We start from the raw sequence: 44,449 nt of genomic DNA on the forward strand, positions 1-44,449 counted from the left end.
TGTCTACACAGTCTCTTATGCTTATTTTGTTAACTTTGTCAAGTTCATATTATACCAAATTAGATGAGCTTACCCTGATTTTAGAGATAGGTGTTTGGGAAAAAGAAGAACGCCAACATTGCCCGACATTTAGGAAAATTTACCAGCAACTTACAGGGGAAAAACTGCAAGTTAAACCCAACTCTGTGAATGGCTGTCAATCCACAGGTGACGCTTGGCAAGATACCTATAAACACGTGATTAGTCGCCTGAGTACCGAGTGGGGAGCTACTTCTGTTTATTTATGGTTGATGGTACACTCAACTGGAGCGTTGCAACAGGCAATTTCCCAGCCTTTACAGGATGAAATCAATCATTTGGCTAAGTTTTGGGGTTTCAGCCGCTGGGCATTCTCCCAGAGTTATTTCAATCAACTGAAAGGCTCTACCAAAAACCTGATTGCTTTGCTGAAACATCATCAGATTGAACGCACGCATGGTAATGATGTGTTTAATACTTCACTCAGTCTCAAGCAGCTTTCTTTGGTGGTGGAATTGACTTTTACATTCACGCGAGTGATGGTGCGTTTGCGGCGCTGGAACCGCGAACTCAGTCGCAGTTATCTCAGACATTTGTTTGGCACTGCGCCGATGGTGGATGCACCTCGCCGTGTCGCTTAAATCTGAGATATTGCACAAGTTTCAGGAACAGGCAAGATGCCTGTTCCACTCATAGTTCAATTTTATTGTGGGGGTAAGGTGCGCCATAAGCACCCAGCTATGTTAAAGTGCTGACATATCTACTCGTTGGCCCGCCATATAGTAGAATGGATGGAGATGGGACGGGGAGCGGTTTTTGAGAGGAGTTTTTAACCGCAGATGTAGGTTGATGAACACTGATGGACGCAGATGATTGATGGGAGGGAGAAATGAGAATTAAAAAAGTAGCTTTTTGGGATAATTTACGAGAGTGGCGTTTTGAACCCATCTATTTTTCCAACTTGGCTTTATTAGTTGGCGTATCTGGTGTCGGCAAAACACAAATTTTGAAAGGAATTTTGAATTTACAACGAATAGCTAATGGTGCTTCATTAAACGGTTTGGCATGGGACGTTACATTCTCGACAGTAAACAATGTAGAGTACCGCTGGCAAGGCGAATTTGAAACAAAAAAAAATCTGCCTATCATTTTTGAGGAACAAGACGAAACTAATGAATTTAGAATTGTTCGAGAACATTTATTAAGAGAAAAAAATGTAATTATAGAAAGAACACCTAATAAAATTATATTTCAGGGAAATAAAACTCCGAAACTATCGCCATTTCAAAGCGTAGTAGAAATTTTAAACCAAGAGGAAGATATTTCACCGGTTCAACAGGGTTTTAATAAAATAGTTAGCTATGATTTAAGTTCATTTGATTTCTTTTACAATATGAGTGTAATGATGTCAACCACCTCCGTAAGCGATGTTTTATTATTAGATTATATTAAGGCAAGTGACTTGCAAATCCAGATGAAACTGGTTCTTGTTTACCGCCATCATCCAGAAATTTTCAATAATATTAAGCGCATATTTATACAGGCATTCCCTCAAGTGGAAGATATTAAAATAGAAGCGGTACAATATGATGATTCATCCCCCAATTTTCCCATTCAGATAAAAGAGAAAGGTGTCAAAGAGTGGATTTTTCAAGAGAATATCTCGTCAGGGATGCTGAAAACCTTAATTCACATTAGCCAACTGTATTTGTCGCCCGAAGGCACTGTAATCCTGATTGATGAATTTGAAAACAGCTTGGGGATTAATTGCATTGATGTTGTGACAGATTTGATTGTGGAAAATAGAAATATCCAATTCATTCTCACCAGCCACCATCCCTACATAATCAATAATATTGGGATGGAGCACTGGAAAATAGTCACTCGCAAAGGTGGGGTGGTAACTGTGAAAGATGCTAAAGATTTGAATTTAGGAAAATCGAGGCATCAAGCTTTTACGCAACTGATTAATCTTGAAGAATACAGCGAAGGAATCAAAGTTTAATGAATCTGTATTTTTTAGTTGAAGGGAAGCAATCGGAGAGAAAAGTTTATCCAGCTTGGCTGGCTCATCTTTTACCGGAATTGCAGCGAGTTGACAATTGCGATGATGTGAATGAAAAAAATTATTACTTGATTAGCGGTGAAGGATATCCTTCATTAATATACGATTTTATCCCGCGTTCGATCGCCGAAATTAACTCAAACGGAAAATACAGCTATTTTGTAGTATGTCTCGATGCCGAGGAAAATACTGTTGCCGAACTCACAACAGAAATTTATGATTTTTTAAGTCAGCACAAATTGAAATTAAACAATGCAGAACTTGTGCTGATATTTCAGAATCGCTGCTTGGAAAGTTGGCTGTTAGGCAATCGCAAGATTTATTCCAGAAATCCTCAAAACAAACCTTTGTTAGATTATACTAAATATTACGATGTTTCAGTTAACTGTCCCGAAAATATGGGCAGATATCAAGATTTTAATACTCACGCTCAGTTTCACGGAGCTTATTTGAGAGCGTTATTTGAAGCTAAAAATATTACCTATTCTAAAAAACGACCGGGAGATGTACTCAAGCCCTTTTATTTGCAACAGCTATTGGCAAGGATTCAAGTTCAGCCGGAACAACTGACTACTTTCCGTCAATTCATCGATTTTTGTAATAAAATTAAAACCGAATTGCAAAATTAAACGATCGCACTTAAAAGACCATCAAAATTAAAAAGTACCTTAAATCATGCAAATTACGATCGACCTTCCCGACAATCTCCCCCTGACTGAAGCCGATGTGCGACGGGAACTCGCGATCGTACTTTATCAGCAGCACAGCCTCAGTCTCGATCGATCCGCTCAACTTGCTGTAATGTCTGTGGACGAGTTCTACCAACTATTAATCAGTCGCCATATTGTCACCCCGCCCGCCGATCCCGATGACGATCCTGCCGAACTCGTCTTAGCCAGCCTCCGCACCTCCCTCCAGCAAATTAAAGAAGGCAAATTACATCCTATTTCCGAACTGTGGGAAAGTTTTAGCATTTAATTCTAGAGTTACCACTTACAGATAGACTCTGGCTTGAGAGGACAAGTTTTGGGATAAATTGGATTTTCGTTGAGATATAAAGCACGCAATTCTGTCAAAAATTGCAAAGGTTTAATGTCACTGATTTGATTATTCCTGAGGTGTAGTTTAGTCAATTTAGTCAATAATTCTAAGGGTTTGATGTCGCTGATTTTATTGTTGTCGAGATCGAGATAATCCAGTTTAGTCAAGGATTGTAAGGGTTTGATCTCGCTGATTTTATTGGTGTTGAGACCGAGAACAGTCAGGTTAGTCAAGGATTCTAGCGGTTTGATGTCGCTGATTTCATTGTCGCTGAGGAACAGCCTAGTCAGTTTAGTCAAGGATTCTAGCGGTTTGATATCTTTGATTTGATTGTTTTTGAGAGGGAGCACAGTCAGGTTAGTCAAGGATTCTAGCGGTTTGATGTCTATAATTTGATTGTCGCTGAGGAACAGCCAAGTTAGATTAGTCAAAGATTCTAGCGGTTTGATGTCGCTGATTTTATTGTCGCTGAGGAGGATCTCAGTCAGGTTAGTCAAGGATGCTAGCGGTTTGATGTCTATAATTTGATTGTCGTTCAAGCTCAGCCCTTTCAGGTTAGTCAAGGATGCTAGCGGTTTAATGTCTATAATTTGATTGTTGTCGAGGGATAGTACACTCAGGTTAGTCAAGGATGCTAGGGGTTTGATGTCGCTGATTTTATTGTTTTCGAGGCTGAGGTTTGCGAGACTCGAAAGTTTCTGATTAGCTTCATCGCACTCAGTGGCTCCTGCTTTCTCCAACAGCACTTCAACTGTATGTTTAACTTCAGGACTCAAGGAAGCTTTTTCGCGACACCAATCAGCAAACGTTCTGTTTCCCGATCGCACTTCTGCGGCCTTCACTCCGAGGCTAGTTCCAGATAATGCTACGATCGCACTCAATGCAACTACTATCAACCTTGGTAAATTCATCTGTTTCTGTGCAACTATAAGTTTGATCATTTTGTATCCCTAATTTTCTAAATAGACAATGGCAGGTTGGCAAACTGTCACGATACTGCCATAAAGTTTTAAAATAACTGTGATATTAAACTTATAGCCAAGAATTTTATCTCCATAAACTCAGGAAGATACCCTATGAACAGCCCAGCATCTTACACATCATCTGAAATGACCGATCGCGAACGCGCGAACCTCAGCAAGCTAATTGATTACAGTTCCATTCGATCGATACCCGAAATTTGGGCGATCGTCAAACAGCGATTTCCTCAAACCGTCGCCCTCCACGACCCCCACAGCCAGCCAGAAATCAAATTCACCTACACCGACCTCTACCAGCAAATCCAGCAATTCGCCGCCGGCTTACAAGCCCTAGGCATCGAACCAAATCCCGAAGAAGCAGTCCCTCCCCGCGTCGCCCTCTTCGCAGACAACAGCCCCCGCTGGCTGATAGCCGACCAAGGTATCATGATGGCCGGGGCCGCGAACGTGGTTCGAGGCGCCACCGCCGACCCTCAAGAACTCCTGTACATCATCCAAGACAGCGGCAGCACCGCCTTGGTAGTCGAAAACCTGGCATTACTGAAAAAACTGCAACACCGCCTCCCTGATTTGCCCATTCAACTCATCGTCCTCCTCTCCGACGAAGAACCGGAAACCAGCCAAACCCTAAGCACAGTCAAATTTTCCCAAGTGATGACCACAGGGGCCAACCGTTCCCTCAAACCCTCCAACCACAAGCCTCAAACCCTCGCCACTCTCCTCTACACCAGCGGCACCACCGGCAAACCCAAAGGCGTCATGCTGACTCACGGCAACCTGCTGCACCAACTCAACACCTTGGGCACAATTCTCCAGCCCGAAGCCGGCGATGGCGTACTCAGCATTCTGCCCAGTTGGCACGCCTACGAACGCAGCGTCGAATACTTCCTGCTTTCCCAAGGATGCACGCAAATTTACACCAATATTCGCTATTTCAAACAAGACTTTAAAACTTACAAACCCCAGTACATGGTCAGCGTTCCGCGCATCTGGGAATCGATTTATGAGGCCGTACAAAAGCAATTTCGGGAACAGCCACCTAACAAACAAAAATTGGTGGATTTCCTGTTATCTGCCAGCCAGCAATACATCGAGAACCGCCGCATTTTCCAAGGATTAACTCTCAGTTTGAAACCGGCTTCTGCTTCCGAAAAACTAATCGCCCGCACCAAAAGCATTCTGTTGTCGCCCGTGCACGCCCTCGCCGAAAAACTGGTTTACCAAAAAGTCAGGGAAGCTACAGGGGGACGCTTAAAATGGGCGATTAGCGGTGGCGGTTCTTTGGCCGCGCATATAGACAATTTCTTTGAAATAGCGAATATCGGTTTGTTAGTGGGATATGGTTTAACCGAAACGTCCCCGGTTTTAACCGTCCGCCGCCCTTGGCACAATCTTAAAGGTTCCGCAGGACAGCCTCTAGCCCATACGGAAATTAAAATAGTAGACCCAGAAACCAGACAGCAACTGCCAACAGGCCAGCGCGGTTTAGTATTGGCGCGGGGGCCGCAAATTATGCAGGGTTATTATCTTAATCCCCAAGCGACTGCCAAGGCCATAGACTCCGAAGGCTGGTTCGATACCGGCGACTTGGGCTGGCTGACACCGGGAAACGACTTAATCTTGACCGGGCGGGCCAAAGATACGATCGTCCTCACCAACGGCGAAAACATCGAACCCCAGCCCATAGAAGACGCCTGCCTCCGCAGCCCCTACATCGACCAAATTATGCTAGTAGGTCAAGACCAGAAATCCGTCGGCGCCTTAATTGTCCCCAATGCAGAAGCTGTGCAGAAATGGGCAGAAACTCAGAATCCCCCATTACACGAAATTGACTGGAATAGCAAGACTATTCAAGATTTATTCCGAAAAGAATTGAACCGAGAGGTGCAAAATCGCCCTGGATACCGCGCGGACGATCGCATCGGCCCGTTCCGGTTGATTCAGGAGCCATTTTCGATCGAAAATGGAATGTTGACCCAGACCCTGAAAATTAAGCGCCCGGTTGTGACGCAACACTACCGCGATATGATTGACGGGATGTTTTGAAATATTCGCAGGACTTGGGGAATGGAAAAGAAAAAATTATCCCAACACCCGAGTCCCGAGTCCGAGTCCTCAGTCCTGGGCCATTAGTTCATGTTTACAAACTAATGACTAATGCCTAATTCCTAATTGACAAGCAACAACTTTATGGAACCACAATTACTCTTGAAGCGATCGATTAACGTTAAAGTCGTCGTTACTCCCCGCTGGAAAGAAGAAGCTCAACAGCAACTCCAAGCCCAAATCAACCAAATAGACTCTCAGCTACAACAGTTAGAAATGCAAGGGCAGCGGATGATTTCAGAAATCAAACAGCAAAATCTGCAGCCCCCAGGCCCGCAAGTACAGCAGCAAATAGAAAACATTCAAGTGCAGGTGAATCAAAGAAAAAGCGAACTGTTAGAACAGAAAAACCAAAACCTGCAACAGCTTCAGCAAGTGCAGGTGCTAGACCTGGAACAAGAAGTGAGTCAAGGTCAAATTGACGGCACATTCACTGTCGGGCTCGGAGAAAACTTGATTCAAAAAATGCAAGTAGAAATTCTCCTCCGCGACGGCATAGTCGAAGAAATTCGAGGTGATATTTAGAAAATGGTAAGTGGTAATTGGCGATCGGTAATTGGCAAGTGATTTTGAGTCAACAGTCACACATCAAGAATGCGAGAGACTGGCATAATAATAAGTATTGCCGGTGGCCGAGCGCCAATTATCAATTGCCAAATACCGATTACCTCTTACCCACACAAAAGGACTTTTTACAGATGATTCGCGAAGTTTTCATGCCAGCCCTGAGTTCTACCATGACAGAGGGCAAAATTGTTTCCTGGGTCAAATCCGCCGGAGACAAAGTAGAAAAAGGCGAAACGGTGGTAGTGGTTGAATCCGACAAAGCCGACATGGATGTCGAGTCTTTCTACGAAGGCTATTTAGCAATAATTATCGTACCTGCGGGCGAAGTTGCTCCGGTGGGAGCGGCAATCGCCCTCGTAGCAGAAACAGAAGCCGAAATCGCCGTCGCTCAGCAGCAAGGAGCCGCCGCTCCAACCGCAGCAGCAGCCCCGGCTCCCAGCCCCGCTCCTGTGAGCGCAGCTACATCGTCAGCAGGTTTGCAGCAAAATGTCAGCCGCCAAAACGGCCGCAGCGTCGTTTCTCCCCGCGCTCGCAAATTAGCCAAAGAGTTTAAAGTAGATTTGAATTCTATCAAAGGCAGCGGGCCCAACGGTCGCATTGTCGCAGAGGATGTGGAAGCAGCAGCCGGAAAAGCCCAACCCGCTCCGGTTCAACAACCGGTAACAGTCCCCGCAGCACCCGCCCCCGCCCCCGCAGCACCCGCCCCCGCAGCAGCCAAACCCGCACCCGCACCAGTCCCGGCGGTGGCACTTTCGGGCCAAAGAGTACCGATGAATGCGCTGCAAAATGCGGTGGTGCGGAATATGGAAGCAAGTTTGAGCGTGCCTTCTTTCCGCGTCGGTTACACAATTACTACTGATAATCTGGACAAACTCTACAAACAAATTAAGTCGAAGGGCGTCACGATGACGGCTATGCTGGCGAAGGCTGTAGCAGTAACTTTACAAAAACATCCTCTGCTTAATGCTTGTTATGTGGAGTCGGGAATTCAACACCGCGCTGATATTAATGTGGCGGTAGCGGTGGCGATGGATGGCGGCGGTTTGATTACGCCGGTGTTGCAAAATGCCGATCGCCTCGACATTTATTCGCTCTCCCGCACTTGGAAGGATTTAGTCGATCGCGCCCGCACCAAGCAGTTGAAGCCTGATGAATACAGCACGGGAACTTTTACTCTTTCCAATTTGGGAATGTTTGGAGTAGACAAGTTTGACGCGATTTTGCCGCCGAATCAAGGCTCGATTTTGGCGATCGGCTCTTCGCGGCCGCAAGTAGTGGCAAACGAGGATGGTTTGATGGGAGTGAAGCGGCAAATGCAGGTGAATATTACTTGCGATCACCGGATTATTTACGGTGCTGATGCGGCGTCTTTCTTGCAAGATTTAGCGAAATTGATTGAGACAAATCCTCAGTCTTTGACGCTTTAGCGATCGTCCTAAATCTCCCTTTTACTCTTATTTGCAGGAAAGGGGGATTTAGACTTAGCTTTTAATGAGATGTCTAATTTCGGAATGATTTAACCGCAGAGACCGCAGAGGACACAGAGGAAGAGAAGAGAGAGAGCAATAATTCCGATACCATCCGATACCAACGGATTTGATATTACTCATTAAGACGATGAAGGTGCAAGTTTTGTCTGTTCAACCTGCGATTGGCTCTCATACTCACGAGGTTTTGCTGTCAGTTGGTACGGATACACACAAATTTATTTTTACAACAGAAGTCAATCAAGTGGGAGAACAGTTACTTCAGACTACTCGCGGCGATCGCACTTTTTCAGAAGTTTTCCGATTTAATCAGCGGGTAGCGATGAATGTGACAACTCAGGTTGTTAAATACTACAATCGAGAAACTGTCGAATTTCCCGCAGATGTTGGCATTTTTGTTACTCCAGAAACAGCTTTATCGAAGCAAAAGTCATTTGACTGTAGCAGTTTAGCAAACACTGACTCGCAGCAATCAAAAGCAGTCGATCGAGAAATCCGTCAAAGGGCGATCGCGATTGTTGAGAAGTTACCGGAAGCTGTGCTTGATGAAGCCGTTAAGTTTCTCGAATCTTTGTATGTTAAGGGCGAGCCCGTCGAGTAGCGATCGTACTTTTTGTTGTGAGAAATTCAGCCACGTTTCGCACAGTGTAAATATACAGTCAACCAATAACTAATTACTCGATCGCACAGTCAAAACTTGCGGCGGCGTCGCATCCGGCGGATACAAGAAATCCACTTGCACCAAACGGCGTTCCCCCGGCTTCATATTCACATTCACCAAAGGTTCCCCCTGCTGTCCCCTGCGCTGCACAATGTGAATGTAGCGCGTCAAAGTCTTGCCCGTATCATCCTTAAACATCACCCGCACCGTACCTCGGAAAAATATCCGATTTTCAGGAGGATCGTAAAACATCAATCCCCCCGCTTCTGTATTTGCCTTGACGGGTGTTTGCATTTTAATGCTAACAGATTGGGATTCACGAGATTTGTTGTAAAGCGGAAAAGTTAAGTTGTATTGAATCCCGTAATTACCGTGAGCAGAATAAGCAGTATCGGGATATCGAGCTAACATTTTTGCGCTTTGAATTTGACCGGTGCCAAAAGTCCCCGTATCCGTTGTGCTCAAAGCATAGGAAAATGACTCGCCGCGCTTGGGAATAGTTAAATAATCGGTTCTCGAATTGTCCGTAATTTTAGCTTGCCACTGCGAGCCTTCAGCGACTCCTGCCACGCGGCCATAAATTTTTTGCACCGGATTTTCGCCTCTCGGAGTTGGTGCTAAATCTCTGGGCCCTGCTAAACTTTTGGTATTTAAAATATTTTCCCACTCTTCTAAAGTCGGATATTGCTCGACTCCTTCTTGATTTTTAGGAGCAAACATGGCTAATGAGGCTACATAAACCGAATTGCTGCTCGACATTCGCATCAAGGTCGATCGACCATTGGAAGAAGGCGTGACATTCCCCACAGGTATCGGCAAATTCATCAGCATTCGGCTCTGATTGGCCGGAATCTCGATCGCAGCGGGCAAAATGGCTTGTCTGAACCCCCGCAATACATCGCTCGTGATGCGGCTTCCAGGCCCCGCAAACACAGTGCCGAATCTATTTTCTAAATACGACGGCAAATCGACAAACAAGGCATCCGGCCGAGTTAAATAAGTTGCTCCTTGCAAGACATTTAAAGTAACAGGTTCGGAGTTAGGATTGTGGACAATTATTCCTTGAAATAAGGTGCGAGTTTCTTCGCGATTTTTAGCCCTGGCGATGTGGTGGGCAAAGATGTCAAATCGGCCTTTGAAGGCAAAGTTTAAATGAGCCGAAGGTACTTGTTTTGATTCCTGGGGAAATGTGGAGAGCAAAATGCCTTCGGTTTGCACGACTTCCGGACTGTTGCTGTTGAAAACCGGGATGTTGTCGAGTTTTCCCGGTAAAACGCGCACTTGCTGAGGCACCGTCACAGTGTTCAGCGGGGCGGTTGTTGGAGGCGCTGGCAAATCCAGTTCGTTTTCCGGTAGCGGGAATTCTCGCTCGATGATGACTTGTTGGGTCGGAGGTGTCGGGATTGCTTGAGCTAAGGGTATAATTGGCAAAAACATTGCTGAGAGCGCGTTTAACTGAACTTGCAGAAGGATTGCCACATAGCAACCGACACAAAACATTACCACAAGTTGGTTGATATTTTCTGGGGATTTTGGGATTTTAGGTCAATTTTTGCGGAAATGCGGGCATCGCAAATTTTTTGTTTTTCACCTTGACAAAATCTACAATTTTGTCAAGGTGAAGAACAAAAATAAGAGCCAGAAGCACGATAGCTGTGCTGGCTCTTATGAGTTGATACTAGAAGTTAAGCTGAATTCACTAGAACTGCGGCGAGCTTTTCTGCCGATGGATGACCCGCACCCCTGATAAAATTTAAGCAAGTGCCTTTTTTGCCTGCTTCCGGCGTGCTGCTACTAAACTTCCCAATCCCATCACCATACCTGCAATAGTGGTTGGTTCGGGCACTGGCTCAGCATCAGCCGAAACTCCGGCCATAACTTTGTCACTGTCACCAACACGAGACCCACTTACATCCTGGAAGCGAACCCCTGCCTTGAGCGTACCATTCTGGAATCCGGTCAAGAAAGCACTTTCTGCCTGAGCCGCACTCAGACTGCTGCCAGTTAGCAAAAAGCTAACCAAAGTTGACTCATTTTTATATAAGCCTCCTTTAACCTTTCCACCTTCAAACTCTTGGCGCGGAGTGCTAATGCCATAGTCGAAACCGTCTTTTTGCAAACCGCTAATTTCAACGTTTTGCCAAAACGATGTAAAAGAGCTGCCTGATGTGGATTGAACCGATGCACTAACGCCACTCAATACGTCAAATGCCACCCCAACGAGAGAAGAGTCTGTTGCGCCACCGGCTGTAGTCTTAGTGCCCGTGGTATTAGTGATGCCTAAATTCAGGAGCAAATCGGCTCCACTTTGGACAAAGTTGAAGTCCAATGTTGCAGTAGCGCCGGTGCCAATGCCGTTGGTAGTACCGTACTCAGGAGCCACGGATAAACTGAATGCTTGGGCTTGCGTTGCAGTTAGTAATGAAGAAGCAATGGCTAAACCAGCGGTAGCTAGACACGCGGTTAGTGGTTGGGCGAAGTTGGTTTTCATAAGAGTAAGACCTTTTTTATATCGCTGGGGGGATTGACTTTATTGATTTCGTCTGGTATATATTTACAACATCGCTCATTTAAAAGTGTTTGTCTATACATTTTTTATACCTTTACCAAAACAATATTCTTCAAGGTTTATTCTTAAACTTTTCGTAAACTCGGTTGTGTTGCAAACGCTAGGATGATTGCGGCAGAAGCATTCCACGGCTAACTATCCGTTATTGCAACTTGCGGTATCATCGGTTATCACAAACGCTACCTACGTAACATCACCAACAGTACGTAATAAGTTATACAGGTCGTGAGGAATATGTTAGCCGATCGCCAGATGAACGCGAAAGTAAAATATAGTTGCACAGTAAGTAAATATAGAATTAGTAACTCTTCCCAGGCGTAGATACTGGGTTTGAGCCACTAAAGCACGGCGTGGAGAGCCTGGGTACCGCTGAAAAAACCTGGTCGAGCCCAGTCTCAGTGCGTAAGTCCACTACACTTAACGTTATGCAGATGCCGCCCAAAAACGGGTACAAGCCCCCGACTAATGTCGTGGAAAGATAAAAATTTTAGACTCTTGTCCAATCTCCCAGATTCATCTGTGAAGTAAATCTAAAATCTAAAATCTAAAATCTAAAATCGACACAATCCCCGCGCCCCCTACAATTTGAAATTGCATCGGCTCGCCCGCCAGTGACACAATAACCTTACAAACAGACAAATTTTCAATGACAATAATTTTAACCAACGACGACGGCATCGATGCTCCAGGGATTCAGGCACTTTTGCAGGCTGTAGAAGGCAAAACAATTATGGTGGCTCCGCAGGGGCAATTGTCGGGCTGCGGGCATCAAGTGACGGCTCACAGTCCGATTCATGTCGATCGCCGATCGGAATTTGAGTATGCTGTAGGGGGAACACCAGCCGATTGCGTGCGTATTGCTCTTCATCACGTTTGTGCGAAGCCGGATTTGGTGCTTTCGGGTATTAACGCGGGCGGCAATTTGGGGGTTGACGTGTACATTTCGGGTACGGTGGCGGCTGTGCGGGAAGCAGCCATGCACGGTATTCCGGGCATCGCAATTTCCCACCGGATTAAAAGGCCACTCGAAATAGACTGGGATGTCGCTACTCGCTGGACATCGCGGGTGTTGGCGGATTTGCTGAACCGGGAACCAAAGTCGGGGTGTTTCTGGAATGTGAATTTGCCACATTTAGCGCCGGGAAGTGCGGAACCGGAAATTGTGTTTTGCCAGCCTTCGACGCAGCCGCTGCCAGTTGTTTACCGGGTGGAGGGAGAATACTTTTATTATGCGGGAGAATATGGCTCGCGCGATCGGGCGGCGGGGACTGATGTTGACGTGTGTTTTGAGGGTAATATTGCGGTGACTGAGATATCGTTGTGATAGATTTGATGGGATTTGATGGGATTGGGCGATCGAACTATTTTTTTTTGTCAACAAAGCGGAAGTAGGTAGGTTAACTTTGGTATCACTAAACCTCAATATCCCAAAATAGGATAAAATATTTGTACTTAATTTTTACAGTCACGTAAGTCAACAAATGAGTCCTAACGCAGAAGCGAATTCTCCCAGCATCTTAAAACGCAAAGCGAGCAGCACTGTTGGTCGTGGCAAAGTAGCTAATCTCAATACCAATTTTAATTTTTCTGCATGGAGTGACGAATACGTTACTTTATATCTCGGCGATAGTCTCCAGCACTACGACAATTGGGAGCAACCTACTGTCATAGTTTCAGATGGAGCTTACGGTATTCTTGGGTTTGAAGGAGATACCTCAGATCACATTGATTTACCTAATTGGTATAAACCTCATATCGAAGCCTGGTCAAAAGCAGCCATACCCTGTACAACACTCTGGTTTTGGAATTCAGAGATTGGTTGGGCTATTGTGCATCCACTTCTAGAAAAATATGGTTGGCGCTATGTCAATTCCAATATTTGGAACAAGGGAAAAGGTCATATCGCAGGGAATGTTAACACACAGAAAATTCGCAGGTTCCCCGTCGTTACAGAAGTCTGCGTTCAATACGTTAGAGAAGTAACAGTTAATGAAGTTACCTTAAAGGCGTGGTTATTGCGAGAGTGGAAACGCTCTGGGTTGCCATTACGACGGGCCAATAATGCTTGCGGGGTGGTGGATGCAGCAACCAGGAAATACTTCGATCAAGGGCATTTGTGGTATTTCCCTCCGACCGAGATGTTTGAAAGGCTAGTGAACTATGCAAATGAGTATGGTAGTCCTCAAGGAAAACCATACTTTTCGCTGGATGGCAATCAGCCTTTAACGGGACAAGAATGGAGCAAGATGCGATCGAAATTTAGATGCCCTCACGGTTTTACAAACGTTTGGGAGCGTCAAGCTTTACGGGGCGATGAGAGAGTTAAAACTCTCTCTGGAAAAGCATTACATCTCAACCAAAAACCTTTGGATCTGATGAACCTTATTGTTGAGGCATCGAGCGATGAAAACGATGTGATATGGGAACCTTTTGGTGGACTTTTCAGTGCAGCTTTGTCAGCACGTAAACTAAAACGAAAAGCCTTTTCTTGCGAGATAGACCCCGACTATTTCTACTATGGTGTACAGAGATTTAATCAATAATTTCATCAATACTCTCTTCTCTAATCTGTAGATAATCTTGTAGGGATTTCTTGATGCTGCCTTCTAGGCGACTTGATAAAAGCTTATTCCACCGACCAACGGTCATACCAGAAACTTCAGTATTGTAGACACGTCGCTTAAATTCCTCAATGCCTGGATGTACAATTCTGTCCATCTTTGCAAAATTTGTATCTAGTCTATATTCATAGCGTATCCGTAGCTCCCGCAGAAGGCGCTGATACTCTCTAGTTGGTTTGTAGACTTTTCCTTGACTACCCCATGAATCAACTATTTTCTCAGCTTCTAAAAACTCCTCAGCAGAGCCTTGGAATTTATATCCACTGGTGTTTGTTTGTTGCAAATTTGCTGTTCTTTGAGTTGTATCTTCCGGCTCTAAAACAAGATAATCTGGCGGATTGTGATAGTGGGTATCTCTCGCTACAGCTACCGATAAACCAGAGACAACGCACACATCAAGAATGCGAGGCTTGCCATAGATGATTTTATCGGGTAGCTATGCCAGGATAGCAACGTAGGTCGGATCGAACCTAAAGTGATTCTGACTATCTTTGAAACGTGCTGTTATCTCTGTTGCTAGTGGGAACCACGCTTTAATTTCTAATCCGGGCGTTGGTTGAACTATGCCGAGGAAAATAGTATCTGGAAAGCCCGGATCTTGCCTATGCCACTTTCCAAATTCAGCGAACTCATTTTGTTGATTCAAGAATTCAACGGTGTTAAATTCGATTAAATTTCCGACTAAGGGCGAAAGCTTTGAGATAACTTTAGACAGGTTAACCGCTGCATCTACGGTAACAGGTTTAGATACATCTAAAACGTCGAAAGTGTTACCCGATAAGCGATCTAGATATTGGGATGCAAGTCTGATTACATCTTGCGTATTCATATCTCGCTCTCACAAGATGCTTCAGATATTTTTTGTGAAATTTTCCTAATAATATCACAAGGATCTACACCAATTACATGAGCAACTAACAGAAACTCAATTACATCTAACCTTCGTTCACCGTTTTCATATTTGGCTACGAAAGACTGGGGCTTTTTAAGAGATTTAGCAACAGACTCCTGAGTTAGTTGCGCTTCTTTACGAGCCGCAATCATACAGCAACGGAAGGTTTCATATTCATCGCTAAAAACAGATTTCATTATACTTGGGGTTTAGCACTGCATATTCCCTAAATATAATAAACCTGTTTTCGGATAATCCCAAAATAGGATATTTTAATATGTTAAAAATCGATCGTAATGACAATTGAACAAAATTAATCGCAATTCCGACAGTGGCAGCTATCTCTACTTGCGGCCATCGGTGCTACCATAATTTTTTTTGTCATCCTTCGGCTTAGCAACACCATCAGGTTGTTTCTTTGGCTTTTTGACTTCTTTGTTGCTTTTTCTTTCTTTTGACATGATCCTTCCTCAATTTTGACTCAGCATAACATAGATTGACACATCTGCCTAACTGCAAGTAGACGAGGTGATGCTATACGGATATTACTCGCTGTTAGTTTTCTACAATCGTCAGTAGATTATGCACTAGGTTTTGAACAAATAGCATCTACCGTTAGGCATATCGATACATCCCTCAGAAGTACACTGTTTGCAATTACTTTTAGCCCCGATCGACTCAAGCAAATATGGAAAAGCACGATCGTCTAACTGCTGCGAGACTACCGAGAAAAATTATGGCTGATTAAGCTGTTGTTCCACATCTAATTTTCATGAAAAATGACCAAGAATTTCAAAGGTGGTACCCGCCACGTGATTTATCCGTGGAATCAATCCAAAATCTAAAATCTAAAATCCTCACGCCCCCGAATTTATCTCGCGCAAGTCAATCCAAAATCTAAAATCTAAAATCTAAAATCGAATGACAGTAGATAAAATATGGAGCTATGGCCATGCCAGCCTGCGCGACACCTGACGCAAACACAACTAACAAATTTGCAGTCTCCGTTTAAAAAAGCTGTTAGCCACAGTGGACAACAAAAATATTGATTTTACTATTTATTAACACTTCGGACAGGGTTTGATGGCTTACCTACTGAAAATAACGGTTTCACGGATCTCAGTACGATCGCAACCCTTGCCCAAGCACACTAGAGGCTAAGTAAATCAAGGGTTTCAGACTATGACATCAAAACGGTCGGGACTCTGCAAAAAGCACAAAGTATATGTATAAATATAAAGTTGATTCTCAGCTTTCTTGAAAGTGCGATCGCATCCGGTTCCTTTGAGATAAAATATTTATAAAGAGTGTTTATTTATAGATAAATTTCCGCTATTAGGAATGTGACCGGTATGGAAGTAACCGAGCTGCTCAAACAGTACGAAAATGGAAACAGAGACTTTGCTGACGCAAACCTCAGCGGAGCAAACCTCAGCGGAGCTATGTTGGTTGGCGTAAACCTTTCGAGGGCTAACCTGTCGGGAGCTAACCTGAGTCGGGCGCATCTCACCAAAGCAGAACTAAACGGCGCAAACCTTTACAGGGCAAATCTGAGTTTTGCCAAAATGGGCCAAGCCAGGCTAGCCGACGCAGAGCTTACAAAAGCCAATCTCAGCGGAGCTTTCCTCGTCAAAGCAAAACTGCCCAGGGCAAAGTTGAGTGGGGCCCAACTCATCGGTAGCAACCTGCGGAGCGCCATCCTCTGGAACGCCAATTTGTGTACAGCCGACCTGCAATTCATCAACCTGCGGGGCGCCAACCTCACGGGAGCCAACCTCAACTGGGCCAACTGCGGAGGGGCAAAACTCAGCGGTGCAAAGCTTTTTGGCGCTCAACTAACAGGCATCTATCTCAGCAAAGCTTACATCAATGGCATCGACCTGAGCAGGACGGATCTCAATGGCGTCAACCTCAGCGAAGCCAAACTGAACGGGGTAAACTTGGAAGGCTCGAACTTGTTAGCCGCCAATCTCAGCGGGGCTCAGTTGCGGGGCGTCAAGTTGATGGGAGCAGATTTAAGCAGGGCAAATCTGGTGGGAGTTTCTTTGGTGCAGGCAAACCTCGATTGGGCTAGGCTGTGCTATGCAGACTTGAGCGAAGCCGACTTGAGCGGGGCAACATTCACGGGAACCAACTTTGAGGGTACTCAGTTAGCCGGCTCAACAATGCCCCCATCTTTGAGCAATGATGTCTACTTAACAGCAGCACGTGGTGTCGCAGCTTAGCCAGCGGCAAAAATTATCTCGCATCCGAGTGGACGACTCTCGCATTGGTTTAACTTTTGATGCAGACATAATTACTTTTGTGAGAGTGCTGCACCGGCAAGAAATTTACTGATATTTGCGAGAGTTTGTAGCATCACAATTGATCTCACCCGATTAATTTCGCGACTCGCAAAGCAGAGGTAATGGCTCCTTCGTGCAAACCATCCCCCAAATAAGCTCCCGCATGATAAGTGTTGTTCTCGCCATTAGTCTCGATAACTTCATCTCGATATCGAAAAGACTCGACAGTGTACAGCGGCGTGTGATGTTTCTGAATGTGAATAATGTGCTTTTGGCCGATCGACTCCTCCAGATGAAATGCTAAACTGTACTCTCGTGGCGAGGAGATGCCGCAAAGCTGATTCAAGCTCGCATTATATCCCCATCCCTTGTCCGTCTCGAAAAAATCAAATTCAGATAACTTGCGGATACCGTAGCGATCGTACATTGATGTATCCGAATGCAGTACAGTGGTGGCATAACTGGGTTTCCACGCCGAAAACCGCTTCCTTTCCGCCTCCGTCGGATCGGACAACAGCCTCATCACTTGGTCTGGTGGCATCGCAAAAACCACCTTATCAAATTCCTGGATTTCCCCATCAGAAAGCACAATTTTTACAGCATCCGCACTTCTAAAAATATTGGAAATCTCCACATTTAGCCGTATATCGCCCTTAAATCGCTCCAAAATCTTTTCAATGTAAGAATACACCCCGCCTTTAATCCTCACCCAGTTGACCAAGCCATATTCGCGTAGAACAGGCATCGCTAATTCTGCCGGGAAATTGTCGAGCAATTCAAACGGTATCGAGTAGCTGTACATCGTCAGCAACTTCAGCCAATAATTGCGGACGCACGAGCTTTTCAAAGACTCAGAAAGCGACACGCCGTTGAAATCATGCTGTTTAGCAAACCGCATTCTTAAAATAAATCCCGCCGAACGAGCGTAGAGACTATCAAGTCGCAAATACTCGCTCAGGCGTTGGATTCCGGTGAAATTCTTTTGGATAGATACCGCCGACAAAAAGTGAGTGCCATCTTTAAAAAACAGCGCGGAACCAATCTGCACCGGTTCTAATTCAACGCCTAGATCCTGCATAAAAGCCGCGAAATTGTAAAACACCGTCGGAAATTCCAGCACCCCATTTTCTAATATTTCATTGCACTCCGATTGATTGGGTACAACATTTTTGTTCAGCGTCCGAATGTGTCCGCCTAAAATCGGCTGACTTTCCAACACAGTGACGTGATGCCCCTGTTTATCGAGCCAGTAGGCTGCTGCCATACCACTGGCTCCGCCCCCAACAATTGCAATTCTCATAGTTCACTCCTAGATTGATAGAATGGAACATTAATCATCGAATGCTTAAGAGCTGTTGGAGAAACGATCCGATCCCCCCTAACCCCCCTTAATAAGGGGGGGACAAGAACCTTTTTCTAGCTTTCTCTCGTTGCCAGGTTGGATGTGATGCCCTTTTTATTTTTTAGTCTGCGGAGGCAGACTTCGTTTCTGTAGTAGCGATTTCAATCGCCGAGTAACCAATTCCTCCTAGCCTAAAATCGCATCGCCGGATAAACGTTGATAAAGCAGCGCCCCCGTCCAAAATGTCGGCGCAAAGCCTGGATAGCCCGAAGAGGCGTTGCAGAAATAGAAATTGTTGAGGGATGTTTCATGATTTAGTCGATCGACCCCCATGTTGCGCGGCGTCAGGCTGGAACCGTAGGAATTACCGTTAGGACACCAGCAGAAGCGCTCGTTAGTCGTCGGACTTCCGGTAACATGAAAGACCATGTGTTTGCGAAAATTCGGAACATAGTGTTTTTCAACAACATCTAAAATCGAGTCCAGAATCTCTTGTTTCTTCTGTCTGTAAGCTTTGCGATCGCTCTCCCAAAGCTGTTTAAAATAGCTGTAATTAGCAACAGTCAGAAATTCGACAATTTGACAATCTTCTGGACAATCCCGCCGCGCTTGGGTCAGTAAAGTTGGCGTTGTAATTGCAAAACTCGGACGAGAAAAATCATTTTGCTCGTACATTTGAGCAAAAGCTTCATTTAGATCCAAGTGTTCCGTATGAAACGTATTCCACTTGCCAAATCCATAGTCTCGGAGATCGATATCTTTGACAACGCAGTACACCATGTAGTTAGATGCAGAATACTCATAGTTGAGTTTCCGCCGCACTGTTTTAGAGAACTGTTCCTCTCCAATCATCTTGGCCGCTCTTTTCGGGTCAAGGTTGCAAATCACCTTGTCGCCCGTGAATTCATGGGTTTGATGCGTGGTCAAATCCATCGCTTCAACACCGGTTACTGTTCTGTTTGTCACCCTAAAATTCGTGACTTCATGGTTTAATAGAACTTTCCCCCCGTTGGATTCAATGACTTTAACTAAAGAATTGATGACAGATTCAAAATGCTGCGTCGGGTAAAATGCGCCTTCTTGATAGCCTCTAAACAAGGCAATCCAAGCATAGAAAGAAAGCTGATTTGGAGGCAGCAAAAAGTCCGGCCATTGCAGGGCTAATAGGGTTTGGGCGGCTTGCGGGAGTTGGAACTTGTCGAAAACGTCCTGAAGTGTACTGTTGAGGTGTTGGACGGCACAGAATACGTCACCGAAATTTTTGAGCAATTCAATTGGTTTGACGGGAGGAGCGAGTTTTCTGAGTCCTTCGCCGGTTTTCTCGACTTCGTTGACGAATTTGCGAATTCTCTCGCCCGCTTCGGGAAACAGCGCCGACAATCTGCGGATCAGTTCCTCTGGTTCCGAGGGAATATCGATCGCATACCCAGGCATTCTCATGTGGTCGTAGCCATTCGGATCGTACCGTTCAAAGGTGACATCTCGATCGAGACCGAGTTTTTTGAGAACTCGATTGACTGTATGTCCTTCGCCGCAGTCCCAAACGTAGTGGAATTGGGCATTAAAGGTGTATTTTTTGGCCATCGTAAAGGTGTGACCAAAGCCTCCGGGATGCTCGTGAGCTTCGAGGATGTGTACGGTTTTGCCGGAGTTTGCCATCAAAGCTCCGAAAACCAGTGCTGATAAACCACTGCCGACGATGAGGTAATCTGTTTTCATGGTAAATTTCCTCGATCGATTGAATCGGGCGATCGTTGTCTATTTAAACTGAGATATTGCAGCATTCTCAATAATCTTTTTATGAACAGGCTTTTCGGCCTGTTCCACAAGAAAATTTATCTCTTGTGGAACAGGCATCTTGCCTGTTCTTGAGAATGGTGCAAGATGTGAGTTTAAACTAACTCTCAATTCTGAGAAAATTCTGAAGTCCAGCAACAATTTTTTGAGGCGCGCTGGCTAAACTATTGTATTAAAGCCGGATTGCGGTTGCTGTTAAGATTAATTAAGCTGCTGTGGATGGAAGTTATAGCTGCGGAGGCGGACTGGAAAGCCCGCCCCACAAGGGAAGAAACCGAATTTATACCTTTGTTCTTAGTCTTAAGGTATAGAGTAGCCTATCTAAGTAGGACTATGTTAATGGGAGCATCTCAGTTTTGTAAAAAGCATTTTTTTTATTGTAGTGCGAGCGTCCCCGCTCGCGTATTGTACAATACGCGAGCGGGGACGCTCGCACTGTAAATGCAAAACTGAGATGCTCCCTATGTTAATTTGAGTGCGATGCTTATTTGTGTGGCACAATCACATCAAAAAAAGCATCCTCCAAATCATAACCAAACATCTGCGACATGGCCATCAACTTCGATTTACTGGGAATTCCCTGCTGATTCAACCAATCAGTCAAGACAAAAATTTTGTTCATCAAAAACATTTCCAAAGCTTCAGGATTGTACTGAATACCTTGGGTGCGGTGGAACTGGTGTGGCACCAACATCGCCGCATAGCGCGCCAATTCTCCCGCTTTCCAATCCAGCAAAAATGGCAGCCAAGGGTAACAAGCATCCAAGCGAATAAACCACAGCCGCACTTCGGGAATTTCGGAAATTTCTCGCGGATCTAACTCTTCGCGCGGATACTCAATTTCAAATTGTAGCTGTTGTTCGTTTTGGGCGATCGCTCCTTCGGCCAGCCACTTTTCAATTACAGTCCGCACGGGAGACAAATCTAAACTGTTTATGCGATCGGCATCTATCGCTATCATAATACTCATAAAAAGTCAACCCTATAGCAGTAAGTTCTATCAAATCCGGTCGATCGACCGCGATTTACCGTTGGGCAGGGGCGGGTTTATGAGACTATCGATCTCAACCAAATATTGTTGGAAAAACCCGCCCCTACAGGTTATTGAGAATGGTGTCACATCTCATATCTATCCTACCTATAATATCACTACCAATGCCCAATTATCAATATTATCAATTAGCAATGCCCGATGCCCAATGCCCGATGCCCAATTCCCAATTACCCATTTTTCCCAAACTTGCTATCCTGCAAAGAATTACCAATCCCTTGGATAATTCCCCGCCCGATCAAACCAATTCCCCGCCCTATAACCTGAGTCAAAACGTAAACAACCCCTGCACCCAACAGCGAAATAACCGCCCGAACTCTAGGTGCGATCGCATCCCTCGTTTCCAGCAGCAAAGTCAAGGCTAACTGCCACCCAGACAACTGTGCTAACTCCAGATTTCTAGGAGCATAAATAGAAATTTTCTTAATTCCAGAATCGCCCAAAACAAACAGCCAAAACCTGCTTTCAAAAATAGCTTTCGGTTCCACAAAATATCTATCCCAGCTATATCTCCACGACAAATCATTCCGAAATCTCTCAATTTCTCGCGTCGAAATCAACTTACCATCGTAAAAAATTTGCTTAATTTCTTCAAGATTTGCCAAATTATTTAGTAGAGGTTGTACCACTCCGCTAGCAACTTGAATTGCCAAATTTTCCAACAAAGCTTCAGCTCGCTGCATCGCTTCCGGGCTGCCAGCAACACAAGCAATATTGTCAACTGTTAGAGGAATTTCAAATAGTAAATGTGCAAAAAAATCAACCGTCATCGGTATTTTGTCAAGGATTTGTGCGGCAACTACATCAGCATCTGCCAGCAGCATCGGCACAACTTCTACGCCGCTGCCCGCCAAGAGATAAGCAGCGCTTTCCTCTTGACTTTCTGCCAGTTTCAAGCTTGTTTGACTGCCATCAAGAACCAGAGTTTCTCCCGTTGGCAGTGTATAGTATCTGCCAAAAAAATCTATGATTGTCGCTTCCCACAAATCCTGTAAAATAGCCTGCATTTTTTGCGACAATTGAGTTTCCTGCACTTGTGAAAAGCGCAATTCCTCCAGCAAATCTTTTAACTTCCGCAGGATGGAACTCATCAATTCACGCTTTTTGGTCGATCGCAAAATATCGATTTCCAAAGGCAAGCCAGTCAAATTCACCAAATCCAACTGCAATTTAGCCGCCACCGAGTCAAACAAGCTATTTTGCCAATTAGTTGCAACCACCAAAGATTCAGCAGAAACTTGGGAATTAGCTAATTGCGATTGAGAATTATTTAACAAATTCTCGCCTCTAATTTCTTCTTTCTCCCATCTGCCTTCTCCCCTCTGCTTTCTGCCTTCTGCCTTCTGCTTTCTTCCTTCTGCCTTCTCCCCTTTTCCTTCAAATAATAACTGACTGACAATCCAGCGAGCTGCCAGCAATTCTCGGCGGCGCCCGCTGAGTACAACGCCATCTAAAATAGAGGGCAAATCTGTCGGAGCTGCCGCTTTAATCTCTTGCAAATCAGCTTGGACAACCGCCAAAGTTGCATCTATTTCCCGTAGTCCAGAAAGACAAAAATGAGCCAGCATTTTTTTGTGTACTGGCGTATCAACTGTCGAATTATCTGCATTTTTATCTGCAATTGCTGCGGATTTTTGTACTGTTTGAACCACCGCTGCATTTAGTTCTATTTCCGAGTTACCTGTCGCATCCGTCGCCCAATAAGTGCAACCAGATGCCACCGCGCGAATAGCTTCGATTGTCAGGGAAATATCTCTACCTTTAGGACAATAGCCATTCGCGCCCGTCGCCTGTACTTCCGCCAACAGCTCCGGTGTCAGCGGCCCGCCTAGCAGCAACAGGGGCAGGTTGGGGTACAAACTTTTGAGTTCGCGACAAAAGGCCAGCGCCTCTGTTTGGCCCGATCGCCAATTTAGGGTCTCAACAGCCAAAATTGCCAAATCTCCAGGCTTCTTGGCTGTTTCAGAGCCGATCGAGCGAGCTTCTAGAACCCGCAAAGCCTCCTTTCCCGTTGAAACCTCTGCGACAACTTGCAAGTCTGGATACTGCTCGCAAGCAACTCGCAGCCCCAGCCGGAAAATGGGGTCGCCATCGATCGTCAGCACTTGGAAATTACTCACTTGATTTTAGATTCGAGATTTTAGAGATCGATCGCGCGAAAACCCAATTACTCGGGCATCAAATTAGCATCAGGAGGCCCAGCCGATTCAGGAATCGAGGGTGGCGCGGGTTCTGGAGCCGGAGCCGGAGGAGGTGGTTCCGGAGCCGGAGCCGGTGCCTCTTCTCTCGCGGGCGGATAGTAAGGTTCCGGCTCCCTCGCGGGCGGATAGTAAGGTTCCGGTTCCGGCTCTCTCGCGGGCGGATAGTAAGGTTCCGGTTCCCTAGCAGGCGGATAGTAAGGTTCCGGAGCCGGGGCCTCTTCTCTCGGAGGCGGATAGTAAGGCTCTGGCTCTGGCGCGTACTCCTCCTGTCGCGGAGCTGGCGCGTACTCCTCCTGTCGCGGAGCTGGCGCGTACTCCTCTGCTGGAGCTGGCGCGTAGTCGCGAGCGGGTTCCGGCGCGTAATCGCGAGCGGGTTCCGGCGGCGGTGCACTGTTGGCTCTGAGTTCAGCACTCCAGCGCCCGATCGCACCTGCAGCCTCTGAATACAGCGCCCTACCGTAACCGATTTGGGAAGCCGTATCGATCGCCGCTCCTAGACTGCCTTGAGATGCCAATTCCGCAGCTCGATCGAGAATCGGTCTGTCTTGAGCAACTTGCAGTTCGCTCACCCACTGATAGACATTATCCTGAGCTTTCGCGTACAAAGTCCTACCGCTCTTAATTTGCGAAGCTTTTTCAATAGCCGCACTAAGTTTTCCTTGCTTCGCCAGGGCTATCGCTTCATCCAAAAAAGGCTGATCTTGAATAACTTCTATGCGTTTCGTCCACTGAGCCAGCAGAGTTTGCGCTTCTATCCTGCGAGGGCGGTTTTGAGCAATCAGAACTACCTGAGCCATGCCGCCCTTTAGTCCTTCAACCGTTTGCGCTTGGGCCAACTGCTTCGCCAGAGTCAGAAAAGATTGGTCTTCGATCCGCTCAATTTCCCGGCGCCAAGAAGCCACCAAAGTTTGAGCGTGAATCCGCCGCGGCTGCTTGAGTCCGATGGTTTGCGCTTGCTCGATCGCGAGTCCAAACGTCCCTATCTGACCGAAACTAGCGATCGTGCTCGCCACTTGCAGCCGCAGCAAATCTTGAAACTGCACCTGCAAATTTTCAATTTGAACTTGAGCTTGCTTGTACAGAGGACGACCCGGAGCTATTTTGCTAGCAGCCCCCTGCCCTTCCAGCAAGCTAAAAATGTGTTGTGGCAGCGGAGTTGATATCGACTGGTTCCACGTCACTGCCTGAGCCCTACCCAACTGCATCAAATCTTGAGCTTCCGCAAACAGTAGCGAATCCTGTGGCACAACAGAAGCAGCCTCGATCGCCCCCGGCAAATCTTTCGCCGCCAACCGCTTAGTAGCCATTGCCAGCAAAATTCGGCTCCAGCCCTCAATTTCCTTCTCAGCTTTAGCGCGGGCAAAAAGCTGCGAGTCGATTTTGCGAGCTAGGACGATTGCCTCAGCGAACTTTTGCGGAGTCTCGTCCTTCGCCAAATCTCTAGCCTCTTGCAAGCGCTGCCAGCCGTTTCTTTCCAATGAAATCTGCCCTATCAGCTCGTTGTACCGCTTCTGACTCCAGAAAATATTTTCCAGCTTAAATAGAGCTTGAGCATAATCCCAGGCTTTCCTTAAATCCTCACTTTTCAAAGCTGCTAGGGCTGTATCGTAGAGTTTTTGGCCCTCCTGCCAATTTTTTTCCCAAGCAGTCACAGCCTCCTCTACCTCTGGGTAAGACCGACTGGTTTTCGGAATTTTCGCCACAATCTCCAGAGCACCTTTCAAATCGCCCTTCTCAATTTTTGCCCTGGCAAATCCCAGAATGGCTTTCGACCATTCCCCTATCAAATGTTGACCTTGCGAGTATAGCGGATGTTCTTTCGGCCAAGCCTGCACCAAGGCCATTGCCGATTCTATCTGTTCTAGCTTGCCCGACTTCGCAGCTTGTTGAGCGCAGTAAAGTCGCTCTCCGTCCGCCGCCAGCGGCGACAGTTGCTGGCAATTCGGCGGTGGCGGCATTGTCAGCAACCACAGAAATGCAGCGGCACCGGTTACTCCAAATCCCACCAGGAGACTCAGCCAGATAAGCTGCCACTGCCAAAAAGTTCTTTTTCCCTCGGTTGGCTGCGCCGTTACGAAGGAACTCGCATCGCCTGTCGCCTCTGCACTGAACTGTGCCGTCGGTTTAGGGGATGGGTTGTATTGCGGTGGTGTGTGGAATTGGTCAGATTGTCGTCTCGCCATTACTTCAGCCTGTCCTGTAATGCGCACTCTTCACGTGACACTCCCACATCAAATCATAGATTGTGATGTCGGCTTCTGACTCCGGTTAAGGAGATCGAGAACTTCCTTCAAGGTACTGGCAATCTTTCCCTCTACGGTGTTTTATAGTGAGGTTCGTGTCTGGCCCCACTGGTTGCTTCCGAGCATTTTAGGCTCAAGAAGCACGTAAATCATACCAGTTATCTAACAGTTATTGACAGATTCCGGGGCAGTTTAGCAGAAAAAACAGTATAAAGCCCCGTCAGTCCATCAATTTTAGATTTGAGATTTGAGATTTGAGATTTGAGATTTTACTCCGCAGATGAATTGGGGGAGCGATTAAACTAAGGTCTAATATTAAATCCGGATCAGAAATTCCATTATCAGACTCAGCGGTTGAAACCGCAAATACACAAACTTTCGTCTCCTCCAAGCCGATTAAAAAATCAAGGGGGCACTACAGCCGGATTTGGTTTACACTTTTACGTGTAGCCGGTAGAAATGATTTTTTGGGTTTAGTCGAAAACTTTATTCCCGATCGCCAAACTTGCCGATCGAGTTTCATTTTTCTGTTTTCTGTTTTTTTCTACTGTGCCGAATTCCGGCGCGCGACGGCAAAAAGCCCGATCGAACCCAGCTAAATACTTAAATCATTTTATACCACCGGGCCGCCCTGTACAAATATCTGTTTTGCGTCCAACAGCCGCTGCTTTATCCGTTACGAAGCCTGTGGCGTATCGCTGACACTCGATGCTTGCGTGGCGGACTCGGCCGAGCGGTATCCGTAGAAATCTATCCGGTAGTCTACAATTTTGACACCCGTTTGCTCTTGGATTAGCTCGATCAAGTCGATCGGCAATTCCACATGAACGTCTAGAATCTGAGCCGTATCAAGACAATTGACGTGAGAGTGAGAGTCGCTGACATTGCCGTACAAGCGTCCCTCCGAGCGTTCTATGCACTCAATAATCCCTGCTCTCGACAAAGCTTCTAGATTTTGATAAACAGAAGTATGCCCGATCGAATGCGCTTGTTTGTTGAGGCGATCGTAGATTTCGCGAGCGGAGAGGTGTTCTTTTGCCTCCCACAAAAGTTCTAGAATAAATCGACGCTGGCGGCTCAAGCGCATTCCCATCGCCTGACAGCGGTTTAAAGCATCTTCTAATGAACTAATTGGTTTCACAGCTACCGCCTTATAAAGCCTGCTCGATTTTTTATTCTGGTACAATATTGCACGCCTACATATCCACTCATTCTAACGCAGGGTTGCCCAACAGTAGAAGGTAGAGGGCAAAAATCTCGAAAAAGTGAATTTTTTCGAGTTGCTGCTCAACTCTATCTTCTACTGCCACACATCCTAGTTCGAGGATTTGATGGCGTTAACCAATAACTTGGCGATTTCCGAGAGTTGCTTTTTGTTGAAAGTTTTGAGCAAAAGCTTGACTACCGCCTTCGGTTCGGCTGGAAGTGCTACTTGCTTCGAGGCTGCTGCTGGGGCTGCTGGAACGGCTGGGGGGCTTGCCTCTGCTGGTTTTGGGCTTGCTGCCAAAAGTAGCAAATTTTTACTCGGAACGATCGTCTTGACTTTCCCTACTTGTACTAAATCGCCAGCTTCTTTGAGTTCTTTGATAATCAGCGGAGCTAAGACTTTATAAGAGTTTTTGGGATTAACGATCGCTGCTCTAGCTGTTTTTACTAAATTTTGCCAAGTCTCTATTTTACCTCCCAACTTATAGAGGCGAACGCACACAGCCGTCAACTCAGAGCGACTAGCAGCCGATTCTTTCTGCTTGAACACCTGCAACATTTCTTTGAGTAAAGTCATCACTTCAACAGCAAAATTTGGCGGCACAGCGCCCGCTGTTGGAGCGGCGGGAGTACCAGACCCAGCAGCAACCGCCTGCACTTTGCCCGACGCCAATTTATCGAGGTGAGTTTCCAGTTGAGCAAAAACAGGCATCACCTGCTGCACGAGTTTTTCTCCCTCCTCATTCCTCAAGCCGAAAGGCCCCTCCAGTCGCCCCAGCAAGTCCTTAAGCGTATCAACTCCCTTTAAAAATAGGGATTCTGCCGTTTGGTCAACCTGCTTGACGGGCCCGTCCTTGAGCACCTTAAAACAATCTTCCAAGCGGTGAGCGGTTGTTTTAATACTATCTAAGCCAAGCATAGCCGCCCCTCCTTTCACGGAATGGGCGGCTCGAAACATCTCTTGGACGCTTTCAGGGTCTTTCATCGTGGACTTTAAATCCACTAAACCATTTTCTAGAGTATCGAGGTGCTCCTTAGCCTCCTCTATAAACAAACGCATAATTCGGTCTTGCTGATCTGACACGACAGTCCTCCTAACAATCTGTGCACCCTCCAGAAAGCACCCTCTTCGCGGGAGAAAACACGACTCCTGCCAAAAGTCGGAAGCTCCCATGCAAAACATTCTAGCCTGCCTCAGCTAGCAGACTCAAAATACTGGTATCAGGGCAATCTTAGCTCTCAAACTGGTGCGGTGGAGATTGAGCCTAAAGTTCTGAGGGAGTATCTGGAGCGACTTCAATACCCATTCCTTGTTTCATCATCTGCTGAGTCGTAATCAAGTCGCTTAACTCCTTGACTTCGACGCCGATATCTTGGCAAGCCTTTTTTAGTTCCCGCTCGAAGGTGTTGAGGTCGCCTCCGTAGCCGCAAAGCTTCGCGGCGGTGGCGATTCCTTGTTGGGCGTTGGCTTTGGCGCAGTCGATCAATTCAATGCCTTTGAGGGGTTGGGAGGATGCCATAATTTCAAGCCACAATTTATATTTTCTCCCACTGTACCTACAAGGTTGAGGTCGATCGATCTATCGAAAGGCATGAAAAATCCTGGCTGTGCTGCGTGTTACCAATTCATAGTTAATTTTTGGGATTGCCTGCCAAGATAGCAGTAGTTGGGATTTTCTAACCCTTACTGTGGCTAACCTATATTGGGTCTTGGATGCAGGTACACAGTAGACTCCAATTGCCAGCATTCGCTCTCCTATCTTGAAATTATCCGCGTTGCATCTGCGGTTTCCCGATCGATCGAAGATTTATGCAATAAGTCTCCTATCTTCAGGATGCAGTATGCCCGCAGCTACTACCGAAAGCGGAGCAAACTGCACGGCAGCTACTTCCAGGCGCGGGGTTGGGATTTTCCGGGCGACGACGAACCTCACTACAAAGATTTTTTATATTTCTCCTTTGGCATTGGCATGACTTGCCGGCGTTGCAGATGTGCAGATCACTTCTCGTTCGACGAGGTATATCGTGCTTTTTCACTGTGTGCTGTCGTTCTTTTTTAAGACCGCTATTTTGGGTAGGAGTGTCATTATTGCGGGATTGACTTGAGATGGTTCTGTAGCAGATGCTGCGATTTTTTGTTAAGGGGCGATCGATCTTGTTTTAGGGCGCTGGTTAAATCTAGAGCTTGGTTCTACACATCTTGCATCAACTGTTTTGCAAAAGTAGCTAACAGTTCTGCACGCTCATCCACAAATTTATCAAAATTATCATTGCAAAATTCCTGTGGGCAAAAAGCATTTGTTAAAATTTCTTTCAAGTCATCATCATTGGGCATGATAGTGATATACTCAGACGGTTTCTTTCGCCCTATTTTCTTGTTTTCTGAAGTGTTCAAAAAACAAAAGTTGGCAAGACAATTAATCTTTTCGTCAGAAGTGTTTAAATCTCTCAAGTAAGCTTTGGGATAAATATGATGAAACTCGGCTCTGTTGTACTTTTGCAAAACTTTATCTAAATCAATTGATGAACAGGATAAAAAAGTCTTTGGATTATTGTTTGCTAACATCAATATAAATGTCTTAGTATTTGCACTAGCTAACCTAAAATAATTAGCTTTGAAGAAATCATTACTTAGATCGTGAGAAATATCTCCAAAAGTATTCACCTCACCATTTTTAAGCTTTTGTATTTCTTCTATATCAGTTATGGCAGTTCTTTTAGGGCTACTACCATATCGGTTGGTAAAGCAAGATCGCCAAAACCACTTTTTTAATCTGGCATGAACTTTTGAGTCATAGGACACTTCCTTGCCATCTGGTTCTGCGTAGAAGGTACATAGAGGAATGATCAACGCAGAGGATGGTAAGTTCTTAAGGGACATAACCTTCAACTGCTTTCTTAGAAAGTCGATAGCACCCAAAATCCCATTCCTGACCTTGGGAAATGCTGCTCTGATTTGTTGACCATTCAATTCTAAGAGAGTATCTGGAGTAGGATCTTTCATTAAGATAGCCGCCGCACATCTCAATATCAAATCAGCATCCTCACCGACTTCAGAAAATCCGAACTCTTCAAGTTCTTCTTTCAATTCTTTGAAACTCTCTAATAAATCGAAATCGTCATTCCAAGTCCAGGCTGCAAGGAGTTGAAGAGTATCAAGTTCCATTCCTAGTCTATTAACGCGCTCAAATACGATTGCAACAATTGCTCTATCATCGGTCTTTAAAATTTGAGCAGGAATAGATACTTCTTTAAATTTCTCTTGAATTCTATCTAAACGTATAATTTGCTCATTAGTAAATTGGGTGGTTGCTTCTCTATATTTAACAGAGTCAAATAAAACACTCAGAGGAAAGTGTTTAGATGAATCAACATCGATCTCCGAAAGAGCCAAAAACTGACTTTCTTGTACATCCTCTTGTGCTCCCAAATCGAAATATATTCCAAGCCATGCACTATCGAAAGTTGGCTGTAGTTCGGTCTGAAAAACCGAAAATATTGATGTCAGCCTTTGCTGACCGTCTAAGACATAATCAATTGGGTAATCTTCTTTGGGTTGTGGAAGTTCAAATTGACCCAGCTTTCTCTCTACAGAAAGCTTGTATTTAGTTCGCCAAAAAAGTAATGAGCCAAAAGGATAATTTTTGTAGATACTGTCCATTAGATATGCAACTCTATCCATATCCCAGACAAAACCTCGCTGGAAAGCAGGAATCCGAACACTGCCACTACTTACAGCATCCAGCAACTGCCTGATAGAATAGGATTGATACTCCATATTTAAGCCTTACTCTCGGTAAATGTTTACGTACCACTATATCATCAAGCAATAATCTTGATTGAATTTTCCTTTCTACGAAACCACGATCAGCCTTTTAGTAATGGCAGAAGCAACTGTAAATACGCGGTCTAACAACCCGATCGGCGGACGGGCCAGAGGTATTGGTGATATTGCAAATGCTGCCTGCCGCCGCTTATCTTAGTCGTTAAGTAGCTTAATCTCTCGGTGAGAGCAGCATTTAAATACTATTTATCAGCATTCGAGATCAAGCTACCGTAATCTGATCTGTAAGACAGTGCTTTGGGCTTTTGGGGGAGTGATCGGCTTCAAGGGTTGTTGCTGATTTCGACGATCGCCTCTCCTTGACGCAATCGTTCTATTGCATCGGGTAAAGTGGCACTTAACAATTGTCGCAGGTTACGGTTTGTTACATTGCCACAGGTCAACCACAAAATTTGAGGGGGCGCTCCTAATCGACATACCAAATCGATGAAGTCGCTGTCTTTGGTCATAATCACAGCTTTTTCGGCTTGTGCTGATTCAAAAATTTCGGTATCTTGGGCATCTCGCAGTTGAATATCTCGCAACGCAACCGCTTCTAAATTAAAGTTATCTGTCAGCCAATTTGCCAGAGTTGGTGGCAGTTGAGCATCGATCCATATCTTCATGCCGTCAGTCTTGGGAAATCGGTACGTCGTGCAGCAAACAGTAAGCAAGCTTGAATATCTGCAAGCTCCAAGTCCGGGAAATCTTCTAAAATCTCAGTAATGCTGACGTTCTCAGCCAGCATTTCTAGGATGTCCGTGACTCGAATTCGCATTCCTCGAATGCAGGGACGACCACCACACTGACCGGGGGTTTGGGTAATGCGAGTTAACAAGCCAGTCGTTGAGTTCATCAGGGGTTGCCTGCAAGTTGCTTTGTTTCTCTCCATCTTAGCGAGCAATCCTCTCGAAACCAGGTTTTTGCGTAAGTTCTAATGTTTCTTGCCAAGTCGAAGTCATAACGAGTATGATTTAACTATAAGCAAAAAAGAGAGCCGCCATGAGGATAGAAGAAATTCCCCTCAACCAGATTCGCCGCCCCCTGCCGCGAGTCAACGACCAAACCAAAGTAGCCGCCCTCATGGAGTCAATCCGCGAGGTAGGTTTAAACGAACCCATCGACGTGCTAGAAGTAGATGGTCAGTATTACGGATTTTCCGGCTGCCACCGCTACGAAGCTTGCCAGCGTCTCGGTTTAGAAAGTATCCGCTGTAAAGTACGCCGAGCTCCCCGTGCCGTGTTGCAGATGCACTTAGCCTGAGCCTCTCAATAGAAATTCACGACAGGCAAATATTCGATCGACAATCACTAATAACAAGCTAAAAACCTATGACTACCAACAACCACAAACAACATCTTTACCCCACCCGCATCGATATGTCAGCCGCCACCCGCTCTCAAGTAGTGGGGCTGCTCAACGCCACGCTGGCAACGACTCTGGACTTAAAAACTCAAGTCAAGCAAGCTCACTGGAACGTCAAAGGCATGGACTTCTACCAGTTGCACTTGCTGTTTGACGAAATGGCAACAGAACTCGAAGAATACATCGATTTGGTTGCCGAACGGGTCACAGCTTTGGGCGGTTTGGCTGTAGGAACAGCCCGCACAGCCGCTGCAGATTCGATTTTGCCAGAATTTCCTTTCGACATTTTAGACGGCAAAGAATACGTGACGGCTTTAGCCGATCGCTACGCACCCTACGCCAAACACCTGCGAGTCGCCATCGACAAAACAGACGAACTCGGCGATGCCGATACAGCGGATCTGTACACGGAAATTTCGCGGGCAATTGACAAGCGTTTGTGGTTCCTAGAAGCGCATTTGCAAGGTTCTGCGACAACTGCAACAGCCGCCGCCGAAAAAGTTGCCGTCAAATAGCCACAAAAAAAGTTGTGGGGTGGGCGCAGGAGCCCGCCCCACAGATGTATTTCCTTAAGGCTCGTGACAGTTTACGATCGAGAATATGTCCATTTAGTGAACAAACCTGACGGTCAACTGAGTACAGTTAGACCGCAGGCTTCTTTTTCCTTTTTTTTCTCAGGCTTTTTATAGTGAGGTAGTTCCACCCCCACTTGCTAATATAGTATCAGAGTATTTCCCGATCGTATTGGGGTATAAAAGAATAATTGTCGGTTTCGGTACCGAAACCCGACGAGCCTTTCATCCCAAGGAGTAATTTATTCGGGGTACGGGGCACAGCGCTCTGATTAATCCCCTCTAAATATACCGAGGGACTTCCCGGCTAATAGTTAATTTGGATGAGTTTTTCGTGACTGCCAATATTCCAGATTATGCTCCTCAACTGCAACGCCTGATGGAACAGGCGGGGCTTTCGAGCGATCGAGAACTCAGCCAAAAAGCAGGAGTTTCCGAGATCCAGCTAAGTCGCCTGCGTCGCGGCTTAGCTTTGCAAACCCGCGCCGACATCCTGCTCAAAATCAGTCAAGCTTTGCAAATTTCCTTAACCGAACTGCTGGCAACCTTGGCGCCCAACTATGTAGAGTTAGAGCAGACACCACCGACAGCCCTAGAACAAGAATATCAGCGCCTGCAAGCTTCGATCGAACAGCAGCGAGAATCTTTGATGCAGGAATTCCAGCTATCTAGCGTGCAAATTTTAGAATCTTGGATGTTGCAGTGGCCGACGGCTGCGAGCAAAGCTCAGGAAAATCACAACTTGCGGGCTCAGAAACTACTGCCCTTGCTGCGGCCCGTCGAGCAGTTATTAGAGCATTGGGGAGTGGAGTCGATCGCCCCAGTCGGAGCCGAGATTCCCTACAACCCCCAACAGCATCAGCTCATGGAAGGAACAGCCGAGCCCGGAGAACCCGTCAAAGTCCGCTACACAGGCTACAGACAAGGCGACAAACTGCTCTACCGCGCCAAAGTTAGCTTAGTTTGATTAATACCAGAAGGCATTCGGCAGAACAAAGATTGTCCCTATCTCAAAATTCACTCCATGCGTTGCGCTGCGACTGCGATCGGCGTTACGATCCGCGACGAACACCATCTTTTGCACTCAAAACTATTCTCCCGCTCTCAGGCTCTGGCGCTTTCCCCCTCTCTTATTTGGATCGGAGTCCATCTCGCAGCTATACTAGCCTAGTCTGGCTAGAAATTCTGACATTCCCACCGCAAAATATGAGTCCTGTAGTTAAAATTATTCAGCCCTCTGGCATTTTAGACGGCACCAAGGCAAGTCAATTCCGCCAAGAGATTAGCGACCTAGTGGAAGCGGGAGCTGATGTGGTATTGATAGACTTCACTGATGTGACATTTATGGATAGTTCTGGTTTGGGCGCTTTAGTCTTGGCGCTCAAAACAGTCCGGGCCGCTGGGAGTCAATTAGTTGTCTGTTCTATCAACGAGCAAATCCGCATCTTATTTGAACTCACCAGTATGGATCGAGTTTTCGAGATATTTCAAACCCGCGATGCTTTTAATAGCAAAATTCTCTCAACTAACTAAATCTTTGGGCTGCTGCCTTCTTGCTATTTGGTCGCAGATGCAATGCAAGAAGTCAGCTAGCCAAAGTTTACCTTGAGTAAAGACCAATCATCATCAAAAACTGCTTTAGCGTTCAACTTTTGAATGTAGTTCAAAACCAGCTCTAACTGGTCGGCACTTGCACCGTTGTAAGCTGCTAACAGGTCGATGAAAGGGTCAAGCCCCCAGATATTGCCGTCAGGTTGGTGGATCTCGTATACCCCGTCGCTAAAGATGTAGAGAGTGCTCAAATCCTCGACATCGCAGCAATTATCGATGTATGGGGCGTCGGGGAACATCCCGACCGGCATTCCGGGGGTTTTTAATCGCTGGATTTTAGCGGTGCTCGCAGGGGACTGGGAAATCAACACTGCCGGTGGATGGCCGGCGCTGGCATAAACTAGCTGGCGAGAAATGCGGTTGTAAACGCCGTACCAGATGGTGAAATACTTGTCATTTTGGTAGCTCATCTGGAAGGTGGTGTTCAGGGCGCGCAAAACGTCGCTGGGTTTGTAGTAGTCTATGTTGGGGAGCGTGCGCGATCGCAGCAAATTCAGCACGGCCACCGAAGGCAGCGCCGCCCGCAAACCGTGACCGGCTACGTCTAGCAAGTAAATCGCCAAATAATCGGCATCCAGCCAGTTGTAGTCGAAGCAATCTCCCCCCAACTGCCGGGAGGGAATGAATTTTGCTTCGATGCTGAAAGGTTCCTTCATCGGATCTGGCAGCAGCGATTGCACGTACTCGGCGGCCTCGGCTAACTCTGCTTCCAGACTTTGCTTGGCTATTTTCAAATCTCGGCTGAGTTGGTGCAGCCTCAATCCCGCGCGTACTCTTGCCTGTAACTCGTTGAGTTCGATCGGCTTGGAGATAAAATCGTCGGCACCGGCGTCGAGGCCTTTGACTCGATCGGCGATCGAACCCAAAGAAGTCAACAAAAAGAATTGTGTAGTTGACAGATCCGGATCTGCCTTAACTCGACGGCAGACATCGATGCCGGTCAAGCGCGGCATGATCCAATCGCAAATTATCAGGGCCGGACGCAATTTTTGCGCCTGGGCTACACCGTCTTCGCCATTGCTTGCTACTGTTACTTCGTAACCCTGTTTTTTCAGGGTTCTTCTCAGCAGTTCTTGAACAGCCGTATCATCGTCAATAACCAGAATTTGAAACATGGGCACTTAGGTACTACAAGTTTTTCAAGGTCTGGGGGTCATTTAAAATATATCCTGTCAGCGCCCTTGTCTGAGATTGAGTATAGTTGATTGACATCGCTTTCGAGGTAATTGCTTTTGACGGCGGGTCGTTGAGTTCAATTTACGTTAAAATTTGATATAAATTTGGCGCGATCGAACTTCACTCAGTTTATACTCAGAATATAAATTTTTATAGACTTTTATTTGCCACAGGCGCTGGTTGACATGAAAATGCTATTTATGGTATAGTGGCTAACCGATTAGTGGATTAGACATCGATCGACGGCCCACCAAAGCTAGTATCCTCACACAACCATTCAATTTAGCCGCCGTTATACTTTAGTCTCGTGGTATTTTATCTGGTTGTATTTTGTCTCGTTGTATTTTGCCCACGGGCCGATGAAGAACTTCTGTGGTGAGCGTGATTGAATTAAAGGGTTCCGAAAAGTTGCCGATGCTAAAAAAAGCGGATCTTCAAGTAAATACAGGTCTGAATGGATTAAGCTGGGTTTTGTCGTGGTTTGCACAATTGTACGAGTCGCGAATTCCTACAAGTGTGTGGATAAGGTGTCAGTTGGCTTTGGCTGAGGGCTTTACGAATGCGGTGCGTCACGCCCACAAGGGCAAACCAGCGGATTTGCCTGTTGACATTGAGGTGGCTGTGTTCGCTGAATCTTTAGAGATTAAAATTTGGGACTCAGGCGATCCGTTTGATTTAGAGAAAAAAATCAAAGATATTTCGGAAAAAGTCGATGTTCACTCTCCGGGCGGGCGGGGGCTAAAATTAATCAAAGACATCGCAGACAGTATTAGTTACGAGAGAACGGCTGATGGACGAAACTGTTTGTCGATGGTCAAAAATTATTCGCCCTGTATCGACTCTCGAAAATAGCCACGGCATGCCGATGGGCCTACATATTTTTAGCGGGTAAGCGTTGAGGGTTGATTAACAGTAAGACTTTTTCTGACATTTGCTAACAATCACTTACATTTGCCTTCTTGTCTTCATGTCATATAGAATGAATTTAGCCACTCAGATGTAGGTGAAAAACCTTGGTAGTACGCAACCGCTATATAAATAAGTTGCCTCTACATTATCAAAGCAAATAATCAGATTGGCTAAGAGCTGTAAGCGATAACCAAGCTGAAGGCAAGAATATAAGTGCTTGTAGAAATTTCTACGGGCATCGGTTGATACGCCTTTGTTGAGATATGATCTCAACTTATGTATTTGTTAGCAAATGTTAGCAAAAAAGTATCGGTAGCCCCTCAACGCTTCCCTCAGAACTCTGGGTGACTCGTGAACGAACCTGACGGTCAACTGAGTACAGTTAGACCGCAGGCTTCTTTTTCCTTTTTTTCTCATGCTTTTTTGAGTGACGGAGTTCCCCCGCCACTTTTGTAACTCAGACCAATTTTTCTTATGAGTTTGGCTGAATTTTCATCTCGATCCAAAGATTCTCCACATTGACAAGAATGCCACCGTTCCGATAATTCTTTCGGGACTTTGTTGAGGCAGTTCCAACAGTGCTGGGAAGTTCCCTTTGGCTCAACAAATAAAACACTTTTACCCCATTTCCAGGCGACATATTTCAGAACGCTAGCAAATTGCCCATGAGCAGCATCAAGCATGGATTTATTCAAACCACTCTTAGCTGACTGACCGTTAGGCAAATAAACCAAATTACCATTCTCAATATCAGTCTTGGGCTTGGCACGTCTAGTTAGATTTTTGACGCTCAAATCTTCAACAACTAAAACCTCACACTTGCTAAGTAGCTCATGTGCAGTTTTAAATTGAAAATCTAATCTAGCTCTAGCTACAAACTGATGGAGTCTGGAAACCTTGTCCTTGATTATTTTCCAAGGTTGAGAACCCTTGACTCTATTAGCTAACTTCGCTTGAAGCCTTGCTAATTTCTGAGCCGATTTCCTCAAGAATCTAGGATTTTCAACTCTCTCGCCATTGGAAAGATAGACGTAATTATTAAACTCAGCGAGACTGTCACCAGTCCCGCTGGTCTTCAAAACCGTGCATGAGATTTTCACCTCACACGGCTCCTCAATGCTTTGGTGCTTGTTACGCATACCTCATTACCCATTTATCATCGACTTTTTCAAGTTTTCTGGTGGGCTTAGGCTTGGCACTATTACAGCCAGATTGGTTGCCGAGACTGCCATCAATAGCTGTCTTTGTGTCGTGGCAATGTCTGTGAAGGAGTTGCCAATTATCGTAAGAATCCTTTCCACCTTGCGATTTAGGGATTCTGTGGTCAATTTCCATCACATCGTTTTCACGGAAAAACAATCCACAGTGGGTACACTTCCCTTTTTGCTTTTTCAGGAGTTTCGATACCTTACTTGGCATTTCTGGGTTTTTACCCATTCTTGTACTCCAGTAAACCAGATTCCCGTCGTAGGGAGACGATTCGCTTTTAACTTTTATATGTCGCACTATTGGAGTGTCGGCATGGTCTAGTAACCGAAGTGGGGTTGAACCTTCCTTCTTGGTTGCGAATACCCAGTTATCACCGTTTATAGGGTGCCAATATCTTTTTGATACCCATTCCCCATTCTTTAAGGGGTGACGGTGTTTTGACCAAGCTCTTAACTTTTGGTACATGAGGTCATCGATGTCTGAGTAAGCAACCTTACTTACTACAGTCGCATAGTAGTTAGCCCATCCCCGGATAATTGGGTTTAAATGGCTGATTAGCACTGCTTGCGGTGCTGCCTTATGGGCTTTAATTACACTAGCGATTTGGTCGTAATGTACCTTTTGCTTCTGCTTGCTTGGGGTGATGATTGTCTTAAAACCTTGTTTCGAGTGATACTTTCCTACGGGAAATTGTTGTATCTTGAATCCCAGGAAGTCGAACCCTGGGTTTTCTTGCTCATACTGGTTAAGGGTGTGGGCAAGTCTCGTTTTAGAAGGCTTAAGTTCCAAGTTCATGCCTTTTAACCATTCGGAGATAATCTCTTTGCATCTTTGAACAACAGTTATGTCAACGCGCGAGAATCACGAAGTCATCGGCATAACGAATCAGGCTAAGACTCCTACGGTTATCCCTTTTGCCTTTGCCACTTTTAGTAGGCAATGTTTCTGCGAACTGTTTAATTCGTTCTTCCATCCCGTGGAGGGCAATATTTGCCAGTAACGGAGAAATAACCCCGCCCTGTGGAGTACCCTCAGATGTTGGAAACAACTGCATATCATCCATCACTCCCGCTTTTAACCATGCACGAATCTGTCGGCGAATGGTGGGGAATGTATTTAATTTGTTGAGCAGTGCTTCATGGTCAATCCGGTCGAAACATTTAGTTATATCGGCATCAAGCACATATTTAGGCTTTTTATTGATGCTTAAAAATATAGCCTCGACTGCATCTTGGCATGAACGTCCAGGTCTGAACCCGAAAGAGTTAGGTTCAAATCGCGCTTCCCATTCTGGCTCTAACACCAGTTTGACAAGTGCGCGGCATCGCTCGGTCTTCCATTGTAGGTATGCCTAAAGGTCGCTTCTCTTCCGTTCCAGGTTTGGGAATCCATACTCGCCTAGTCGGACTAACCTTAGACCCCAGTTTTAGATTATTTACTAACTTCAAACGTGCTGCTGGGGACAAGGATTTCACCCCGTCCACTCCTGCCGTTTTCTTGCCAGTATTATCCTGGGTTACTCTACGAACCGCTAATACCTTTGCTGACCAAGACTTCATCAGCGTCTTTTGGAGTCTGCGTATAGCTTTCACATCACCACGTTGAGAGGCTTGAAAAATTCTCTTTTGGAGCTTATAAACCTTACGTTCTAGCTTTCGCCAGTTCACTTGGTTCCATTCCACCGTAGTCTTTAAACTCGTTTTAGACATTTTTACTCACTACTTGAGACTTTTCCTTCCAAATCATCGTGAGTCCGTCTGCATATCCTGGGCATTACCCCAGACTTTAAGCTTCTGACCCAATCTTTCCTACTCGTTGCATACGGTTAGCACCTACTACAGGGATTCGACCACCTGAGAGCAGACGAGAGGTTATCTCGTTCCGAATGACCATACTGTGTACATTTAGAGTGATGTTATTCGCCGGGTTTGTCGGAAGTGCTTGTTGGTCAAATAACTACTTGCCAACTCCTTTTATCCTGTGCCTTTTGGCTCCAGCGCATTAAGCCTTATTTCGCTGGTTTCTGGTAACGACGATTCAAACACATCTTCAAGCCGAGGCTTTACTCATGGGTACTTTGCTCGATGCTTACCGACTTAGGCTGTTGGTAATAACATCTTTTCTCCCCGCTTTACAGATTGATGGCTAGTCGCTACCGTAGGGGAGATGCTTTCACCGCTGCACCTGCGGGGTAGGATTTGAGTGTTCTAGGGTACTGATTCTCACCTACATGGTCATTCAGTTGTCAAGGTTCTATTCCTTGCGGCTAATCCCCCTAATCCTTTATAGGACTGGTTTCTAGCCAACGATTCGCACAGTGACTCCCAAATCAATGCCAACAGTATTTTCGACCGTCGGTTGAATTTCTGCAACCGTTACGGGAACCGTTTTATCTTCTAGCGTCAGGGAAATATACCATCCATCCGCTTCTGGGATAACTGTACCCGTCTTAACTTTGAACTTTGTTGGTATGGGACGGTGGAAAACCATAGGCACGCTTACCTATTTTGGCGAGACTAATACAAATCCTATCTTGCTCGTCCTTGACAATATCTAAGTTATCTAGTTGAGGATAAGTGAAGGATTTGTAGTAGTGAAGCCCTTTGAATCTTGGCTTGCCTCTACGATTGCCGTTTTTGTCGGGCGTGGTGAAGTTTGAAAAGGAAGTTTCAACTCGGTTGACGACATCTTGCAAAACCTGGGAATCTAACACTTTATAATCAGGGAATAATTTTTTAGTGTTTTTCAGGTCAGCTAATTGTATCGTCTGCCACTGTACATATCCGCCTTCAATGTTTGAGAAAACATCACCTTTCCTGGTTAGAGGATTGCCTGACTCATCCTTTTTTCTGCCATCCCTAGTTTGCACTCTAGTCAAGGGAATATTTCGATAAATCTCCTCAACAGGGACTATCGAAACAATCAATGGGCAGGCGTTGATAGGTGTTCTCGTGGTTTCCCACCACCTAAATCTTTCGCCGATTCGGTAGTTTTACTGCCGACGGCAGAGTTCTAAATGAGCCACAATAGTTGATAGTTGGGGCTTGGTTGGTTTGAGGCGGTATTTGTAAGTGAGTTGCATTTTTAGCTTCTTTTTTCGACCTACCTTAATATACCATTTCTTTTGTTTTAATATCTAGGAAGTACCTCAAAGTTAAAGGTACTCGCAATGTCTAATTGTCGCTTTGGGTACCTACACCCGACGAGCCTTTCATCCCAAGGAGTAATTCCCAACGGGGTACTTCGCGCAGCGCTCAGATTAATCCCCTCTAAATATACGCCCGGGACTTCCCGGCTGGTAGTTAAGCCACTACGCAGCTTATGATGTTTTGATTTGACTGCAGCGCCCTAGATACTGGCAATTCCCATAGCATCGGTATTTCCGGTTCTTCCGTACCTAGTGTGCTAAAACATTAGGGCACTGCCATCCGAAGCAGATTAACTCGCAAATGAGGTAATCTCGGTGAGACTCCCTATTTGCCTAGATTTTCTTCAAACGCTTCACAGGCGGGCATGAGGCAGAAGTCTGATTTTTTATTTGAGCAATTAGTTGGCTTCTAATCTGAGTAAGATTAACGAGAGAGCGGATTAGGAATTAAAATAGTAAAGATACCAGTGAATTCGCCTGTGAGTCTTTAAAAAGTTGGTGGAATAATTATGGTAAAGCTACCTACCCTAACGCTAATTCTATTTTGGCAAAATGTGATGGGGGAGGTAGTAAGCTGTCACGCATTTAAATTGGATATTCAGGGCGGGATCTTAGGCCCAACCCCTACTCCCCACAAGACTTAGATTATTTTTTGACATTCAATTTAAATGCACAACAGCTTAATAATGCTAATCATTATATTTTCCCCGAAGATTTGCAGCAATTAGTTAATGAAATAGGAATTGAGAACAGAATTGCTCATTACCCTCCTTATACATCTAAATATAATCAAGAAAGAACATGGACTTTTTCCTCATATTACCAGGGCTTGTCAAGGAGGGATTTTTACAAGCTTAGAATTAGTCAAAGCTCTCGTCGAAAAAACTCAAACTAAAACGGGACTATCTGTAGCTGTAAATATCTTTAATAAAGCAATACGCTTGGGTTAAAACTATTTATTCCGGGCGAGATCCCTTGCAGCATACCCCCTACTCCCCCTGATTGTTGGGGGACGCAAGAGTAATTTCTTGTCCCACCCCCTACTCCCCTTGTAGGGGCGGTGCCAAGAGTGCCCGCCCTTGGCGCCAGGGGGATCGAGCTTAACCCAAGCGTATTGCTTAATAAAGTTTATCAAACTGGTCCAAAGGTAGCTGATAATTTCAAAAATACTATGCAAATTGTTTTTGACGAATATTTGCCCAAATGTAATTATCGAGCCGTACCCCAACCTGAGTAATTCATTAAGTTATTTATTTTTCATTCCTTAGCCAAACTCAGCTTTACAAAACGCACTGAGGGGGTGAGAACGCCTCTCAAACTTTGATTATAAGAGCATTAAGGCGGCTGAACTACGAAAAAGATAGGGGATTATTGACAGGTTTATTAACTCATCGGATCGGTAGCGATCGCCCGATGTAGCCTCATTTTCCACGAGAGAAACCCAAAAAACCTCACCGAACGCACCGACTCCGCTCTTTTTTGAGGTATATCAACTCAAACCGTAAGTCTTGTAAGTTTTGCCACTTGCTTGTCACGCCGTCAAGGGCGATCGCACTCGGAACTTGCTTGCGGGCGATCGACTGTTCCCGAAAAATCATTGAGTTCCAACCAATAATATCAAATCTGTTAGCATCGGAACTATTCCTATCTCTATTCTCGACCTCTGCGTGAATCAGGGTCAATCCCTTGTCCGGGGCGGTTAATACATTCTCTTTTTTTAACCGCAGATGAGGGCAGATGCAACACAGATTAACGCAGATGAATTAGAGCAATTTCGGTGGCACCATCCGTGATTGTTGATTGTTGACTGTTGACTGGATTTTACTATGGGGATGCTACCGGAATTGATATAACAAACCACTAATCACTAATCACCAATCACCAAGGACTCCCAATCATCACAAAAGCCGACCAATAATAAGGATGCGACAACTTTAAATCCGCAAACCCTTGCAGCGAAGCCGGCAACTCCACCCCCTCGCCCCGACTCGAACCCCGCAATCGGCCGCCCTCCAAACGCACATCTCCCCGCAACATCGCAATTTGCGCTTGTCGCAGCGCCGCCCCCTTAATTCGCGCCGTCTTCAACTGCTGGTAAAACTCACTCATCAATCCCAAAGTACCTTCATCACTCACGTACCACAAACTTCCCAAAGCCGTTTGCACCCCGGCTTGCAGCGCCAACCCCCCAAAACCCAACTCCGCCTGTGCATCTCCCACCGCAGTCCGACAAGCACTTAAAACTAACATATTCACCTGCGGATCATTCAATCTCAAATCCCGCAATTCATCCAGTCGCAGCCGAGTATTCCACAACTGAATAAAAGAATTATTCGGTGCTCCAGGTCGAAATTCGCCGTGAGTAGCTAAGTGAATAACCCCAAAAGATCGGCTTTGATGCTGTCGCTTCAAATTCTCCAAAGTGAAACCCTCATTTAGAAAACTAACTCCCGGCCACTCTCTAGAAATAGCGGCTATTTCAGCAGGAACTGCCGGCAAAGGATTCAACTCGGAAAATTCCGAGGCACCCATTGCTAAAACTTGAGAATTTCTGAGATCGACGTAGCGACTATCTGTTAAATTCATGCTGGGCATCAGGCTGAGATTGTACTTTTCCACCAAAAATTGCTGTCCGTCGTGCAAAGCAGCAAAGGGCATACCTCTCAAGCCTCGATCGACAACAAAGGAAATAGTATCAGTTTCGCACTTTGTCAAACTGTCCTCTAAAGGCCCAATCATCCACTTATAAAGCTGTTGGGAAGATGGTAGATAACTCGTAGTAGCCCGCACCCCCGGTTTGGTAATCTCACCCCTGAACTCATTTACAACTTTCAGAAGTTGTTGCCGGTTCGCTGACGGCACACTTTTGTGAACCACTTCACCGCAAGAAGTAATCAGCATTAAATTTAATTCTTCGGGCTGCGAGAACAGATAAATTAAGCTGGGTTTCGTGCCGGTTTGTGCGCCCACCGAGGCTAACTTTTTTTGAATTTCCTCTGGGGATACCAACTCGTCGCTGGTGTTGATGCCTAAATATTCCCCGAATTCTTGGCTGAAAGATTTGTCCAGCAGAGACAAAGCTTCCGATATTTTGCCGGTTTCCAAATTCCTGCCGATGTCGCCGCGAAATGCTGACTGAATAACTGAATCTCTGATATTTGAATTGATGAAATTTCTCAGTCCTCTGGGAGATTGCATTCTTTCGGGCGGCATCCTTTCTCCGGGTTTTCCTATATCTCGCGATATTCTGTTTTGGTTCTGCCGCTGTTCGCGACTAAAGGGTTGGTTGCGATCGGGAAAAAGCGATCGCCCTCTATCAAATCGCGATCTATCCCTTGGTAATATTGGCGGTGGATTTGTATCGGGTGGATTTGTATCGGGTGGATTTGTATCGGGTGGATTTGTATCGGGTGGATTTGTATCGGGGGGATTTGTATCGGGTGGATTTGTATCGGGTGGATTTGTATCGGGTGGATTTGTATCGGGTGGATTTGTATCGGGTGG

The 44,449-nt window shown here is 45.7% G+C and carries 45 protein-coding genes and 3 pseudogenes; 23 read left to right on the forward strand and 25 right to left on the reverse strand.

Annotated features, from left to right (window positions below; genetic code table 11):
* From QT992_RS19290 to QT992_RS19305, 4 genes and pseudogenes are all read left to right on the forward strand, one after another.
* A pseudogene (locus QT992_RS19290) lies at positions 1 to 659 on the forward strand (hypothetical protein); the annotation flags it as partial.
* 248 nt (positions 660 to 907) lie between these two features.
* The gene (locus QT992_RS19295) at positions 908 to 2,023 is read left to right on the forward strand and encodes an AAA family ATPase (RefSeq protein ID WP_333317813.1); all 1,116 of its coding nucleotides are present in this window, start codon (positions 908 to 910) and stop codon (positions 2,021 to 2,023) included.
* Positions 2,023 to 2,712, forward strand: coding sequence for a hypothetical protein (locus tag QT992_RS19300; RefSeq protein ID WP_333317811.1), 690 nt, complete (start codon positions 2,023 to 2,025; stop codon positions 2,710 to 2,712). The genes QT992_RS19295 and QT992_RS19300 overlap by 1 nt, the downstream gene beginning before the upstream one ends.
* 46 nt (positions 2,713 to 2,758) lie before the next feature.
* On the forward strand, positions 2,759 to 3,061 hold the full coding sequence (locus tag QT992_RS19305; protein ID WP_333341632.1) for a UPF0175 family protein: 303 nt from the start codon (positions 2,759 to 2,761) through the stop codon (positions 3,059 to 3,061).
* Between the two features lie 8 nt (positions 3,062 to 3,069).
* Here the strand turns inward: QT992_RS19305 and QT992_RS19310 are convergent, their stop codons facing one another.
* Positions 3,070 to 4,065: a leucine-rich repeat domain-containing protein gene (locus tag QT992_RS19310; RefSeq protein WP_333341634.1), complete on the reverse strand. Its 996-nt coding sequence runs from the start codon at positions 4,063 to 4,065 to the stop codon at positions 3,070 to 3,072.
* A gap of 135 nt (positions 4,066 to 4,200) precedes the next feature.
* On the opposite strand from QT992_RS19310, the gene QT992_RS19315 reads away from it, so the two are divergent.
* From QT992_RS19315 to QT992_RS19330, 4 genes are all read left to right on the forward strand, one after another.
* Positions 4,201 to 6,150 carry a long-chain fatty acid--CoA ligase gene (locus QT992_RS19315; protein WP_333341636.1) on the forward strand — a complete coding sequence of 650 codons (1,950 nt, stop codon included), beginning with the start codon at positions 4,201 to 4,203 and terminating at the stop codon, positions 6,148 to 6,150.
* Positions 6,151 to 6,294: 144 nt separating this feature from the next.
* Positions 6,295 to 6,735: a YlqD family protein gene (locus QT992_RS19320; RefSeq protein ID WP_333138001.1), complete on the forward strand. Its 441-nt coding sequence runs from the start codon at positions 6,295 to 6,297 to the stop codon at positions 6,733 to 6,735.
* A 173-nt stretch (positions 6,736 to 6,908) separates the two neighbouring features.
* Positions 6,909 to 8,204: a dihydrolipoamide acetyltransferase family protein gene (locus QT992_RS19325; RefSeq protein WP_333317799.1), complete on the forward strand. Its 1,296-nt coding sequence runs from the start codon at positions 6,909 to 6,911 to the stop codon at positions 8,202 to 8,204.
* A 205-nt stretch (positions 8,205 to 8,409) separates the two neighbouring features.
* Positions 8,410 to 8,865, forward strand: coding sequence for a hypothetical protein (locus tag QT992_RS19330; protein ID WP_333341638.1), 456 nt, complete (start codon positions 8,410 to 8,412; stop codon positions 8,863 to 8,865).
* A 69-nt stretch (positions 8,866 to 8,934) separates the two neighbouring features.
* Here the strand turns inward: QT992_RS19330 and QT992_RS19335 are convergent, their stop codons facing one another.
* Together QT992_RS19335 and QT992_RS19340 are read right to left on the reverse strand one after the other, a co-directional pair.
* On the reverse strand, positions 8,935 to 10,362 hold the full coding sequence (locus QT992_RS19335; protein ID WP_445305380.1) for a DUF3370 domain-containing protein: 1,428 nt from the start codon (positions 10,360 to 10,362) through the stop codon (positions 8,935 to 8,937).
* 316 nt (positions 10,363 to 10,678) lie between these two features.
* Complete coding sequence (locus QT992_RS19340) at positions 10,679 to 11,416, reverse strand: PEP-CTERM sorting domain-containing protein (RefSeq protein ID WP_333317793.1); 738 nt, start codon at positions 11,414 to 11,416, stop codon at positions 10,679 to 10,681.
* Positions 11,417 to 12,140: 724 nt separating this feature from the next.
* Between QT992_RS19340 and surE the strand changes: the two genes are divergently transcribed.
* Positions 12,141 to 12,818 (forward strand): 5'/3'-nucleotidase SurE, encoded by a 678-nt coding sequence (gene surE, locus QT992_RS19345; protein ID WP_333317792.1) that lies wholly within the window; start codon positions 12,141 to 12,143, stop codon positions 12,816 to 12,818.
* A 157-nt stretch (positions 12,819 to 12,975) separates the two neighbouring features.
* Entirely contained in the window at positions 12,976 to 14,037 is a 1,062-nt protein-coding gene (locus QT992_RS19350; RefSeq protein ID WP_333317790.1) for a DNA methyltransferase, read from the forward strand.
* Here the strand turns inward: QT992_RS19350 and QT992_RS19355 are convergent.
* The 3 genes from QT992_RS19355 to QT992_RS19365 are packed head-to-tail and all read right to left on the reverse strand — an operon-like array spanning position 14,027 to position 15,204.
* The gene (locus QT992_RS19355) at positions 14,027 to 14,509 is read right to left on the reverse strand and encodes a hypothetical protein (protein WP_333317788.1); all 483 of its coding nucleotides are present in this window, start codon (positions 14,507 to 14,509) and stop codon (positions 14,027 to 14,029) included. The genes QT992_RS19350 and QT992_RS19355 overlap by 11 nt on opposite strands.
* A 42-nt stretch (positions 14,510 to 14,551) precedes the next feature.
* Positions 14,552 to 14,944: a hypothetical protein gene (locus QT992_RS19360; RefSeq protein ID WP_333317787.1), complete on the reverse strand. Its 393-nt coding sequence runs from the start codon at positions 14,942 to 14,944 to the stop codon at positions 14,552 to 14,554.
* A complete protein-coding gene (locus QT992_RS19365; RefSeq protein WP_190736647.1) occupies positions 14,941 to 15,204 on the reverse strand; it encodes a helix-turn-helix domain-containing protein in 264 nt (87 codons plus the stop codon). The genes QT992_RS19360 and QT992_RS19365 overlap by 4 nt, the downstream gene beginning before the upstream one ends.
* A 1,155-nt stretch (positions 15,205 to 16,359) precedes the next feature.
* Between QT992_RS19365 and QT992_RS19370 the strand changes: the two genes are divergently transcribed.
* Together QT992_RS19370 and QT992_RS19375 are read left to right on the forward strand one after the other, a co-directional pair.
* Positions 16,360 to 17,232 (forward strand): pentapeptide repeat-containing protein, encoded by an 873-nt coding sequence (locus tag QT992_RS19370; protein WP_333317785.1) that lies wholly within the window; start codon positions 16,360 to 16,362, stop codon positions 17,230 to 17,232.
* Positions 17,219 to 17,344 (forward strand): hypothetical protein, encoded by a 126-nt coding sequence (locus tag QT992_RS19375; protein ID WP_333341643.1) that lies wholly within the window; start codon positions 17,219 to 17,221, stop codon positions 17,342 to 17,344. The genes QT992_RS19370 and QT992_RS19375 overlap by 14 nt, the downstream gene beginning before the upstream one ends.
* Positions 17,345 to 17,377: 33 nt before the next feature.
* Here the strand turns inward: QT992_RS19375 and QT992_RS19380 are convergent, their stop codons facing one another.
* The 8 genes from QT992_RS19380 to QT992_RS19415 all read right to left on the reverse strand — a co-directional run bounded on the left by QT992_RS19380 (position 17,378) and on the right by QT992_RS19415 (position 28,652).
* Complete coding sequence (locus QT992_RS19380) at positions 17,378 to 18,592, reverse strand: FAD-dependent oxidoreductase (protein WP_333341645.1); 1,215 nt, start codon at positions 18,590 to 18,592, stop codon at positions 17,378 to 17,380.
* Positions 18,593 to 18,820: 228 nt separating this feature from the next.
* Entirely contained in the window at positions 18,821 to 20,353 is a 1,533-nt protein-coding gene (locus QT992_RS19385; protein WP_333341646.1) for an NAD(P)/FAD-dependent oxidoreductase, read from the reverse strand.
* 562 nt (positions 20,354 to 20,915) lie between these two features.
* A complete protein-coding gene (locus QT992_RS19390) occupies positions 20,916 to 21,401 on the reverse strand; it encodes a CRR6 family NdhI maturation factor (protein WP_333218718.1) in 486 nt (161 codons plus the stop codon).
* A 251-nt stretch (positions 21,402 to 21,652) separates the two neighbouring features.
* A complete protein-coding gene (locus QT992_RS19395) occupies positions 21,653 to 23,602 on the reverse strand; it encodes a DUF3685 domain-containing protein (protein WP_333342248.1) in 1,950 nt (649 codons plus the stop codon).
* 47 nt (positions 23,603 to 23,649) lie between these two features.
* Complete coding sequence (locus QT992_RS19400) at positions 23,650 to 25,866, reverse strand: hypothetical protein (protein WP_333342250.1); 2,217 nt, start codon at positions 25,864 to 25,866, stop codon at positions 23,650 to 23,652.
* A gap of 736 nt (positions 25,867 to 26,602) precedes the next feature.
* Positions 26,603 to 27,067 carry a Fur family transcriptional regulator gene (locus QT992_RS19405; protein ID WP_333319786.1) on the reverse strand — a complete coding sequence of 155 codons (465 nt, stop codon included), beginning with the start codon at positions 27,065 to 27,067 and terminating at the stop codon, positions 26,603 to 26,605.
* A 174-nt stretch (positions 27,068 to 27,241) separates the two neighbouring features.
* A complete protein-coding gene (locus QT992_RS19410) occupies positions 27,242 to 28,315 on the reverse strand; it encodes an Hpt domain-containing protein (protein WP_333319784.1) in 1,074 nt (357 codons plus the stop codon).
* A gap of 82 nt (positions 28,316 to 28,397) precedes the next feature.
* Positions 28,398 to 28,652, reverse strand: a complete 255-nt coding sequence (locus QT992_RS19415; RefSeq protein WP_242722877.1) for a hypothetical protein — start codon at positions 28,650 to 28,652, stop codon at positions 28,398 to 28,400.
* Positions 28,653 to 28,967: 315 nt separating this feature from the next.
* Here QT992_RS19415 and QT992_RS33650 point away from each other — a divergent pair, with 315 nt between their 5' ends.
* Together QT992_RS33650 and QT992_RS33655 are read left to right on the forward strand one after the other, a co-directional pair.
* Positions 28,968 to 29,192: a DUF1345 domain-containing protein gene (locus QT992_RS33650; protein ID WP_445305388.1), complete on the forward strand. Its 225-nt coding sequence runs from the start codon at positions 28,968 to 28,970 to the stop codon at positions 29,190 to 29,192.
* The gene (locus tag QT992_RS33655) at positions 29,158 to 29,238 is read left to right on the forward strand and encodes a hypothetical protein (RefSeq protein ID WP_445305389.1); all 81 of its coding nucleotides are present in this window, start codon (positions 29,158 to 29,160) and stop codon (positions 29,236 to 29,238) included. The genes QT992_RS33650 and QT992_RS33655 overlap by 35 nt, the downstream gene beginning before the upstream one ends.
* Positions 29,239 to 29,323: 85 nt before the next feature.
* Here the strand turns inward: QT992_RS33655 and QT992_RS19420 are convergent, their stop codons facing one another.
* Positions 29,324 to 30,910: a GmrSD restriction endonuclease domain-containing protein gene (locus tag QT992_RS19420; RefSeq protein WP_333342253.1), complete on the reverse strand. Its 1,587-nt coding sequence runs from the start codon at positions 30,908 to 30,910 to the stop codon at positions 29,324 to 29,326.
* 61 nt (positions 30,911 to 30,971) lie between these two features.
* On the opposite strand from QT992_RS19420, the gene QT992_RS19425 reads away from it, so the two are divergent.
* Positions 30,972 to 31,115: a hypothetical protein gene (locus QT992_RS19425; RefSeq protein ID WP_333342255.1), complete on the forward strand. Its 144-nt coding sequence runs from the start codon at positions 30,972 to 30,974 to the stop codon at positions 31,113 to 31,115.
* Between the two features lie 124 nt (positions 31,116 to 31,239).
* Here QT992_RS19425 and QT992_RS19430 read toward each other — a convergent pair whose 3' ends face one another.
* Both QT992_RS19430 and QT992_RS19435 read right to left on the reverse strand, forming a co-directional pair.
* Positions 31,240 to 31,581, reverse strand: a complete 342-nt coding sequence (locus QT992_RS19430; RefSeq protein ID WP_333319778.1) for a DUF5615 family PIN-like protein — start codon at positions 31,579 to 31,581, stop codon at positions 31,240 to 31,242.
* On the reverse strand, positions 31,578 to 31,811 hold the full coding sequence (locus QT992_RS19435) for a DUF433 domain-containing protein (RefSeq protein ID WP_333207087.1): 234 nt from the start codon (positions 31,809 to 31,811) through the stop codon (positions 31,578 to 31,580). The genes QT992_RS19430 and QT992_RS19435 overlap by 4 nt, the downstream gene beginning before the upstream one ends.
* A gap of 146 nt (positions 31,812 to 31,957) precedes the next feature.
* On the opposite strand from QT992_RS19435, the gene QT992_RS19440 reads away from it, so the two are divergent.
* The 4 genes from QT992_RS19440 to QT992_RS19455 all read left to right on the forward strand — a co-directional run bounded on the left by QT992_RS19440 (position 31,958) and on the right by QT992_RS19455 (position 34,425).
* On the forward strand, positions 31,958 to 32,218 hold the full coding sequence (locus tag QT992_RS19440; RefSeq protein WP_333342257.1) for a sulfiredoxin: 261 nt from the start codon (positions 31,958 to 31,960) through the stop codon (positions 32,216 to 32,218).
* A gap of 68 nt (positions 32,219 to 32,286) precedes the next feature.
* A complete protein-coding gene (gene dps / locus QT992_RS19445; RefSeq protein WP_333319776.1) occupies positions 32,287 to 32,835 on the forward strand; it encodes a DNA starvation/stationary phase protection protein Dps in 549 nt (182 codons plus the stop codon).
* Between the two features lie 391 nt (positions 32,836 to 33,226).
* A complete protein-coding gene (locus QT992_RS19450) occupies positions 33,227 to 33,859 on the forward strand; it encodes a helix-turn-helix domain-containing protein (RefSeq protein ID WP_333319774.1) in 633 nt (210 codons plus the stop codon).
* A gap of 239 nt (positions 33,860 to 34,098) precedes the next feature.
* The gene (locus tag QT992_RS19455; protein ID WP_041623653.1) at positions 34,099 to 34,425 is read left to right on the forward strand and encodes an STAS domain-containing protein; all 327 of its coding nucleotides are present in this window, start codon (positions 34,099 to 34,101) and stop codon (positions 34,423 to 34,425) included.
* A 56-nt stretch (positions 34,426 to 34,481) separates the two neighbouring features.
* On the opposite strand, the gene QT992_RS19460 is transcribed toward QT992_RS19455, so the two are convergent.
* On the reverse strand, positions 34,482 to 35,618 hold the full coding sequence (locus QT992_RS19460; RefSeq protein ID WP_333319772.1) for a SpoIIE family protein phosphatase: 1,137 nt from the start codon (positions 35,616 to 35,618) through the stop codon (positions 34,482 to 34,484).
* A 433-nt stretch (positions 35,619 to 36,051) separates the two neighbouring features.
* Here QT992_RS19460 and QT992_RS19465 point away from each other — a divergent pair, with 433 nt between their 5' ends.
* On the forward strand, positions 36,052 to 36,531 hold the full coding sequence (locus QT992_RS19465) for an anti-sigma regulatory factor (RefSeq protein WP_333319770.1): 480 nt from the start codon (positions 36,052 to 36,054) through the stop codon (positions 36,529 to 36,531).
* A 470-nt stretch (positions 36,532 to 37,001) separates the two neighbouring features.
* Here the strand turns inward: QT992_RS19465 and QT992_RS19470 are convergent, their stop codons facing one another.
* The 5 genes and pseudogenes from QT992_RS19470 to QT992_RS19490 all read right to left on the reverse strand — a co-directional run bounded on the left by QT992_RS19470 (position 37,002) and on the right by QT992_RS19490 (position 40,879).
* Positions 37,002 to 37,727, reverse strand: a complete 726-nt coding sequence (locus QT992_RS19470) for a transposase (RefSeq protein ID WP_333341168.1) — start codon at positions 37,725 to 37,727, stop codon at positions 37,002 to 37,004.
* A pseudogene (gene ltrA, locus QT992_RS19475) lies at positions 37,720 to 39,506 on the reverse strand (group II intron reverse transcriptase/maturase). The gene QT992_RS19470 and the pseudogene ltrA overlap by 8 nt, the downstream one beginning before the upstream one ends.
* Before the next feature lie 589 nt (positions 39,507 to 40,095).
* Complete coding sequence (locus QT992_RS19480) at positions 40,096 to 40,287, reverse strand: hypothetical protein (RefSeq protein ID WP_333341171.1); 192 nt, start codon at positions 40,285 to 40,287, stop codon at positions 40,096 to 40,098.
* Positions 40,247 to 40,675 carry a hypothetical protein gene (locus QT992_RS19485; RefSeq protein WP_333341173.1) on the reverse strand — a complete coding sequence of 143 codons (429 nt, stop codon included), beginning with the start codon at positions 40,673 to 40,675 and terminating at the stop codon, positions 40,247 to 40,249. The genes QT992_RS19480 and QT992_RS19485 overlap by 41 nt, the downstream gene beginning before the upstream one ends.
* Positions 40,676 to 40,789: 114 nt before the next feature.
* Complete coding sequence (locus QT992_RS19490) at positions 40,790 to 40,879, reverse strand: helix-turn-helix domain-containing protein (protein ID WP_333377549.1); 90 nt, start codon at positions 40,877 to 40,879, stop codon at positions 40,790 to 40,792.
* Between the two features lie 580 nt (positions 40,880 to 41,459).
* Between QT992_RS19490 and QT992_RS19495 the strand changes: the two are divergent.
* Together QT992_RS19495 and QT992_RS19500 are read left to right on the forward strand one after the other, a co-directional pair.
* Positions 41,460 to 41,681 (forward strand): annotated as a pseudogene (locus QT992_RS19495) (hypothetical protein); the annotation flags it as partial.
* A 19-nt stretch (positions 41,682 to 41,700) separates the two neighbouring features.
* Positions 41,701 to 41,895, forward strand: coding sequence for an ISAzo13-like element transposase-related protein (locus tag QT992_RS19500; RefSeq protein WP_333341195.1), 195 nt, complete (start codon positions 41,701 to 41,703; stop codon positions 41,893 to 41,895).
* Positions 41,896 to 42,396: 501 nt separating this feature from the next.
* On the opposite strand, the gene QT992_RS19505 is transcribed toward QT992_RS19500, so the two are convergent.
* Both QT992_RS19505 and QT992_RS19510 read right to left on the reverse strand, forming a co-directional pair.
* Positions 42,397 to 42,627 carry a hypothetical protein gene (locus tag QT992_RS19505; RefSeq protein WP_333319763.1) on the reverse strand — a complete coding sequence of 77 codons (231 nt, stop codon included), beginning with the start codon at positions 42,625 to 42,627 and terminating at the stop codon, positions 42,397 to 42,399.
* A gap of 196 nt (positions 42,628 to 42,823) precedes the next feature.
* Positions 42,824 to 44,158 carry a CHAT domain-containing protein gene (locus tag QT992_RS19510; protein WP_445305797.1) on the reverse strand — a complete coding sequence of 445 codons (1,335 nt, stop codon included), beginning with the start codon at positions 44,156 to 44,158 and terminating at the stop codon, positions 42,824 to 42,826.
* Between the two features lie 227 nt (positions 44,159 to 44,385).
* Here QT992_RS19510 and QT992_RS33660 point away from each other — a divergent pair.
* The coding region (locus tag QT992_RS33660; RefSeq protein WP_445305798.1) for a hypothetical protein at positions 44,386 to 44,449 on the forward strand (64 nt) is incomplete at its 3' end.

This window comes from Microcoleus sp. T3_D1 (genome assembly GCF_036700405.1).
Classification (GTDB): Bacteria; Cyanobacteriota; Cyanobacteriia; order Cyanobacteriales; family Microcoleaceae; genus Microcoleus.

Excerpts from the sequence above, each read along its gene's own strand:
- QT992_RS19350 (WP_333317790.1), top strand. The coding sequence starts at position 12,976 with ATGAGTCCTAACGCAGAAGCGAATTCTCCCAGCATCTTAAAACGCAAA.
- QT992_RS19415 (WP_242722877.1), bottom strand. The coding sequence starts at position 28,652 with ATGGCATCCTCCCAACCCCTCAAAGGCATTGAATTGATCGACTGCGCC.
- surE (WP_333317792.1), top strand. The coding sequence starts at position 12,141 with ATGACAATAATTTTAACCAACGACGACGGCATCGATGCTCCAGGGATT.
- QT992_RS19340 (WP_333317793.1), bottom strand. The coding sequence starts at position 11,416 with ATGAAAACCAACTTCGCCCAACCACTAACCGCGTGTCTAGCTACCGCT.
- QT992_RS19370 (WP_333317785.1), top strand. The coding sequence starts at position 16,360 with ATGGAAGTAACCGAGCTGCTCAAACAGTACGAAAATGGAAACAGAGAC.
- QT992_RS19315 (WP_333341636.1), top strand. The coding sequence starts at position 4,201 with ATGAACAGCCCAGCATCTTACACATCATCTGAAATGACCGATCGCGAA.
- QT992_RS19460 (WP_333319772.1), bottom strand. The coding sequence starts at position 35,618 with ATGTTTCAAATTCTGGTTATTGACGATGATACGGCTGTTCAAGAACTG.
- dps (WP_333319776.1), top strand. The coding sequence starts at position 32,287 with ATGACTACCAACAACCACAAACAACATCTTTACCCCACCCGCATCGAT.
- QT992_RS19390 (WP_333218718.1), bottom strand. The coding sequence starts at position 21,401 with ATGAGTATTATGATAGCGATAGATGCCGATCGCATAAACAGTTTAGAT.
- QT992_RS19430 (WP_333319778.1), bottom strand. The coding sequence starts at position 31,581 with ATGAAGATATGGATCGATGCTCAACTGCCACCAACTCTGGCAAATTGG.
- QT992_RS19300 (WP_333317811.1), top strand. The coding sequence starts at position 2,023 with ATGAATCTGTATTTTTTAGTTGAAGGGAAGCAATCGGAGAGAAAAGTT.
- QT992_RS19410 (WP_333319784.1), bottom strand. The coding sequence starts at position 28,315 with ATGTTTTGCATGGGAGCTTCCGACTTTTGGCAGGAGTCGTGTTTTCTC.
- QT992_RS19400 (WP_333342250.1), bottom strand. The coding sequence starts at position 25,866 with ATGGCGAGACGACAATCTGACCAATTCCACACACCACCGCAATACAAC.
- QT992_RS19365 (WP_190736647.1), bottom strand. The coding sequence starts at position 15,204 with ATGAAATCTGTTTTTAGCGATGAATATGAAACCTTCCGTTGCTGTATG.
- QT992_RS19305 (WP_333341632.1), top strand. The coding sequence starts at position 2,759 with ATGCAAATTACGATCGACCTTCCCGACAATCTCCCCCTGACTGAAGCC.
- QT992_RS19455 (WP_041623653.1), top strand. The coding sequence starts at position 34,099 with ATGAGTCCTGTAGTTAAAATTATTCAGCCCTCTGGCATTTTAGACGGC.
- QT992_RS19435 (WP_333207087.1), bottom strand. The coding sequence starts at position 31,811 with ATGAACTCAACGACTGGCTTGTTAACTCGCATTACCCAAACCCCCGGT.
- QT992_RS33650 (WP_445305388.1), top strand. The coding sequence starts at position 28,968 with ATGCAGTATGCCCGCAGCTACTACCGAAAGCGGAGCAAACTGCACGGC.
- QT992_RS19480 (WP_333341171.1), bottom strand. The coding sequence starts at position 40,287 with ATGGTTTTCCACCGTCCCATACCAACAAAGTTCAAAGTTAAGACGGGT.
- QT992_RS19420 (WP_333342253.1), bottom strand. The coding sequence starts at position 30,910 with ATGGAGTATCAATCCTATTCTATCAGGCAGTTGCTGGATGCTGTAAGT.
- QT992_RS19440 (WP_333342257.1), top strand. The coding sequence starts at position 31,958 with ATGAGGATAGAAGAAATTCCCCTCAACCAGATTCGCCGCCCCCTGCCG.
- QT992_RS19310 (WP_333341634.1), bottom strand. The coding sequence starts at position 4,065 with ATGATCAAACTTATAGTTGCACAGAAACAGATGAATTTACCAAGGTTG.
- QT992_RS19380 (WP_333341645.1), bottom strand. The coding sequence starts at position 18,592 with ATGAGAATTGCAATTGTTGGGGGCGGAGCCAGTGGTATGGCAGCAGCC.
- QT992_RS19320 (WP_333138001.1), top strand. The coding sequence starts at position 6,295 with ATGGAACCACAATTACTCTTGAAGCGATCGATTAACGTTAAAGTCGTC.
- QT992_RS19510 (WP_445305797.1), bottom strand. The coding sequence starts at position 44,158 with ATGCCGCCCGAAAGAATGCAATCTCCCAGAGGACTGAGAAATTTCATC.
- QT992_RS19490 (WP_333377549.1), bottom strand. The coding sequence starts at position 40,879 with ATGCAACTCACTTACAAATACCGCCTCAAACCAACCAAGCCCCAACTA.
- QT992_RS19335 (WP_445305380.1), bottom strand. The coding sequence starts at position 10,362 with ATGTTTTTGCCAATTATACCCTTAGCTCAAGCAATCCCGACACCTCCG.
- QT992_RS19360 (WP_333317787.1), bottom strand. The coding sequence starts at position 14,944 with ATGAATACGCAAGATGTAATCAGACTTGCATCCCAATATCTAGATCGC.
- QT992_RS19295 (WP_333317813.1), top strand. The coding sequence starts at position 908 with ATGAGAATTAAAAAAGTAGCTTTTTGGGATAATTTACGAGAGTGGCGT.
- QT992_RS19470 (WP_333341168.1), bottom strand. The coding sequence starts at position 37,727 with ATGCGTAACAAGCACCAAAGCATTGAGGAGCCGTGTGAGGTGAAAATC.
- QT992_RS19385 (WP_333341646.1), bottom strand. The coding sequence starts at position 20,353 with ATGAAAACAGATTACCTCATCGTCGGCAGTGGTTTATCAGCACTGGTT.
- QT992_RS19325 (WP_333317799.1), top strand. The coding sequence starts at position 6,909 with ATGATTCGCGAAGTTTTCATGCCAGCCCTGAGTTCTACCATGACAGAG.